At 73.7% G+C, this 56,698-nt stretch carries 54 protein-coding genes (2 of these 54 only partly in view); 20 read left to right on the top strand and 34 right to left on the bottom strand.

Features of this window, described 5'->3' with window-relative positions:
• The 3 genes from PSU4_RS01770 to PSU4_RS01760 all read right to left on the bottom strand — a co-directional run.
• Nucleotides 1-798, bottom strand: the 5' portion of a protein-coding gene (locus tag PSU4_RS01770) for an MEDS and STAS domain-containing protein (RefSeq protein WP_246114896.1). Its footprint begins 186 nt before the window's first position; only the first 798 of its 984 coding nucleotides appear in the window; the start codon lies at nt 796-798; its stop codon lies off the left edge, out of view.
• A 261-nt stretch (nt 799-1,059) separates the two neighbouring features.
• On the bottom strand, nt 1,060-2,640 hold the full coding sequence (locus PSU4_RS01765) for an acetolactate synthase large subunit (protein WP_147102046.1): 1,581 nt from the start codon (nt 2,638-2,640) through the stop codon (nt 1,060-1,062).
• Complete coding sequence (locus PSU4_RS01760; RefSeq protein ID WP_147102044.1) at nt 2,637-3,155, bottom strand: OsmC family protein; 519 nt, start codon at nt 3,153-3,155, stop codon at nt 2,637-2,639. The genes PSU4_RS01765 and PSU4_RS01760 overlap by 4 nt, the downstream gene beginning before the upstream one ends.
• A 69-nt stretch (nt 3,156-3,224) precedes the next feature.
• Between PSU4_RS01760 and clsA the strand changes: the two genes are divergently transcribed.
• The 4 genes from clsA to PSU4_RS01740 all read left to right on the top strand — a co-directional run bounded on the left by clsA (nt 3,225) and on the right by PSU4_RS01740 (nt 6,019).
• Nucleotides 3,225-3,869, top strand: coding sequence for a cardiolipin synthase ClsA (gene clsA, locus PSU4_RS01755; protein WP_147102042.1), 645 nt, complete (start codon nt 3,225-3,227; stop codon nt 3,867-3,869).
• A 150-nt stretch (nt 3,870-4,019) separates the two neighbouring features.
• Nucleotides 4,020-4,466, top strand: a complete 447-nt coding sequence (garA, locus tag PSU4_RS01750; protein ID WP_147102040.1) for a glycogen accumulation regulator GarA — start codon at nt 4,020-4,022, stop codon at nt 4,464-4,466.
• Between the two features lie 345 nt (nt 4,467-4,811).
• A complete protein-coding gene (locus tag PSU4_RS01745) occupies nt 4,812-5,288 on the top strand; it encodes a bifunctional nuclease family protein (protein ID WP_013675278.1) in 477 nt (158 codons plus the stop codon).
• A 152-nt stretch (nt 5,289-5,440) separates the two neighbouring features.
• Nucleotides 5,441-6,019, top strand: a complete 579-nt coding sequence (locus PSU4_RS01740; RefSeq protein ID WP_147102038.1) for a MerR family transcriptional regulator — start codon at nt 5,441-5,443, stop codon at nt 6,017-6,019.
• A 163-nt stretch (nt 6,020-6,182) separates the two neighbouring features.
• Here PSU4_RS01740 and PSU4_RS01735 read toward each other — a convergent pair whose 3' ends face one another.
• From PSU4_RS01735 to PSU4_RS01725, 3 genes are all read right to left on the bottom strand, one after another.
• Entirely contained in the window at nt 6,183-7,070 is an 888-nt protein-coding gene (locus tag PSU4_RS01735; protein WP_373866026.1) for a 3-methyladenine DNA glycosylase, read from the bottom strand.
• A 73-nt stretch (nt 7,071-7,143) separates the two neighbouring features.
• A complete protein-coding gene (locus PSU4_RS01730; protein WP_147102036.1) occupies nt 7,144-8,196 on the bottom strand; it encodes a hemolysin family protein in 1,053 nt (350 codons plus the stop codon).
• Nucleotides 8,186-9,520, bottom strand: coding sequence for a hemolysin family protein (locus tag PSU4_RS01725; RefSeq protein WP_147102034.1), 1,335 nt, complete (start codon nt 9,518-9,520; stop codon nt 8,186-8,188). The genes PSU4_RS01730 and PSU4_RS01725 overlap by 11 nt, the downstream gene beginning before the upstream one ends.
• 486 nt (nt 9,521-10,006) lie before the next feature.
• On the opposite strand from PSU4_RS01725, the gene coaA reads away from it, so the two are divergent.
• Nucleotides 10,007-10,993: a type I pantothenate kinase gene (coaA, locus tag PSU4_RS01720; protein ID WP_246114895.1), complete on the top strand. Its 987-nt coding sequence runs from the start codon at nt 10,007-10,009 to the stop codon at nt 10,991-10,993.
• A gap of 135 nt (nt 10,994-11,128) precedes the next feature.
• Nucleotides 11,129-11,626 (top strand): MarR family winged helix-turn-helix transcriptional regulator, encoded by a 498-nt coding sequence (locus PSU4_RS01715; protein ID WP_147102032.1) that lies wholly within the window; start codon nt 11,129-11,131, stop codon nt 11,624-11,626.
• A 20-nt stretch (nt 11,627-11,646) separates the two neighbouring features.
• Here the strand turns inward: PSU4_RS01715 and PSU4_RS01710 are convergent, their stop codons facing one another.
• The gene (locus tag PSU4_RS01710; RefSeq protein ID WP_147102030.1) at nt 11,647-12,444 is read right to left on the bottom strand and encodes a DUF427 domain-containing protein; all 798 of its coding nucleotides are present in this window, start codon (nt 12,442-12,444) and stop codon (nt 11,647-11,649) included.
• A 222-nt stretch (nt 12,445-12,666) separates the two neighbouring features.
• Here PSU4_RS01710 and PSU4_RS01705 point away from each other — a divergent pair, with 222 nt between their 5' ends.
• A complete protein-coding gene (locus tag PSU4_RS01705) occupies nt 12,667-14,463 on the top strand; it encodes a serine/threonine-protein kinase (protein WP_147102029.1) in 1,797 nt (598 codons plus the stop codon).
• A gap of 17 nt (nt 14,464-14,480) precedes the next feature.
• Here PSU4_RS01705 and PSU4_RS01700 read toward each other — a convergent pair whose 3' ends face one another.
• A complete protein-coding gene (locus PSU4_RS01700) occupies nt 14,481-15,245 on the bottom strand; it encodes a sulfite exporter TauE/SafE family protein (RefSeq protein WP_147102027.1) in 765 nt (254 codons plus the stop codon).
• Nucleotides 15,246-15,400: 155 nt separating this feature from the next.
• Here PSU4_RS01700 and PSU4_RS01695 point away from each other — a divergent pair, with 155 nt between their 5' ends.
• The 3 genes from PSU4_RS01695 to PSU4_RS01685 all read left to right on the top strand — a co-directional run bounded on the left by PSU4_RS01695 (nt 15,401) and on the right by PSU4_RS01685 (nt 17,837).
• The gene (locus tag PSU4_RS01695; RefSeq protein ID WP_147102025.1) at nt 15,401-16,054 is read left to right on the top strand and encodes a DUF4232 domain-containing protein; all 654 of its coding nucleotides are present in this window, start codon (nt 15,401-15,403) and stop codon (nt 16,052-16,054) included.
• Nucleotides 16,055-16,125: 71 nt separating this feature from the next.
• Complete coding sequence (locus PSU4_RS01690; RefSeq protein WP_147102023.1) at nt 16,126-16,857, top strand: alpha/beta fold hydrolase; 732 nt, start codon at nt 16,126-16,128, stop codon at nt 16,855-16,857.
• Nucleotides 16,858-17,006: 149 nt separating this feature from the next.
• Entirely contained in the window at nt 17,007-17,837 is an 831-nt protein-coding gene (locus PSU4_RS01685) for a universal stress protein (protein WP_186816691.1), read from the top strand.
• Between the two features lie 51 nt (nt 17,838-17,888).
• Here PSU4_RS01685 and PSU4_RS01680 read toward each other — a convergent pair whose 3' ends face one another.
• The 3 genes from PSU4_RS01680 to PSU4_RS01670 form a co-directional block, all read right to left on the bottom strand.
• Nucleotides 17,889-18,470, bottom strand: coding sequence for a Fic/DOC family protein (locus tag PSU4_RS01680; protein ID WP_147102019.1), 582 nt, complete (start codon nt 18,468-18,470; stop codon nt 17,889-17,891).
• 12 nt (nt 18,471-18,482) lie between these two features.
• Nucleotides 18,483-18,803, bottom strand: a complete 321-nt coding sequence (locus PSU4_RS01675; protein ID WP_147102017.1) for an antitoxin VbhA family protein — start codon at nt 18,801-18,803, stop codon at nt 18,483-18,485.
• 104 nt (nt 18,804-18,907) lie between these two features.
• Entirely contained in the window at nt 18,908-19,507 is a 600-nt protein-coding gene (locus tag PSU4_RS01670; protein WP_373866025.1) for a TetR/AcrR family transcriptional regulator, read from the bottom strand.
• Between the two features lie 51 nt (nt 19,508-19,558).
• On the opposite strand from PSU4_RS01670, the gene PSU4_RS01665 reads away from it, so the two are divergent.
• Complete coding sequence (locus PSU4_RS01665) at nt 19,559-20,599, top strand: glycoside hydrolase family 113 protein (RefSeq protein WP_147102013.1); 1,041 nt, start codon at nt 19,559-19,561, stop codon at nt 20,597-20,599.
• A gap of 467 nt (nt 20,600-21,066) precedes the next feature.
• Nucleotides 21,067-21,441, top strand: coding sequence for a hypothetical protein (locus PSU4_RS01660; RefSeq protein ID WP_147102012.1), 375 nt, complete (start codon nt 21,067-21,069; stop codon nt 21,439-21,441).
• A 17-nt stretch (nt 21,442-21,458) separates the two neighbouring features.
• On the opposite strand, the gene PSU4_RS01655 is transcribed toward PSU4_RS01660, so the two are convergent.
• From PSU4_RS01655 to PSU4_RS01635, 5 genes are all read right to left on the bottom strand, one after another.
• A complete protein-coding gene (locus PSU4_RS01655; RefSeq protein ID WP_147102010.1) occupies nt 21,459-23,849 on the bottom strand; it encodes an ATP-binding cassette domain-containing protein in 2,391 nt (796 codons plus the stop codon).
• 82 nt (nt 23,850-23,931) lie between these two features.
• Complete coding sequence (locus PSU4_RS01650; protein WP_147102009.1) at nt 23,932-24,348, bottom strand: VOC family protein; 417 nt, start codon at nt 24,346-24,348, stop codon at nt 23,932-23,934.
• 5 nt (nt 24,349-24,353) lie between these two features.
• Nucleotides 24,354-24,815, bottom strand: coding sequence for a helix-turn-helix transcriptional regulator (locus PSU4_RS01645; protein WP_186816690.1), 462 nt, complete (start codon nt 24,813-24,815; stop codon nt 24,354-24,356).
• Nucleotides 24,816-24,970: 155 nt separating this feature from the next.
• Complete coding sequence (gene bfr / locus PSU4_RS01640) at nt 24,971-25,456, bottom strand: bacterioferritin (protein WP_147102007.1); 486 nt, start codon at nt 25,454-25,456, stop codon at nt 24,971-24,973.
• A 90-nt stretch (nt 25,457-25,546) separates the two neighbouring features.
• On the bottom strand, nt 25,547-25,744 hold the full coding sequence (locus PSU4_RS01635) for a (2Fe-2S)-binding protein (protein ID WP_147102005.1): 198 nt from the start codon (nt 25,742-25,744) through the stop codon (nt 25,547-25,549).
• A gap of 144 nt (nt 25,745-25,888) precedes the next feature.
• On the opposite strand from PSU4_RS01635, the gene ligD reads away from it, so the two are divergent.
• From ligD to PSU4_RS01615, 4 genes are all read left to right on the top strand, one after another.
• On the top strand, nt 25,889-27,808 hold the full coding sequence (gene ligD / locus PSU4_RS32880; protein ID WP_222596139.1) for a non-homologous end-joining DNA ligase: 1,920 nt from the start codon (nt 25,889-25,891) through the stop codon (nt 27,806-27,808).
• Between the two features lie 66 nt (nt 27,809-27,874).
• Nucleotides 27,875-28,681 (top strand): glycerophosphodiester phosphodiesterase family protein, encoded by an 807-nt coding sequence (locus tag PSU4_RS01625; protein ID WP_147102003.1) that lies wholly within the window; start codon nt 27,875-27,877, stop codon nt 28,679-28,681.
• 40 nt (nt 28,682-28,721) lie between these two features.
• Complete coding sequence (locus PSU4_RS01620) at nt 28,722-30,062, top strand: MFS transporter (protein ID WP_147102001.1); 1,341 nt, start codon at nt 28,722-28,724, stop codon at nt 30,060-30,062.
• Between the two features lie 291 nt (nt 30,063-30,353).
• On the top strand, nt 30,354-30,695 hold the full coding sequence (locus PSU4_RS01615; protein WP_147101999.1) for an RNA polymerase-binding protein RbpA: 342 nt from the start codon (nt 30,354-30,356) through the stop codon (nt 30,693-30,695).
• Nucleotides 30,696-30,817: 122 nt separating this feature from the next.
• On the opposite strand, the gene PSU4_RS01610 is transcribed toward PSU4_RS01615, so the two are convergent.
• The 5 genes from PSU4_RS01610 to PSU4_RS01590 form a co-directional block, all read right to left on the bottom strand.
• Nucleotides 30,818-31,576 carry a polyprenol monophosphomannose synthase gene (locus PSU4_RS01610; protein ID WP_147101996.1) on the bottom strand — a complete coding sequence of 253 codons (759 nt, stop codon included), beginning with the start codon at nt 31,574-31,576 and terminating at the stop codon, nt 30,818-30,820.
• Nucleotides 31,569-33,200: an apolipoprotein N-acyltransferase gene (gene lnt / locus PSU4_RS01605; RefSeq protein ID WP_147101994.1), complete on the bottom strand. Its 1,632-nt coding sequence runs from the start codon at nt 33,198-33,200 to the stop codon at nt 31,569-31,571. The genes PSU4_RS01610 and lnt overlap by 8 nt, the downstream gene beginning before the upstream one ends.
• A 41-nt stretch (nt 33,201-33,241) precedes the next feature.
• Complete coding sequence (locus PSU4_RS01600; RefSeq protein ID WP_147101992.1) at nt 33,242-34,045, bottom strand: PIG-L deacetylase family protein; 804 nt, start codon at nt 34,043-34,045, stop codon at nt 33,242-33,244.
• 200 nt (nt 34,046-34,245) lie between these two features.
• Nucleotides 34,246-35,799: an amidohydrolase gene (locus tag PSU4_RS01595; protein ID WP_147101990.1), complete on the bottom strand. Its 1,554-nt coding sequence runs from the start codon at nt 35,797-35,799 to the stop codon at nt 34,246-34,248.
• Nucleotides 35,800-35,928: 129 nt separating this feature from the next.
• Complete coding sequence (locus tag PSU4_RS01590; protein ID WP_186816689.1) at nt 35,929-36,123, bottom strand: PspC domain-containing protein; 195 nt, start codon at nt 36,121-36,123, stop codon at nt 35,929-35,931.
• A gap of 190 nt (nt 36,124-36,313) precedes the next feature.
• On the opposite strand from PSU4_RS01590, the gene PSU4_RS01585 reads away from it, so the two are divergent.
• Nucleotides 36,314-37,357: a GDSL-type esterase/lipase family protein gene (locus PSU4_RS01585; protein ID WP_246114894.1), complete on the top strand. Its 1,044-nt coding sequence runs from the start codon at nt 36,314-36,316 to the stop codon at nt 37,355-37,357.
• Here PSU4_RS01585 and PSU4_RS01580 read toward each other — a convergent pair.
• Nucleotides 37,320-38,450 carry a M24 family metallopeptidase gene (locus tag PSU4_RS01580; protein WP_147101986.1) on the bottom strand — a complete coding sequence of 377 codons (1,131 nt, stop codon included), beginning with the start codon at nt 38,448-38,450 and terminating at the stop codon, nt 37,320-37,322. The two genes, PSU4_RS01585 and PSU4_RS01580, sit on opposite strands and share 38 nt — an antisense overlap.
• A gap of 600 nt (nt 38,451-39,050) precedes the next feature.
• On the opposite strand from PSU4_RS01580, the gene PSU4_RS01575 reads away from it, so the two are divergent.
• A complete protein-coding gene (locus PSU4_RS01575; protein ID WP_186816696.1) occupies nt 39,051-39,992 on the top strand; it encodes a 5'-3' exonuclease in 942 nt (313 codons plus the stop codon).
• Nucleotides 39,993-40,074: 82 nt separating this feature from the next.
• Here PSU4_RS01575 and PSU4_RS01570 read toward each other — a convergent pair whose 3' ends face one another.
• The 7 genes from PSU4_RS01570 to PSU4_RS01540 form a co-directional block, all read right to left on the bottom strand.
• Nucleotides 40,075-41,541: a DUF4333 domain-containing protein gene (locus tag PSU4_RS01570; RefSeq protein WP_147101982.1), complete on the bottom strand. Its 1,467-nt coding sequence runs from the start codon at nt 41,539-41,541 to the stop codon at nt 40,075-40,077.
• 174 nt (nt 41,542-41,715) lie between these two features.
• Nucleotides 41,716-44,481: a DEAD/DEAH box helicase gene (locus PSU4_RS01565; protein ID WP_147101980.1), complete on the bottom strand. Its 2,766-nt coding sequence runs from the start codon at nt 44,479-44,481 to the stop codon at nt 41,716-41,718.
• A 69-nt stretch (nt 44,482-44,550) separates the two neighbouring features.
• Nucleotides 44,551-45,459: a twin-arginine translocase subunit TatC gene (tatC, locus tag PSU4_RS01560; RefSeq protein ID WP_147102183.1), complete on the bottom strand. Its 909-nt coding sequence runs from the start codon at nt 45,457-45,459 to the stop codon at nt 44,551-44,553.
• Between the two features lie 60 nt (nt 45,460-45,519).
• Nucleotides 45,520-45,819, bottom strand: a complete 300-nt coding sequence (gene tatA, locus PSU4_RS32135) for a Sec-independent protein translocase subunit TatA (RefSeq protein WP_246114893.1) — start codon at nt 45,817-45,819, stop codon at nt 45,520-45,522.
• 74 nt (nt 45,820-45,893) lie between these two features.
• Nucleotides 45,894-46,097 carry a hypothetical protein gene (locus PSU4_RS01550; protein ID WP_147101978.1) on the bottom strand — a complete coding sequence of 68 codons (204 nt, stop codon included), beginning with the start codon at nt 46,095-46,097 and terminating at the stop codon, nt 45,894-45,896.
• A complete protein-coding gene (locus PSU4_RS01545; RefSeq protein WP_147101977.1) occupies nt 46,094-47,071 on the bottom strand; it encodes a helix-turn-helix transcriptional regulator in 978 nt (325 codons plus the stop codon). Before PSU4_RS01545 ends, PSU4_RS01550 begins: the two co-directional genes overlap by 4 nt.
• A 10-nt stretch (nt 47,072-47,081) precedes the next feature.
• Nucleotides 47,082-48,068: a helix-turn-helix transcriptional regulator gene (locus PSU4_RS01540; protein WP_147101974.1), complete on the bottom strand. Its 987-nt coding sequence runs from the start codon at nt 48,066-48,068 to the stop codon at nt 47,082-47,084.
• A 285-nt stretch (nt 48,069-48,353) separates the two neighbouring features.
• On the opposite strand from PSU4_RS01540, the gene PSU4_RS01535 reads away from it, so the two are divergent.
• A complete protein-coding gene (locus PSU4_RS01535) occupies nt 48,354-48,599 on the top strand; it encodes a hypothetical protein (RefSeq protein WP_147101972.1) in 246 nt (81 codons plus the stop codon).
• A gap of 4 nt (nt 48,600-48,603) precedes the next feature.
• On the opposite strand, the gene PSU4_RS01530 is transcribed toward PSU4_RS01535, so the two are convergent.
• Both PSU4_RS01530 and pafA read right to left on the bottom strand, forming a co-directional pair.
• Nucleotides 48,604-48,969 carry a DUF1304 domain-containing protein gene (locus tag PSU4_RS01530; protein WP_147101970.1) on the bottom strand — a complete coding sequence of 122 codons (366 nt, stop codon included), beginning with the start codon at nt 48,967-48,969 and terminating at the stop codon, nt 48,604-48,606.
• A 53-nt stretch (nt 48,970-49,022) separates the two neighbouring features.
• Nucleotides 49,023-50,384 (bottom strand): Pup--protein ligase, encoded by a 1,362-nt coding sequence (gene pafA, locus PSU4_RS01525; RefSeq protein WP_147101968.1) that lies wholly within the window; start codon nt 50,382-50,384, stop codon nt 49,023-49,025.
• Between the two features lie 42 nt (nt 50,385-50,426).
• On the opposite strand from pafA, the gene PSU4_RS01520 reads away from it, so the two are divergent.
• Nucleotides 50,427-52,007, top strand: a complete 1,581-nt coding sequence (locus tag PSU4_RS01520) for a bifunctional phosphatase PAP2/diacylglycerol kinase family protein (RefSeq protein ID WP_147101966.1) — start codon at nt 50,427-50,429, stop codon at nt 52,005-52,007.
• 10 nt (nt 52,008-52,017) lie between these two features.
• Here PSU4_RS01520 and PSU4_RS01515 read toward each other — a convergent pair whose 3' ends face one another.
• The 3 genes in view from PSU4_RS01515 to PSU4_RS01505 are tightly spaced (at most 8 nt apart) and all read right to left on the bottom strand, a layout consistent with a single transcriptional unit that may run on beyond the window.
• Nucleotides 52,018-52,965 (bottom strand): 2Fe-2S iron-sulfur cluster-binding protein, encoded by a 948-nt coding sequence (locus PSU4_RS01515; protein WP_147101964.1) that lies wholly within the window; start codon nt 52,963-52,965, stop codon nt 52,018-52,020.
• Nucleotides 52,950-54,833, bottom strand: coding sequence for an NAD(P)H-dependent oxidoreductase subunit E (locus tag PSU4_RS01510; protein ID WP_147101962.1), 1,884 nt, complete (start codon nt 54,831-54,833; stop codon nt 52,950-52,952). Before PSU4_RS01510 ends, PSU4_RS01515 begins: the two co-directional genes overlap by 16 nt.
• 8 nt (nt 54,834-54,841) lie before the next feature.
• A protein-coding gene (locus PSU4_RS01505) for a molybdopterin oxidoreductase family protein (protein WP_147101959.1) crosses the window boundary here: on the bottom strand, nt 54,842-56,698 show its 3' portion. 69 nt of this gene lie beyond the right edge of the window; 1,857 of the gene's 1,926 nt are visible here — the last part of the coding sequence; its start codon lies off the right edge, out of view; its stop codon occupies nt 54,842-54,844.

Genomic DNA, 56,698 nt, shown 5'->3' with positions numbered 1-56,698 from the left:
GAACGGTGCGCCGCACCGGTCGAGGACCCGCAGCACGCCCGGACGGACGTCGGTGAGGACCAGCCGGTGCGTGTCGGGGAAGCCCTCGGCGGCGTGGACGAGGCTGACGGCGGACGCGACGTCGATGAAGCGCAGCGAGGCCAGGTTCAGCTCGATGTCGCTGGGCGCGGAGTGCGAGCGCAGCGCGTCGTCGAGGGTGGTCTCGAGCAGGCGGGCGATCGCGGGCCGGTTGCTGTGGTCGACCTCGCCGGACAGGCGCGCGCTGGTCGGCCCGGTGCGCACGACGCGCAGCAGCCCGTCGTCGTAGGCCGTCGGCACGCTGAGCTCCTTGCGGTGGACGTCGCGCATCCGCTCGATCTGCTCGTCGGAGTAGCGGCGCCGGTCGTAGAGGCACAGCGCGGTGATGCCGCGCTCGCGGACCAGCCCGTCGAGCTCGCGGTCGTACTCGACGAACGTGGCGGGCCACTGCCGGTCGAGGCCGTAGCTCATCTGCCCGGTCATCCGGAAACCCGCGTAGCCGGCGGCCGTCGACCCGTCGATGTGTTCGAGCATCATCGCCCGCGCCTCGGGCAGCGGGGTGTGGAAGATCGCGCGCGTCGCCTCGGCGGGCACGATCGCGAGCTGGCCGGTGCGCAGCGGGCGTTCGAACGCGACGCGGTCGTCGGACAGGCGGTTGAGGACACCCTCGGCGGTGCCGTCGTCGAAGTAGAGGACCCGCTCGTTGCGGTCGAGACCGTCGGCGACGAAGTCGGCCGAGACCTCCCAGAGCTGTTCCTCGCTGAGCGGGACCGCGCACACGTGATCTCCGGGAGACACGTCGCGCGTCGATCTCGTCATCTGCACCCAACCGGAAGCCGTCGGTGACCGTCGTCCACTGTATGGCGGACTACCCGCTGGTCACCGCCGTCGAACGGACTACGGCGCGCCGAATCGGCACGCCCGGTCGTCGAACGGACCGTGCACGGCCGATCAGCGAGGTCCACCCGGTCGGGTGGCCGCCTCCGGTGTCCGCCGGACGCACCAACGACAGCGGCGAACGGCCCAGCCGGGCGCGGCCGGTCAGCGCACCACCGGCGGCACCACCGCCTCGACCAGGTGCGGACCCGGCTCGGCGGCCGCGGCGCGCAGGGCGTCGGCCAGCTCCTCGGCGGTGCGGGCCCGCCGGGCCGGCACGCCCATGCCCTCGGCGATGCGGACGAAGTCGAGGGTCGGGTCGTCGAGGTCGAGCAGCCGGCGGGCGACCGCGCCGGAGCCGTCGCCGGTGAACTCGGCGCCCACCTGGGCGAGCTCGGCGCGCAGCACCGCGTAGGCGGCGTTGTTGTAGACGACCGTCGTCACGTCCAGGCCCTCACGGGCGTGGGTCCACAGCGCCGAGATCGTGTACATCGACGCGCCGTCGGCGGCCAGGCACCAGACGGGCCGGTCGGGGCAGGCGACGGCGGCACCGGCGGCGGCGGGCAACCCGTAGCCGATCGCGCCGCCGGGCAGGGTCAGCCAGTCGTGGCGGGGCCCGCCCGCGGTCGCCTGCCCGAGCCCGACCCCGGACGTGTTCGCCTCGTCGACGACGATCGCGCCGTCGGGCAGCAGCGCCCCGATCACCGCGGACGCCGACGCGCCGGTGAGCTCACCCGTGGGCAGCTCGGGGCGCCCGTGCGGCCCGGCCGGGGCCTCGGTGCCCGGCGCGACCAGGTCGGCCAGCGCAGCCAGCGCCGTCGCGGCCGGCCCGTACTTCGGCGCGACGGTGACGACGTCGGCTCCCTCGGGCAGCAGGTCCCCGGACCGGCCGGGGTAGCCGAAGAACGCGACGGGGCTGCGTGCCCCGGCGAGCACGACGTGCGCGGCACCCTCCAGCTGGCGATGCGCGGTCGTCGCGACGTAGCTCAGCCGCGCCACCGCGGGCAGCCCACCGCCGCGCTCGGACCGCGCCGGGAACGTCTCGGCCAGCAGCGTCGCCCCGGTGGCCGCCGCGATCCGGGCGGCGGCGCGGGCCCCGTCGGCGGTAGCGCCGTCGCCGCCGATCAACAGCACGCACCGCTCCCCGCCGGTCAGCGCCTTGGCGGCGGCCTCGAGCGCGTCGGCGTCGAGGGCCCCTCGGCCGGCGGCGAGCCCGGGCTCGGACTCGACGGTGGCCGGGGCGGCACCGTCGTCCCACGAGGCGTCCGCGGGCAGGATCAGCGTCGCGATCCCGGCGGGCGGGCCGAGCGCCGCGGCGACGGCGGCCGCGGTGTCGGGGCCGACGTCGGCGGCGGTCGCGCTGCGCCGCACCCACCGCGACACGGTGCCCGCCACCGAGTCGATGTCGGAGTCCAGCGGGGCGTCGTGGACCTTGTGCGCGGTCGAGTGGTCGCCGACGACGGTGACGACCGGCGTGCCCGCGCGGCGGGCGTTGTGCAGGTTGGCCAGGCCGTTGCCCAGCCCCGGGCCCAGGTGCAGCAGCACCGAGGCGGGCCGGCCCGTCATCCGCCCGTAGCCGTCGGCCGCGCCCGTCGCGACACCCTCGAAGAGGGTCAGGACCGGGCGCATCGTCGGCACCCCGTCCAGCGCGGCGACGAAGTGCATCTCGGAGGTGCCGGGGTTGGCGAAGCAGACGTCGACGCCGCCGTCGACGAGCGTGTGCAGCAGCGCGTGCGCGCCCCTCACCGGGGCGTCCCGGTCGTCGTGACCTCGACGGCGGTCGCGGGGGAGGACCGCAGCGTCTGCAGCACGACGCAGTACCGCTCGGTGAGCTTCACCAGGGCGGCGACCTGCTCGTCGTCGGCGTCGGTCACGAGGTCGAACCGCAGCCGCACGTCGCGGAACCCGACCGGTGCCTGCTTGTCGACGCCGAGGGTGCCGCGGAAGTCGAGGTCGCCCTCGGCGTGCACGGTGCCCGACGCCTCGACGCCCAGCGACGTCGCGACCGCGCGCAATGTCACGCCGGCGCAGGCGACCAGCGCCTCCAGCAGCATGTCGCCCGAGCACAGCTGGGTGCCGTCGCCACCGGTCGCGGGGTGCAGGCCGGCCTCTGCGAGGGCGGTCGACGTCCGTACCTTGCAGGCGACGCCGGAGCCGTCGAGCTCGCCGTCGGCGTGCAACGTGACGAGCGCGGCGCCGGGATCGTCGCGGTAGCGCTGCTTGAGCGGGGCCTGGGTGTTGCGGAGCGTCGAGGCGTCCATCCCGACATCGTGCCGCGCGGGACCGACCGTCCGCAGGCCGGCCGGGCGGGCGCGACGTAGGCTCCCGGCGTGACCGACCCCCCCTCCGCGGACCGGGTGCTCACCGTCCCCAACGCGCTGAGCGTGCTGCGCCTGCTCGGCGTCCCGCTGTTCCTGTGGCTGCTGCTCGGCCCCCGTGCCGACGGCTGGGCGATCGTCGTGCTGGCCGTCGGCGGCCTCACCGACTGGCTCGACGGCAAGCTCGCCCGGCTGCTGAACCAGTACTCGCGCCTCGGCGCGCTGCTCGACCCGGCGGTCGACCGGCTCTACATCCTCGCCGCGCTCGTCGCCCTCGGGGTGCGCGAGGTCGTGCCGTGGTGGGCGGTGATCGTGCTGGTGGCACGCGACCTCGTGCTGGGGGTGTGCCTGCCGATCCTGCGCCGCCGCGGGTACGGCCCGTTCGTCGTCACCTATCTGGGCAAGGCGGCGACCTTCCAGCTCCTGTACGCCTTCCCGCTGCTGCTGCTCGGGCAGGGGCACAGCTGGTTCGCCGACCTCGCCCGGCCGTTCGGCTACGCGTTCGCGGGCTGGGGGGTGGCGCTCTACCTGTGGACCGGGCTGCTGTACCTGGCCCAGTTCGTGGCGGCGATGCGCACACCCGCGCAGGCCCCTGCGGCGGAGGTCACCGACGTGCCCGGCAGCGTGCGGAACCCGGGTCCGGCCGGACCCGCCTGAGGTCTACGCTCCTCCACGAGCCGAACCGCCGTCGGGCGGCGCCGCCGGACCCCGGTTCGGCCCGGCCGTCGTCGGTCCGGCACGGTAGGTTCCCCCGCGACGCGGACCACCTCGGTCGGCGTCCCGCACCACGCAGGAGGAGAGCCCGAGGTGACCACGAACGACGGCCCCGGTGTCCCGCCGGAGCGCGCACCGGAGACGACCTCGGTCTTCCGGGCCGACTTCCTCGCCGACGTCGAGCAGCCGGTTGCGGACCAGCCGGTCTCCGGCCTCGACGCGCTGCCCCCGGGGTCGGCGTTGCTGGTCGTCAAACGCGGGCCGAACGCGGGATCACGGTTCCTGCTCGACCGTCCGACGACGAGCGCGGGCCGCCACCCCGACAGCGACATCTTCCTCGACGACGTGACCGTCTCCCGGCGTCACGCCGAGTTCCGCCGCGACGGCGAGTTCGTGGTGGTCGACGTGGGCAGCCTCAACGGCACCTACGTCAACCGCGAGCCGGTCGACACGGCGGTGCTGGCCAACGGCGACGAGGTCCAGATCGGCAAGTTCCGGTTGATCTTCCTCACCGGTTCGCACGACGCGGGTCGCGGCTGACCGCGGTCCATGACGCACCCGACGGGGCGGTAGCCACTGCGGCCGCCGCCCCCGTCGCACGTCACGGCAGGTCCGCGGGCGACACGCCCGGCCGTCGCCGGTGTACCGGTGCACCCGGACGGCGGTGGCGGCCGGGGCGGTGACGAGCACGGAATCACGGTGACGGCGCGGCCGGACCGACACGTGTGCGCGGATGGCCCGTCCGGAGGCGCGCGTGGGCGAGGCGGCCCGTGTAGCGTCATCATGGTCAGACGCCGCGCGGTCCGACGGACGACGGAACCGGTTCCCCCGGGCCCCGTCCGGCAACGAGCGGAGTGCCGACGCACGACGGTGAGGAGGCGACGTATGAGCGAGATGCGCGTCGTGGGAGTCAGGGTCGAACTTCCCGCCAACCAGCCCATCCTCCTGCTGCGGGAGACGAGCGGCGACCGCTATCTGCCGATCTGGATCGGGTCCGTCGAGGCCACGGCCATCGCGCTGGAGCAGCAGGGCGTCAAGCCCGCACGCCCCCTCACCCACGATCTGCTCAAGGACGTGATCGGTGCGTTGGGCAGACGGCTCGAGCAGGTGCGGATCACCGACCTGCAGGAGGGCACCTTCTACGCCGAGCTGATCTTCGACGGCGGTGTGAAGGTGTCGGCGCGGCCGAGTGACTCGGTGGCGTTGGCGCTGCGGATCGGGGTGCCGATCCATGCCGACGAGAGCGTGCTCGCCGAGGCGGGTCTGGTCATCCCGGACGAGCAGGAGGACGAGGTCGAGAAGTTCCGCGAGTTCCTCGACTCCGTCTCGCCGGAGGACTTCCGGGGCGCTCAGCCTGGATGACGGACAGGTCACGATCAGGGCGACACGCCCATGATCGGGTGACACGGTCGGCGCGGCGCGTTGACCCAGCGCAGGGACTTGCTTACGGTCAGCATCGTTCTTATGGGTGAGGGACGGGCCCGCGGTCTCCGCGACCCGAGGGAAGGAGAGCCGTGGACGCGTCGCCGCCCGACGCGCCCGAGCAGGGCGAACTCTTCCCCGACCCACTCGTCGGCGAAGGCCTCGACGGGATGCCCGACCAGCTGGTCGGCTTCCGCGGCCCCACCGCGTGCCAGGTCGTCGGCATCACCTACCGGCAGCTCGACTACTGGGCCCGCACCGGGCTCGTCGTGCCGTCGATCCGCGGCGCGGCCGGCTCCGGCAGCCAGCGGCTCTACTCCTTCAAGGACGTCCTCGTCCTCAAGGTCGTGAAGCGGCTGCTCGACGCCGGGGTCTCGCTGCAGAACATCCGCGTCGCCGTGGAGCACCTGCGTCGCCGCGGGATAAGGGACCTGGCGGGCATCACGCTGTTCAGCGACGGCACGACCGTCTACGAGTGCGCCTCCCCCGAAGAGGTCGTCGACCTGCTGCAGGGCGGCCAAGGGGTGTTCGGGATCGCGGTCTCGGGTGCGATGCGTGAGATCAGCGGCTCGATCAAGGACTTCCCGGTCGAGCGTGCCGACGGCGGAACCGTCGACGACTCACCCGAGGACGAGCTGTCGCGGCGCCGGGCCCGCCGCGCCATCAGCTGACGCTGCGCCCGCCGGTCCGGCCCGGATCACCCCGTTCGGACACAGGGTCGCGCACGTAGCCGTCGACCCGTGCGCCGATCACGCGTCCTGTCCGGCACCAGGCCGGTATCCGCCTACACGTGAGGTCGTGAGCGGCGATAGTCGCTACAGCGACTATCGCCGCTCACCGGGTCGTCAGGGTCTCGCAGAGCGCGATCAGGCGCGACCGGAGCGGGGCGGCGCGTTCGGCGAAGCCCGCCTGCAGCCGCGCGTACTCGGCCCGGCCGGCCGGGATCTCGATCCGCACCGGCTCGTAGCCGTGCGCAGCCAGGTCGTAGGGGCTCGCCCGCATGTCCAGCTCGCGGACGTCGGCGGCCAGCTCGAAGCAGTCGGCCAGCAGCTCCGACGGGCAGCCCGGCGCGAGCTTGTAGGCCCACTTGTAGAGGTCCATCGTCGCGTGCAGGCACCCCGGCTGTTCGAGGGCGGCCTGGGTCTCCCGGGTCGGGGTGAGCGCGTTGCGGGGGCGGGCGGCGTCGGTGAAGAAGCGGAACGCGTCGTAGTGCGTGCAGCTCACCGGCAGCGACTCGACGACGGCGTCGGTCCCGGCGGAGCCCAGCCGCAGCGGCACCGCGTCGTGGCGGGGGGCGTCGGTGCGGTAGACCATCGCCCACTCGTGCAGCCCGAAACAGCCCAGCCGCGCGGGCCGCGACGCGGTGGCCGTGAGCAGGCCGGCGACGAACGCGGCGGTGGTGCGCAGCCGTGGCAGCGTCGTGGGGTCGAGGACGACGCCCCCGGGGCCATCGACGTACCCGGGCCGGTCGGCGAACTCCGCGGCGTCGCGCAGCGCGACGCCCGGCCCCGGATCCCAGCGCTCCAGCTGCGCCGGGCGCAGCGAGTAGTAGGTGAACAGGAAGTCCAGCACCGGGTGGGCCTCACCGCGGCGGCGCCGCTCCCGGTGCGGAGCGGTCCAGCGCGACACCCGCTCCCGGTGCGCCGCCGCGCGCTCGCGCCACTGCGGGCCGCCGAGCACACGCGTGGGGGCGTGGGCCGGGGCGTGGGGCGGCGCGGTCACCCGGCGACGGTACCGGCCGGACCCCGCGGGCACCGTCGGGTCCCACCGGGTGGCCCCCGAACCGGGCCCGGGGTCAGCCACTGGCGCGGGGGGTGTGCGTGGAGTCGCGCACCGTCCCGACGTAGGCCTCCAACAGGTCCTCCATCGCGACGACCCCGACCGTCCGCCCGGCCCCGGTGACGGCCCGGGCCAGGTGGGCGCGGGCGCTGCGCAGCGCGGCGAGCGCCTCGTCGAGTCGGGCGTCGGCGGGCACCTCGGGCAGCCCCCGGACCCGTGAGGCCGGCACCACCGCAGCCGGGTCGTCGACGACGTCGAGAATGTCCTTGACGTGCAGGTACCCGACGAGACGCTGGTCGTCGCCGCGCAGCGGGAACCGGGAGAAGCCCGTCTCCTCGACGGCGGCCGCGACCTCCCCGACCGTCGGTGTCGGCGACAACGTCACCAGGTCGGCGAGGGGGACGACGACGTCGTCGACCGTGGCCTCCGCGGACCGCAGGGTCCGCGACAGCCGGCTGGACTCCTCGTCGTCGAGCAGGCCCTCGCGGCGCGAGTCGGAGATCATCTCGGCGAGCTCGCCGCTGGTGAACGCCGACTCCAGCTCGTCGCGCGGCTCGACGCGCAGCAGCCGCAGCACGGAGTTGGCCATCCAGTTGAACACCGACACGACCGGGCTCGCGATGCGCGTCCACACCAGGAACGGCGGCACCAGCAGCGCCGCGGTGCGTTCCGGGCCGGCGATCGCGATGTTCTTGGGCACCATCTCGCCGAGCACCATGTGCGCGACGACGACGATCACCAGCGAGATCGCGAACGCGATGGGGTGCAGCAGCCCCTCGGGCAGCCCGAGCAGCTGGAAGGGCCGTTCGATGAGGTGCGCGACGGCGGGCTCGCCGAGGCGGCCCAGCAGCAGCGACGCGATCGTGATGCCCAGCTGGGAGGCCGCGAGCATCCGCGACAGGTCGGCCGACGCGGCCAGCACCGTGCGCGCGGCCGCGTCGCCGGCCTGTGCCATGGCCTCCAGCCGGTCGCGCCGCGCCGAGATCAGGGCGAACTCGGCGCCGACGAAGAACGCGTTGGCCAGCAGCAGCAGGATCGCGGCCAGCAGCGAGAGGACGTCACTGCCCATCGAGAACCCCTTCGGCGGTGGGGCGGCGGGCCAGGCGCAGCTCGGCGATGCGGTGCCGGTCGCGGCGCATCACCGTCAGCCGCCAGTCGTCGACGGTCAGGTCGTCGCCCACGTCGGGGATGCGGCCCAGGCGCAACAGGACCAGCCCCGCGAGGGTCTCGTAGTCGCCCTCGGGCATCTGGAAGCCGGTGGCGTCGGCGACCTCGTCGGCGCGCAGCAGCCCCGACACCACCCACGAGTCGCGGCCCAGCGGGCGCACGGTGGGCTGTTCGGCGCGGTCGTGCTCGTCACGGACGTCGCCGACGATCTCCTCGACCAGGTCCTCCAGCGTCACGATCCCCGCGGTGCCGCCGTACTCGTCGACGACGACGGCCATCTGCAGCCCGGAGTCGCGCAGCCGGGTCAGCAGTGCGTCGCCGTCGAGGGACTCCGGCACGGTCGGCGCCACCTGCACGAGCTCACGTACCGGGGTGTGGGGCCGGTCGGGGGCGGGCACGGCGAACGCCTGCTTGACGTGGACGAGGCCGAGGACGGCGTCGGGGTCGCCGTCGTGGACGGGGAAGCGGGAGAACCCGGACATGCGGGAGAGCAGGACGAGGTCGGCGACGGTGTCGTCGGCGTCGAGCGCGGTCATCCGCACGCGTGGGGTCATCAGGTCCTCGGCGACGCGGTCGGTGAACCGCAGCGAACGGTCCATCAGGGTGGCGGTGCCCTCGTCGAGGGTGCCGTGCGCCGCCGACGCCCGGACCAGTGAGCTGAGCTCGTGCGGGGCGCGCGCCGAACGCAGCTCCTCCGCGGGCTCGACCCCGAACTTGCGGACCACGCCGTTGGCGGCCCGGTTGAGCCCGACGATGAGCCACCGGAACGTCGCCGAGAACCCGGCCTGCAGCCACACGACGGCGCGGGCGGTGGCCAGCGGGCGGGCGATAGCGATGTTCTTGGGCACCAGCTCCCCGAACACCATCGACAGGGCGGTGGCCAGGACCAGCGACAACGCCGTCGCGAGGCCCGCGGCCCAGCCGTCGGACATGCCCGTCGCCGACAGGCCCGGACGGATCAGCTCGGCGATCGCGGGTTCGGCGATGTAGCCGGTGGCCAGTGTCGTCACCGTGATCAGCAGCTGGGCGCCGGAGAGCTGGAACGACAGCCCACGGTGGGCGCTGCGGACGACGGCGGCGCGCCGGTCGCCCGCGCGCGCGACGTGGGCGTCGACCTGGCTGCGTTCGAGCGCGGTGAGGGAGAACTCCGACGCGACCGCGACCGCGGTGCCGAACGTCAGCGCCAGCACGGCGACGAGGCCGAGCACCGAGAACAGGACGGTCACCGTGGCGCGTCCCGGCCGGGGCGGGGGGAGGAGGGGGACACTGCTGCTCCTGGACGTTCGTCGACGGGCGTCGCACCGGCCGCGGTGCCCTGGCCGCGGGCACCGGCGGCGACGCCCTGGCCACGGCCGGTCCGGTGCGGCGGACCGAGTGTAGGACGTGGCGGGCGGCCCGGCCGGGCCACCGCGCAGCTCACGGTCGCGGGCGGCCGGCAACGGGTCGGACGGGCCCAGCAGCCGCAGCGCGGGAACACCGACCGGTGACCGACGGGTCGAGCTCGACGACGGTCACCGGTCGGGTCCGTGAGCGGTGGTCCGACATACCCGCCGACGTGCCCGAGGGCAGGAACCCTTGTGAGTGGCAATAGTCGCTCCAGCGACTATTGCCACTCACAGGGTTCGTCGGCGGCGGTGCGACCGACGTCACGGCGCCCATCGCAGGTCGCGGCGTCTACCTTTGACGACCATGTCGACCTGTTCGTGGCGACGGTGGCCGACGAAGGCGCCGAGGTGACCCGCTCGGCGGGGGTTCGCGATGGCGTGGGGTCCTCGCCGTTCGTCGACTTCGACCGCGACGCCTGGGCACGGCTGGGCACGGCGACGCCGCTGCCGCTGACGGCCCACGAGCTCGAGCAGGTCCGCAGCCTCGGCGACTTCGTCGACCTCGACGAGGTCCGCCAGGTGTACCTGCCCCTGTCGCGGCTGCTGACCCTGCACGTCCAGGAGGGCGGGCGGCTCTACCGGGCCTACCGCAACTTCCTCGGCGGCACGACGGCCCGCACCCCGTTCGTCATCGGGATCGCCGGGTCGGTGTCGGTGGGCAAGTCGACGACGGCGCGCCTGCTGCGCCTGCTGCTCGCCCGCTGGCCGCAGCACCCCCGCGTCGAGCTGATCACCACCGACGGGTTCCTGTACCCGAACGCGGAGCTCGAACGCCGGAACCTGCTGCAGCGCAAGGGTTTCCCGGAGTCCTACGACCGGCGCGCGCTGCTGCGGTTCATCACCGAGATCAAGGCCGGCCGCCCCGAGGTTGTCGCGCCGGTCTACTCCCACCTCGTCTACGACATCGTCGAGGGCGAACAGACGGTGGTGCGCAAGCCCGACATCCTGATCGTCGAGGGCCTCAACGTGCTGCAGCCGGCCCAGCCGAGCCTGTCGCGCGGGGGAGCGCTGGCGGTCAGCGACTTCATCGACTTCTCCGTCTACGTCGACGCCGCCACCGAGGACATCCGGCAGTGGTACGTCAACCGGTTCCTACGGCTGCGCGAGACGGCCTTCCGGGACCCGGCGTCGTACTTCCGCCGCTACGCCGCCCTCGACGAGCCGGCCGCGATCGAGCGGGCCCGGTCGATCTGGGCGGAGATCAACGGCCCCAACCTGGAGGAGAACATCCTGCCGACGCGGGGACGGGCGAGTCTGGTGCTGCGCAAGGGCCACAACCACGCGGTCACCGGGATCCGGCTGCGGAAGGTCTGAGCGGGGTCCCGGCCGGCGGGGGGCGGGGTCGTCGCACGTCACGGGCGAGCCGCCGTCGTCGGTAGTGGACGGTGCTGGCACCATGAACGGATGCGAGGCGGTGCCGACGTGGCGGGCCCGGAGGTGGCGGGCGGCATGGACGAAGCTGACGATCTGCGCGCGGCCGGGGAGTCCCCGACGCCCCTGGCGGCCCGGCTCGGGCTCGTCGTGGGCCGGCTCAACCGGCGCATCCGCATCGACGGCCGGCAGTCGGTCCCGCCGCTGCAGCTGTCGACGTTGGTGACCGTCGAGCAGAAGGGTCCGCTGCGCCTGTCCGAGCTGGCCCGCCGCGAGGCCGTCACCGCGCCGACGATGAGCCGGGTCCTCACCGCGCTCGACGAGCAGGGCCTCGTCGTCCGCACCGTCGACCCCGACGACGCCCGCGGCGTGCTGATCACGTTGTCCGACAAGGGTGCCGGGGTTCTGTCGGAGGTGCGCAACCACCGCACCGCGCTACTGGCCCGCCGGCTGCGCCGGCTCGACCCGGCCCAGGTCGCCGCGCTGACCGAGGCGCTGCCCGCCCTCGAGGCGCTGCTGGTCGAGGACTCCGACGGCGGGTCGTCGGCCCGACCGGTCGGCCCGGACGGCCGCTGACCTCGACCGCCGACGGTGAGTCAGACGGTGAGTCCGTCGGCGACGACCGTCAGCTCCTCGTGGTCGAACGACAGCAGCCCGGCGATCCGGGCCGACTCCGGCAGCGGGTCCGGGTAGGTCCACGCGGCGTTCTCCAGCAGTCGCCCGTCGGGCAGCCGCACCCCGCGGTAGGACGCCTCGCCCTTGTAGGGGCAGCGGGTGCGGGTGGGGCTCGGCTCCAGCGGCACCACCACGTCCTGCTCGCGCAGGTACCAGCGCCACGGCAACCCGGTCTCGCACAACAGCGTCGCGGTCCGGCTCTCCGCGACGACGACGTCGCCGTGGCGGACCTGCACGTGCCGGCTCGTCGGCCGGATGTCCACGCGCGTGTACGGGTCGGTGAGGTGGGCGTACACCTGCTCGTCCTCGTCGAACCAGGCGTCGCACGCCGTCCAGTACAGCGCGGCGCGCCCGGCCAGCCAGGGCGCCGCGGGCCGGGGCTGCGGGTAGGACCAGACGGCGTTCTCGGCGACCCGGTCGCCGACGCGCAGCGAGTGGTAGGCGGCGTCGCCCTTGAACGGGCAGAACGTCGTGTGCTCCGACTCGACGAGGACGTCGGCGTCGAGGTCGGCGAACGGCACGTACAGCACCGGCAGCAGCGCGGTCTCGTGCAGCAGCAGCCCGTCGCGGGTGTCGAGGATCGTGCGTCCGGCGAACTCCGCCCGGACCCGTCGCTCGAAGGGGTGGGCGAGCAGCTTGTGCGGCGGTCCGTCGATCACGTAGTTGACGGTGTCGGGCGCGGTCGGCGACAGCGGTCCGTAGGTGCGGGTGAGGCCCACGGGAGGCTCCTTCGGCGGGGGATCGGGCGGGGGCGTGACCTCAGCCTGCACCCCCGGCGCGTGCGCCGCCCCTTCCGCGCCGGGTTCGACGTCCGGCCGGCCGGGGTGGCGCCCGCACGGCCACTGACGGGCAGCACCGACGGTTGCGGGGCGTGCGGTGCGCCGCCCCGGAGCCGGCGCCTGACATAGTGGACGGGACGGACCGGGGGAGGGCGGGGAGTCGTGGACACGCTGGCCGCGGTTCTGGCCGGGTTGCTCAACAACCTGCGCAGCATCGGCCCCGACGTGTGCCCGGGCCCCTGGGCGTGGGCCACCACGGTCCTCGGCATCGCCGTCGGCCTGCTGCCCACGGTCGGCACCGTCGGTGTCGCGCTCCTGCGCAAGCGCATCGGTTCCCGCTACAACGCCGCCCAGGGCGGCGCGCTCGCACTCATCGGGATCGTCACGTGCGGGCTGCTGCCACTGCTCGCGTTCTCCGCCGTCGGGCGGGTGTTCTCCGCCGCCGCGGCCGGGGGCGACGTCCCCGGCCTCACCACCGCCCAGGCCGGCAACCTCGGCACCCAGGTGTGCGTCGCCGGTGCGCAGTCGCAGTATCTCGGCGCCGGAACGGTCGGCGACGCCTTCGACCCCGCCGACCCGGTCCGGCTCGGGCTCGCCGTCGTGCTGCTCGTCGTCGCCCCGATCGTCGCGACGCTGTTCGTCCTCGCCCAGGTCCGCCTCGCCCTGCGCCGCGGGCCGGCGTGGCCGTCGCGGTTCTTCTGGCTGCCGTTCCTCGCCCTCGCGCTGGTCACCGTCGGTACCCCGGCCGGGTCGTCGCAGCACCTGTGGATCGGTGTGAGCATCGGGGCGTTCGTCGGCGTCGTGCTCACCGCCATGGTCGGGGCGCCCCGGGCCGACGTCGTCGCCCGCTCACTCAATCCCGGGCCCGCCGCCGACCGGCGGGGCGCCGGGACGCGCGGGGCCCAGCCCGTCCCGGCCCAGCGCCACGACCCGGCACAGCGTCACGACCCGGCCGCACAGTCCCGGCCCGTGCCCCCGCCCGTGCGGCCGCCGTCGACGCAGACCCGCGTCCCGCCGCCGCGCACCCTCGTCGCACCCGCCCCCACCGGCGGCGCGCCCGTGCCGCCGCCGGTGTTCCCGGCGGCCGCGGTGCAGCGTCCCGTGCGCGGCAACCGGTTCTCCCCGATCCGGCGCATCGGCGCCGGGGGGTTCGGACGGGTCGTGCTCGCCCACGACGCCAAGCTCGGCATGACCGTCGCCCTCAAGGCCGCGCACGCGCCCGACGCCGAGACCGAGGAACGCATCCGCCGCGAGGCCGCCGCGCTCGCCGCCGTGCGCCACCCCAACTGCGTGCGCATCCTCGACCTCGTGCACGCCCGCAGCGACCCCGGGCTGGCGGGGCTCGACGGCATGGTCATCGTCATGGAGTACGTGCAGGGCTCCTCGCTGGGTGAGCTGGTGCAGCAGCGCGGCCCGCTCGACGACGTCGCCGCCGCCCGCGTCTGGTCCGGTGTCGCCGGTGCCCTGCACGCCGCCCACACCCGCGGCGTCCTGCATCGCGACGTCAAGCCCGGCAACGTCATCGTCGACCCCGCAGGCGTCGCCCACCTCATCGACTTCGGCATCGCCCGCCGCACCGGCGACGCCACCCTGACCATGGCCGGCTACGTCCTCGGCACGCCCGACTACCTCGCGCCCGAGGTCGCCGGCGGGAAGAAGGCCAGCCCGGGGTCGGACTGCTGGCAGCTCGCGGCCACGGTCTCCTACGCCCTCGCCGGGTTCCCGCCCCGCGGCGGCCACCCCGACGCGGTGTCGGGCCTGCGGGCGGCCGCGGCCGGGGCCAAGCTCAGCCACCTGCCGCGGCGCAGCGCGCACCTGTCGCTGCTCAAGTCCGCGATGCGCAACGAGCCCGCCAAGCGTCCCGACCTGCCGACGATCCAGCGCGGCCTCGACGACTGGCTGCGCCGCCACGGCGGCGCCACGACGGGGGCGGTCACGGCCGGGACCGGGCGGCGCTGAGCGCGAGGAGCGCGCTGCTAGAACGCGTCGATCGCCAGCGTGATCGCCAGCCCGATGCCCGCCAGCCCGATCCCGGTGCGCAGCAGCGTCGTCGGGATGCGCCGGGCCAGCGCCGGTCCCACCCACGACCCGGCCAGCACACCGATCGCCATCGGCGCCACCGCGACCCAGCGGACGTCGCCGAGGAACGCGAACGCGATCGCCGCGGTCCCGTTGGACAGCCCCAGCAGCGCGTTCTTGAGACCGTTGGCCTGCAGCAGCGACAGCGGCAGCCCGATCAGCAGCAACGTCAGGATCAGCACGCCCGCCGCGGCCCCGAAGTAGCCGGCGTAGACCCCGACCAGCCCGATCGCCGCCAGCACCAGGACCCGGGACCGTCGCGACGGCTCCGCACCCGCCTCCGGGGCGACGGCCGCGCTGATCCACGGCTGGAGCAGCAACACCGCCGATGCCCCGGCGACCAGGAACGGCACGACCTTCTCGAACCCGCCCGGTGGGGTCAGGAACAGCAGCCCCGCCCCCACCGCGCCCCCGCCGACGACGATCGGCGCCATCGTCCGCACCCGGTGCCCCTGGCCCGCGAGCTCGGGACGCGACCCCGCCACCGACCCGATCGTGGCGGCCATGAGCGCCACGGTGTTCGTCATGTTCGCGGTCGTGGGCGGCAGCCCGACGGCGAGCAGCGCCGGGTAGGAGAACAGGGAGGCGAGCCCCGCCATCGACCCCGACAGTCCCGCCCCGAACCCGGCGACGAGCAACAGCAGCAGGTCACCGACGCTCACGATGGCCGACCCTAATCCGGTGGCTACGCTGCGCCGGGACCGGTCGGACGATCATGGGATGCGATGTTCGGCCCAACCGTTCGACGTGTGGGAGCAACCTTTCGTCGCGCCGCACGTCGTTGTCAGTGAAGGACGATCAGACGGGGGAGAGCGCGATGCGTATGCGCGACAAGCGAATCGGGACATTTCTGGCAGCCGTCGCGGCCACGGCCGTGCTGGCCGGATGTTCCGGAGGCACCGACGAGGTCAACGGCGGCACACCGGCCACGACGACGGCTGCACCGGCGGCGACCACGGCCGCGCCGGGCGCCACCGCGGTGACGATGCCCGCCGCCGACTCCGGGGCCGGCACCGGCAGCCAGGCCGACGGGGGAGGCGCGGCCGGGGTGCCGCGCTGCACGTCGGCGGAGCTGACCCTGACCCTCGGCCAGGGCGACGCCGGCGCCGGATCGGTGTACCGGCCGCTCGTCTTCACCAACAAGGGCAGCCGCACGTGCGAGCTGACCGGCTTCCCCGGTGTCTCCTACGTAGCGGGCGACGACGGTCACCAGGTCGGCCCGGCCGCGGTGATGAACGGGCCGCACGGGCCGGAGATCTCGATGGCGCCCGGGAGGTCCTCGCAGGCGCAGGTGCAGTTCGTGCAGGTCGCCAACTTCGACGCGGCCGTCTGCAAGCCGACCGCGGTGCGTGGCCTGCGGGTCTACCCGCCGGGGGAGACCGCGTCGATGTTCGTGCCGATGGAGGGCATGGGCTGCGCCGGCGACCCTCCCGGCCCGCAGCTGTCGGTCCAGACGATGACCGCCGCCTGACCGATGAGTTCCGGGCCCTCCCGTCGTCGTAGGAGGTGACAGCGGTGACGGCGACGGCGAGGAGCACCGACATGACCGACGACACGCCCACGACGTTCGTGCTGGTCCCCGGGGCGGGCGGGGAGGCGTGGTTCTGGCATCTGCTCGTGCCGCAGCTGCGCGCGCTCGGTCACGACGCGGTGACCATGGACCTCCCCGCGGGCGACGAGCGGGCCGGCCTCGACGAGTACGCCGAGGTCGTGCTGGCCGCGCTGCCGCCGGCGGGTGGGCGCACGGTCGTCGTCGGGCAGTCGATGGGTGGGCTGACCGCCACGCTCGTGGCGGCGCGCGCCCCCGTCGACATGCTGGTGCTGCTCAACGCGATGGTGCCGCGGCCGGGGGAGACACCGGGCGAGTGGTGGACGAACACCGGCTTCGACCAGGCCCGCGAGGCCGAGGCGGCCCGCCACGGCGACGACCCCGGGGATGTCATGGCCGCGTTCTTCCACGACGTCCCCGACGCGGTGCGGGTCGCGGCCGAGGAGCGCGGCGACCCGGAACAGACCGCGACGCCGTTCGCGCTCCCGTGGCCGCTCGACGCCTGGCCGAACGTGCCGACGCGGTTCCTGCAGGGCCGCGACGACCGGTTCTTCCCGCTGGCGTTCCAGCAGGCCCAGGTCGCCGACCGGCTCGGGATCGAGGTCGACGAGATGGCGGGGGGTCATCTCGTCGCGCTGAGCCGCCCGGCCGAGCTGGCGGCGCGGCTCGACGCCTACGCCGCCGAGCTCACCGAAGCGCTACGGGCCACCGGTTCGCGGTCCTGACCGGCGGTGTGACCGCACGCTCGATCAGCACGACCGGCTCGCCGGTGAACTCGTGCGTGTCCGGCACGGAGCTGACACCCTCGGGGGTGGCGGCGCGGACCGATCTGCGGTAGTCCGGGAGCCTGCACCGTTCACCGGGAGGGCGCCCCGTGGTCAACGAGATCATCGCCCACATCCGCAGGTCCGTCGCGGTCGGCGTCGACGGCTCACCCGCCTCGCTGCAGGCCACCCGCTGGGCCGCGGGCGAGGCGGTGCGCCGCGGGGGACCGCTGCGCCTCGTCGCCGCGGCCATGTCGCCGATGCTGCAGCCCATGGGCGTCGAACAGGTCGCCCCCACCCGCACCCGTGACGCCCTCACCGGCGCGGCTGCCGAGGCCCTCGCCGACGCCGCGCAGGTCGCGGCCGAGGTCGCGCCCGGCCTGGAGATCGTCCGGGAGCTCCGCGGAGGTTCCGCCCCGCTCGTGCTGATGGCCGAGTCCGAGTGGGCCGGGGTGCTCGTCGTGGGGACCCGGGGGAGAGGGCGGGTGGGCGCCTTCCTGTCCGGGTCGATGGCCGTCGCCGTCACCGCGATCGCCATGTCGCCGGTCGTCGTCGTCCGCGGGGACCTCGACCACGCAGGTCGTCCCGGCGCGCCGGTGATCGTCGCCGCCGACGGGTCCGCGGCCGGCAGCGCCGCCCGACGCTTCGCCGCCGACGCCGCGGCGGTCCGCACCGCGCCGCTCGTCGTCGTCCACTCCGGGACGGCGCAGGTCCCGCTCGACGAGACCGTCTCCGCGGTCGGTCCGCCGGTCGAGCACGTCGCCCGGGCCGAGGACGCCACGCGGGTGCTGCCGCAGCTCTCCCACGGTGCCGCGCTCGTCGTCGTCGGGGTCGGGGCGCGCGGCCGGCGCCTCGACGGGCCCGCCGCCCCCGTCGTCCGTGAGCTGCTGCGGACCTCGGCCTGCCCGGTCGCCGTCGTCCGGCACCTACCGTCGCGCTGACCGCGGGGCTCGGCCCGTGCCCTGCGGTCGGCGCCGAGGGCCCCGGCGTCGCTACGAGCTGGTCGACAGGCGGTCGAGCATGGCCCGCAACGGTTTCGGGTTGCCGTCGTGGGCCGCGCGGGAGGCGAAGGTGTTCTCGTCGGCGTCCAGTGTCGACCAGTCCAGCCGGTGCCCGGCGTCGCGGGCCAGCTGGGCGAGCAGCGCGCGCTGCGTCCGGCCGTTGCCCTCGCGGAACGGATGCAGGAAGGTCAGCGCGGCGAGGAGCTCGGTCAGCTCGTCGAGGAACGGCTCCCGGCCGAGGCCGCGAAGGTGGTCGCGGGCGGCGAGGGCGAGGAACACCTGCCCACCGCGGCGCGCGATGTCCTCGGGCGGGCAGAACATGTGCCCGGCCTTGCCCAGCGAGACCGTGCGCAGCTCACCGGCCCACGGGTAGAGGTCGCCGAACACGAACCGGTGGACGGCCTGCAGGTGCGCGAGATCGTAGTAGCCCCGCACAGGGTGCCGGGCCAGCTCGGCCAGCGCGTTCGTCGCGATGTCGGCCTCGGCCTGGCTCAGCACCGCAGGGTCGGTGATCCCCAGCCGGTTGAGCAGCACCCCGGTCCCGAGATCCAGACACGGATCCCAGTCCGCCACGGATACCGACGATCAGCGCCGGTAGTGGGCCAGCAACCGGGCGCGGGCCTCGTCGTAGGTGAGGTCACCGTCGGCGACCTCACGCATGACGGCCTCGCCGACCTCACTCAGCTGGAGCCCCTCGGCCCGGGTCGAGCCGATCGCCCCGGCGACGGCGGCGCGCCGCTCGTCGGCCAGCAGCTGGGCGTACCGGTCCGCGGAGAGGAGGACGACCTCGGCCCGGCGGTGGCGCCCCGCGTACACCGGCGACCCGGACGGCCCGCGCACCTGCGTCATCGCGTCGGCCAGGTGCTCGCGCAGCTCGCTGATCGAGAGGACCTCGGGGATGCTCACCCGCGAAAGCGTACTGGAACCTGTACAGGTTCGCGTACACCGACCTCCGCTGACGTCCCCGTCCGTGCGCCCCGACGACAGGGGAGCGAACCGGCAGCGGCGGCTCAGTTCCTCGGACCGCGCCCGCGGACCAACGGCAGGAAGATCTCGTCGACGATCTCGACGAGAACCGGGTCGGGGAGCCGTGAGGCGCCGCGCACGGCGTACTCGGCGCGGACCAACGTCATCGGCAGCGTCGCCACACGCGGATGAACCGCCTCCGGCGGCGCCTCGCCGCGGGCGACGGCCCGGCCGAGGAGCGTGAACCAGGCGGCGCTCATCGCGTCACCGCCGGCCTGCTCCCGGAGCAGCTCCACGAGGGCCGGCTCGTCGGCGGCGGCCGCCAGTAGGTCGCGCAGGATCGCCCCACGCGGTGAGGACCAGGTGTCGTTGACCTGCCGCAGCAGCGCCAGTACGTCACCACGGAGATCGCCGGTGTCCACCTCAGGGGTACGAGATTCGGCGATGTAGCGATAGGCGGCGACGCCGAGGGCGGCGCGTCGCGGCCAGCGCCGGTAGATCGCGTTCTTGTTCGTACCGGCACGCCGGGCGACGTTGTCCATGGTCATGCCCGCATAGCCGGAGGTGGCCAGCTCCTCGGCAGCCGCGTGCAGGATCGCCCGCTCCAGTTCCGGTCCTCGCCGCCGCCCGCTCACGGTACGCACCGTACCCAACTGTGCTAGTAAGGTACTGACCGTACCTAATAGGAGGCAGTTTTGCGGGCATGGGGCGTCACCTACGACACCGGCTTCACCAACTGCGGGACCACGACACACGAACCGTTCGACCCCGACGTCGTCGCCGAGGACATGCGGGTCATCCGCGAGAACCTGCGCGCCGACGCCGTCCGGATCACCGGTGGCGTCGCCGACCGCCTCGAGATCGCGGCACGACACGCCGCAGCCGTCGGCCTGGAGGTCTGGTACTGCCCGTTCACCAACGACCTGACCAGCGAGGAGCTGCTGGAGTTCATCCTGGACGCCGCCGAGCGCGCCGAGCGGGTCCGACGCGACGGCGCCGACGTCCGGTTCCTCACCGGCTCGGAGATCAGCCTCATGACGATCGGGCTCATGCCCGGCAGCACCCTGACCGAGCGGGCCGCCGTCCTCGCCGACCCGGCCGCGGTCCGCGAGGTCCTGCCCGACCTGCGACGACGAACCGCCGCCCTGCTCGCCCGTGCGGTCACCGGTGCCCGCGAGCGGTTCAGCGGACCGATAGCGTACGCGTCGCTCCCACTGGAGGGCGTCGACTGGGCGGCTTTCGACTTCATCGCGACCGACGCCGGCTACCGCGACGCCGCCAACGCCGCGGACCTGCCCGCGAACCTCGCGGCCATGACCTCGCAGGGGAAGCCGTTCACCGTCACCGAGTTCGGCTGCGCCGCCTTCACCGGAGCCGCGGACCGGGGCAGCCGCAGCGACATCGTCGTCTACGACGAGCGCAGCGGCCGGGCCACGGGGCTCACCGAGGTCGTCGAGCGCGACGAGGACGAACAGGCTGCCTACCTGCTCGATCTCCTCGAGGTCTACGACACCGCCGGCGTGGACACCGCGTTCGTCTACACCTTCGCCTCGCGGCACCTACCGACGTCGGAGGATCCTGACCAGGACTTCGATCTCGGCAGCTTCGGGATCGTGAAGGTGCTCCCGAAAGGCACCACCGGCAGCACCTTCCCGGGGATGCCGTGGGAACCCAAGGCCGCCTTCACCGCGCTGGCCGACTACGGCCGGACCAGAGCACAGCGACCCGCGAGCTGACCGACCGAGGGGCGCGGCCTGTCGACGTCCGGCACGGACTTCCCCCTTGCCTCTGGAGTACGCGTTGCGAACCTGGACCATGAGAGAGGGGAAGAGCGCGATGCAGCTCAGGACGGTCATAATGTCATAACGTCGATTATCGGATGTTGATGGGCGAAGCCGAGAGGGGCCTGGCGGGCACCTGTATCGAGTTCGACGCGAGACCGCCGACGCCGCTGACGGCACCCTGATGTCGAGCTCGGCGCATCCCGTGACACCCGACGCCGGACGGCCGCCATGCCGATGACGGCGAGAGGTCGCCGCCGAGAAGCCTTGGGCAGCAACGGATCCCGCTCTCCCGACCCCGCCGGGCCACGCCGTAACTGTCATAATTTCCACCCACTCCGTGGTGCAGGCGGATCGGCCGGGGTCGGTGAGAGCTGCCGTCAGGCGGAGCGCGAGGTCCGCGGCGGCTCTACCATCCCTCGATGGCGACGAGCGACGACGATCTGGGCCGGGCGGACGGGCTGCCCCTCTCCGACGACCAGCGGTCCGAGCTGCTCGCCCGCCAGGCGCGCCTCGACGAGGCACGCGCAGCGGTCGAGGCGGCTCAGACCGACCGCGACGCGTACCTGGTCGAGCTGGACGACGCGGGCGTGGGGGCGACCGAGTCGGCACGTGCACTCGGGCTGCTCCGGGCGAGCGTGGAGAAGGTCCTGACTACGCACCGCAAGTCCGAGGTCGCCGAACGCCTCGCCGCCGAGGTACCACAGGCGACGGCGCGTTCGGCGCTCGACCGCGCCCAGGAACGCGTCGACAAGGCGTTCGACGACGACAAGGCGTTCGACGACCCGGCCGGATAGAGATCGGGCCGGTCGGCTCAGGCGCCCACGTAGTCGGCCAGGTGCTGCGCGGTGAGGGTCGACCGGTCGGCCACCAGCTCGGCGGGTGTGCCCTCGAAGACGATTCTGCCGCCGTCGTGGCCGGCGCCGGGGCCGAGGTCGACGATCCAGTCGGCGTGCGCCATGACGGCCTGGTGGTGCTCGATGACGATCACGGACTTGCCGTCGTCGACGAGCCGGTCCAGCAGGCCGAGCAGCTGCTCGACGTCGGCCAGGTGCAGTCCCGTCGTCGGCTCGTCGAGGATGTAGACCCCGCCCTTCTCCCCCATGTGCGTCGCCAGCTTGAGCCGCTGACGCTCACCACCGGACAGCGTCGTGAGCGGCTGCCCGATGGTGAGGTAGCCGAGGCCGACGTCGTCGAGACGTCGGAGGATCTTGTGGGCGGCGGGGACCTTGCCCTCGCCCGCGGCGAAGAACTCGGCCGCCTCGGCCACGGGCATCGCGAGGACCTCGCTGATGTCCTTCCCGCCCAGGTGGTAGTCGAGCACCGCGGAGTCGAAGCGCTTGCCCTCGCACACCTCGCACCGGGTGGCGACGCCGGCCATCATCGCGAGGTCGGTGTAGATGACGCCGTTGCCGTTGCAGTTGGGGCAGGCACCCTCGGAGTTGGCGCTGAACAGGGCGAGCTTGACGCCGTTGACCTTGGCGAACGCCTTGCGGATGGGCTCGAGCAGGCCTGTGTAGGTGGCGGGGTTGCTGCGCCGCGAGCCGCGGATGGCGCCCTGGTCGATGGCGACGACGCCGTCGCGGCCGGCGACCGAGCCGTGGATCAGCGAGCTCTTGCCCGAGCCGGCGACGCCCGTGACGACGACGAGTACGCCGGTCGGGATGTCGACGTCGACACCCTGCAGGTTGTGCGTGTCGGCGCCGCGGATCTCGATGGCGCCCGTCGCCGTGCGGACGGAGTCCTTGAGGGTGGCCCGGTCGTCGAGGTGGCGTCCGGTGAGGGTGGCGCTGGCCCGCAGGCCCTCGACGGTGCCCTCGAAGACGATCTCTCCCCCACCGCTGCCGGCTCCGGGGCCGATGTCGACGACGTGGTCGGCGATCGCGATGGCCTCGGGCTTGTGCTCGACGACGAGGACGGTGTTGCCCTTGTCGCGCAGCTGGCGCAGCAGGTCGTTCATGCGGGCGATGTCGTGCGGGTGCAGGCCGACGGTGGGCTCGTCGAAGACGTAGGTGACGTCGGTCAGCGACGACCCGAGGTGGCGGATCATCTTGGTGCGCTGCGCCTCGCCACCCGACAGTGTCCCGGAGGGGCGTTCCAGCGACAGGTAGCCCAACCCGATGTCGACGAACGAGTCGAGGGTGTGGCGCAGCGTCGTGAGCAGCGGCGCGACCGACGGCTCGTCGAGGTCACGGACCCAGGCGGCGAGGTCGCTGATCTGCATCCGGCAGGCGTCGGCGATGGAGATGCCCTTGATCGTCGACGATCGTGCCGCCTCCGACAGCCGGGTGCCGTCGCACTCCGGGCACGTCGTGAAGGTGGCGACGCGTTCGACGAACGCGCGGATGTGCGGCTGCAGCGCGTCGATGTCCTTGGACAGGTACGACTTCTGGATCGACGGGATCAGCCCGGAGAAGGTGAGGTTGATGCCCTCGACCTTGATCTTGGTGGGCTCCTTGTAGAGGAGGTCGTTCAGCTCGCGCTTGGTGTACTTCGCGATGGGCTTGTCGGGGTCGAAGAAGCCGCAGCCGCGGAAGATGCGCCCGTACCAGCCGTCCATGCTGTAGCCGGGGATCATGACGGCGCTCTCGTTGAGCGACTTCGTCTCGTCGTAGAGCGCGGCGAGGTTGATGTCGTTGACGGAGCCGCGGCCCTCGCAGCGCGGGCACATGCCGCCGGTGATGGAGAACTCGCGGCGCTCCTTCACCTTCTGGCCGGCCTTCTCGATGGTGACGGCACCGGCGCCGCTGATCGAGGCGACGTTGAAGGAGAAGGCCTGCGCCGAGCCGATGTGCGGGGTGCCGAGGCGGCTGAACAGGATGCGCAGCATGGCGTTGGCGTCGGTCGCGGTGCCGACGGTGGAGCGCGGGTCGGCGCCCATCCGCTGCTGGTCGACGATGATCGCCGTGGTCAGGCCGTCGAGGACGTCGACGTCGGGGCGCCCCAGGTTGGGCATGAAACCCTGGACGAACGCGCTGTAGGTCTCGTTGATCAGCCGCTGGGACTCGGCGGCGATGGTGTGGAACACGAGCGAGCTCTTGCCGGAGCCGGAGACGCCGGTGAAGACGGTGAGGCGTCGTTTGGGGAGCTCGACGCTGACGTCCTTGAGGTTGTTGACGCGCGCGCCGTGCACGCGGATGAGGTCGTGGTTGTCCGCGGGGTGGTCGGTGCCCGTCGGGGCGTCGGTCCTCGTGGCCGTGCTCATCGGGTCTCCTCCGAGGTGTGGACGGACGGCGCGACCCCCTCCGGGACGGGCCGGGCGGGGGTCGCGCGGGTGGGCAACGGGGTCAGCGCAGCTCCTGGATGCGGACCATGTTGCCCGCGGGGTCGCGGAACGCGCAGTCGCGTACCCCGTAGGGCTGCTCGGTGGGTTCCTGCACGACCTCGGCGTCGGTGGCCTGGACCTTGTCGAAGGTGCCGTCGAGGTCCTTGGTGGCGAGCAGGACGCTGGCGTAGGTGCCCTTGGCCATCATCTCCTCGATGGCGCGCTTCTCGTCGTCGGTGAGGCCGGGGCTGGCCTGCGGCGGGTAGAGCACGATCGACGTCGACTGTCCGACGGGCCCGACGGTGATCCACCGCATGCCCTCGTAGCCGACGTCGAGGCGCACCTCGAAGCCGAGTGCGTCGCGGTAGAACGCGAGCGCGGCCTCCGGGTCGTTCTGCGGGAGGAAGCTGGAGTGGATGGTGATGTCGGTGACGTCCATGCCCGTCACGCTAGGGCTGCCCCGGCCGCGGGTGCTTCTCGATTCCTGACCGGTCTGGTGACCTGCTTGGAGACGCAGGGAACCATGCCCTCGGTCGCGCCGCCCTGGCTGCGCCGGTACACGCTGGGCGGCATCCCGACCAGCTCGGTGAACCGGGTGCTGAACGTGCCGAGGGAGGCGCAACCGACGGCGAAGCACACCTCGGTGACCGACATGTCGTCGCGGCGCAGCAGCGACATCGCGCGCTCGATGCGCCGGGTCATGAGGTAGCTGTAGGGCGACTCGCCGTAGGCGCGGCGGAACTCGCGGCTCAGGTGGCCCGCCGACATGTGCACGCCGCGGGCGAGGGCCTCGACGTCGAGCGGCTGCGCGTAGTCGCGGTCGATCCGGTCGCGGACGCGCCGCAGCCGCGCGAGGTCGCGCAGGCGGTCCGGGGACGATCCCGTATGCCCAGATGGTTCGGCCACGCGCCGATCGTGCCACGTCACGACGCCGGCTGTCGCCGCCCCGTCCCCCCGCCGGTCATTCGTGGTGCGATCACGTCCTTCCACGACGGAGCCCGCCCGCTGAGGCGACCCAGCGGGCGGGCTCCGGAAATGTGGTGGGAGTGCGCGGTGGTGGATCAGCCCGGGTTGGGCGGCTGGTCGACGAGCTGGGCGAGGTAGAGCTGCTCGCCGAGCTTGTCCATCAGCTCGAGGTTGGTCTCGATGTAGTCGATGTGGTGCTCCTCGTCGGCGAGGATCTCCTCGAAGAGGTTCGCCGTCGTGTGGTCGCCCTTGGAGCGGCACATCGTGACGCCGGGGCGCAGCCGCTCGACGACCTCCAGCTCGATGGCCAGGTCGGACTGCAGCTGCTCGCGGACGGTCTGGCCGACGCGCAGCTGGAAGATCCGCTGGTAGTTCGGCAGGCCCTCGAGGAAGAGGATGCGGTCGGTGATCTTCTCCGCGTGCCGCATCTCGTCGATCGACTCGGAGCGCGTGTAGGCCGCGAGCTTCGTCAGGCCCCAGTTCTGCTGCATCTTGGCGTGCAGGAAGTACTGGTTGATCGCCGTCAGTTCGCTGGTGAGCTGCTCGTTGAGCAGTGAGATGATCTCTGGGTCGCCTCGCATGAGAGGCAGGTTAGCGGCACCCGAATTGCACGATCCGTGCAGGACCGGCTACCACAAACCTAGGCTGACCTTGGTATTCGGTCGTATCACCTAAGCCGTCATGGGGAGCTGGGACAGCTCCGAGGGGCTGGTCGCTGCCGCCAGGAACACGTCGATCGTGTCGACACAGCCGCCGCAGTTGGTGCCGGCGCCGCACGCCTCGCCGATCTCCTCGACCGTGCGCGCGCCGTCGTCGATGTACTCGAGCAGCTCGGTGTCGCTGGTAGCTGCACAGATACATACATACATTCAGGCAACCCTTCGCGACGGTCAGGTAAGCCTATGTTCTCACCCGGAAGTGCTTCGGGCAATACCCCTGACGCGCCTGCGTCACCTCGTGGTCACCCTCCGCGGTCCGCGCCGTTCCAGCCTGGGCCGCTCTAGCCTGGTCACGTGCCCCTCGACGAGTACCGGCGCAAGCGCGACCGGGCGAAGACGCCCGAGCCCGTCCCCCACGACGAGCCGGTCGTCGACGGCTCCGACCACGCCGGCGGCCGCTTCGTCGTCCAGGAACACCACGCGAGCGCGCTGCACTGGGACGTCCGCCTCGAACGCGACGGCGTCCTCGTCTCCTGGGCGGTGCCCAAAGGGCTGCCGGTCGACACCGAGACGGTGCGCCTCGCGGTCCGCACCGAGGACCACCCGATGGAGTACCTCGACTTCTCCGGCGAGATCCCGGCCGGTGAGTACGGCGCCGGGACGATGACGATCTGGGACACCGGCACCTACGAGACGCAGAAGTGGTCCTCGCGCGAGGTCGCCGTCGAGCTCCACGGCGAGCGGGCCCGCGGCCGGTTCGTGTTCGTACGCAGCGACACGCAGCGTCGCGACGGCTGGATCGTGCGCCGGTCCGCCGGTGCCGAGGGCCGCGACCCGCTCCCCCGCGACGCCCTCCCGATGCTCGCCGGCCCCGGCCCGCTCCCCACCGGGGACGGCTGGTGGCTGCAGGTCGGCTTCGGGGGCAGGCGCGTCGTCGTCCGCGTCGACGGCGGCCGCGCCCGGTTCACCGACGCCGACGGCGCCGAGCTGGAGGTACCGGCGCTGCGCGCGTTCGGGCCCGCGATCGGGGCGACCCCGCTGCTGCTCGACGCCGAGCTCGTCGGCAACCCGCGCCGCGACGCGCGGCTCTGGATCGGCGACCTGCTCCATCTCGACGGCCGCGACACCCTCGACGTGCCGTTCGCGCAGCGCCGCGAGCTGCTCGAGGGCCTCGACCTCACCGGACCGGCCTGGCGGCTCGCACCGGCCTATCCCGGTGCGGGGCAGGAGGTCGTCGACGCCGCGGCCGAGCAGGGCCTGCCGGTCGTCGTCGCGAAGCGGGGTGACTCGCCCTACCGCCCCGGCAAGCACAGCGACGACTGGGTGGAGGTGGCGACGACGGCTGCGGCGCCGGCCCGTGAGCCGGCGCCCCCGGCGCCGCGGGAAGGCGTCGGCCGGGCGAGGCTCACCAACCCCGACAAGGTGCTCTACCCCCTCACCGGCACGACGAAGGCGCAGGTGCTGGGCCACTACCTCGCCGTCGCCGAGGTGATGCTGCCGCACCTGCGCGACCGGCCCGTCACGATGGTGCGCTGGCCCGACGGGGTGGAGAAGCAGTCGTTCTTCGAGAAGGACGTGTCGCGGCACGCGCCGTCGTGGGTGCGCACCGCGCGGGTCGGGACGCCCGGCGGCCGCTCGGAGTTCGCCGACTTCCCGATCATCGACGACGTCGAGGGCCTCGCGTGGGCGGCGAACCTCGCAGCGCTGGAACTGCACGTCCCGCAGTGGACGGTCGGCCCCCGCGGCGGGCGCAACGTCCCTGATCTCGTCGTGTTCGACCTCGACCCCGGCGAGGGCACGACGATCGTCGACTGCTGCCGTGTCGCCGAGCGCATCGTCGAGCTGCTGGCCGACGACGGTCTCACCGCGCACCCGCGGACCAGCGGCAGCAAGGGCATGCAGGTCTACGTGCCGGTCACGGTGCCCGACGCCGAACGCACCGGCGAGTACGCCCGCGACATCGCCGAGACGCTGGCCGCCGACATGCCGCGCCGCGTCACCGCCGTCATGGCCAAGGCGCGCAGGCGCGGCAAGGTGTTCGTCGACTGGAGCCAGAACAACCCGGCGAAGACGACGATCGCGAGCTACTCGCTGCGCGGGCGGGCCCGCCCCACCGTCGCCACACCGGTGACGTGGGACGAGGTGCGCGCCTGCCGCGCCCCCGGCGACCTCGTCTTCACCCTCGACGACCTCCCCGCCCGCCTCGCCGAGCACGGCGACCTCATGGCGCCGCTGCTGGCGTCGGAGCGCCCGCGGCTCCCGCGGCGCCGCTGAGTCGTTCACCCCGGCGTCCGCCGGACGTCGTCGCGCCCGGACGGCCCCGGCTGGCAGGCTGGGCACGTGTCCCGCCACCCCTACCTCGACGGGCCCTACCCGCGCGCCTACGCCCACCGCGGCTGGCACGTCGGCGAGCTCGCCGGCTGCGAGAACACCCTCGCCGCGTTCCACCGGGCCGTCGACGAGGGCTTCGGCTACCTGGAGATGGACGTGCACGCCAGCGTCGACGGCGTCGTGATGGTCCACCACGACCGTTCGCTGGACCGCACCACCGACGGTCGGGGCCTGCTCGCGACGCTGCCCGCCGCCGAGATCGAACGCGCGAAGGTCGCCGGCAGGGAACCCGTGCCGCGCCTGGAGCGGGTCCTCGCCGAGCTCCCCGACACCCGCATCACCATCGAGATCAAGTCCGCCGCCGCGGTGCTGCCGACGCTCGACCTCCTCGACCGCGCCGACGCCTGGCACCGGGTCTGCCTCGGCTCCTTCGACGAACGCTGGCTGCGGCAGGCCCGTGCCGCGGCCGGTGACCGGCTGATGACGTCCATGGCGCAGCTGTCGGCGTTCGGGCTGCGCGGCCGCGCCTGGCTCGACGCCCTGCCCGCTCCCCTGTCGTTGCTGGCCCGGGTGCCGCTGCTGCCACCCGTCCTCGGCGGGCTCGCGCAGCTCCCCCGCCGTTTCGGTGCGCTCACCGTCGTCGACGCCGCGCTGCTGGCGATCGCGCACGCGACCGAGCGTGAGGTCCACGTCTGGACCGTCGACACCGCCGACGAGATGGGCGAGCTGCTCGACATGGGCGTCGACGGGCTGCTGTCCGACCGTCCGGACGTCCTGCGTGGCGTCCTGCAGCGACGCGGCGTGTGGGCGGCGTGAAACCGGGTCCGGCCCGGGCTGCCGCCGCTACGCTGCGCGCGTGAGTGCTCCCGTCCCGACCGAACCGTCCGTTCCGGCGCGGGTCCCCCGCCGCCAGGTCGCGGCGTGGGGGCTGTGGGACACCGGGTCGTCGGCGTTCAACGCCGTCATCCTCACCTTCGTCTTCTCGGTCTACCTGACCGACTCCGTCGGCAAGGACCTGCCGGGCACGGTCAGCGCCAACAGCTGGCTGGGTTGGTCGCTGGGTATCTCGGGCCTGTTCATCGCGCTGCTGGCCCCCGTCATCGGGCAGCGCGCCGACGGTGGCCGTCGCAAGGTGTCCGTCGGGATCTGGACGGCCGTCACCGTCGCCTCGATGGCCGGGCTGTTCGCCGTGAGGAGCGACTGGCACTACCTCTGGCTCGGCCTGGTCCTGCTGTCGGTCGGCTCGGTCTGCTTCGAGCTCGCCTCGGTGTCCTACAACGCGCTGCTGCGCCAGGTGTCGACGCCGGCGACCATTGGCCGCGTCTCCGGCTTCGGCTGGTCGATGGGCTACTTCGGCGGGATCGTCCTGCTGCTCGTCGTCTACGTCGGGCTGATCGCGGGCGAGGGCGGCGCGCTCGGCGTGAGCACCGAGGGCGGGCTCAACATCCGGCTCGTCGCGGTCGTGGCCGCGGTGTGGTTCGCGCTGTTCGCGATCCCGCTGTTCCTGACGGTCCCCGAGCCGCCCGCCCGGTCCCGCGAGGTGCGCCTGGGCATCGTCGCCTCGTACAAGCGGCTGTTCCTCGACCTGCGCGACCTCTACCGGAACGCGCCGCACACCCTCTACTTCCTCGGGGCCAGCGCGCTGTTCCGCGACGGCCTCGCCGCGATCTTCACCTTCGGCGCCGTACTCGCGGTGACCGTCTACGGCATCGACGCGAGCGACGTCCTCGTCTTCGGGGTGGCCGCCAACGTCGTGTCGGCGCTCGGCGCGCTCACGGCGGGCTGGATCGACGACCGGGTCGGGCCGAAGGCCGTCGTCATGGGCTCGCTCGTCGGGCTGCTGCTGTTCGGTACGACGCTGGGCCTGTTGTCGGGGCCGACGATGTTCTGGATCTTCGGGTTGGGGCTGTGCCTGTTCGTCGGGCCGGCGCAGGCGTCGGCGCGGACCTACATGGCGTTGCTGGCCCCGCCCGGGCGCGAGGCGCAGCAGTTCGGCCTCTACGCGACGACGGGGCGCGCGGTCTCGTTCCTGGCTCCGACCCTCGTCGGGCTGTTCACCTTCGTGTACGGCAGCGACCGCGCGGGCATCATCGGCATCCTCGTGGTGCTCCTGCTTGGGCTGCTCGCGATGTGGCGGGTGCGTCCGCCGAGCCGCGACGTCCCGGCCGATCCGGCCCGTTCGACCACGCCGTCGTGACGGCCGGGTGAGCCCCGGTAACCGCACATTTCGGCGGCGTGAACAACAGGCCGGACGGGTGTGAGCTAAGTCACATATAGCGGACGCGTCACAACTGCGTGTGTCAGTGCGTCGGATAGTGGACACTCTGCTGTCGGGGCGTCCGGGATCAGGCGACGGTCGACAGTGACCGACACCTGCACGGGCGCCCAACGATTGGGAATGAACGCCTGTGCCGGTGACGTTACACCGCGTGGCAGGTACGCAACCGTCGAGGGCAACGTCCCTCGGCTGAGGACGGGAGGGTGACGCATGGCCGACCGCGTGCTCCGTGGCAGCCGGCTCGGGGCTGTCAGCTACGAGACCGACCGCAACCACGACCTCGCACCGCGGCAGATCGTCCGCTATGTGTCCCCGAACGGCCACGAGTTCGAGGTGCCGTTCGCCAACGACGCGGAGGCCCCCGCCACCTGGGAGTCTCCCCAGGGTGGCCTCGGCAAGCGGGTCGACGGGGCCGAGCCGGAGCAGAAGAAGACCAAGCCGCCGCGCACCCACTGGGACATGCTCCTCGAGCGTCGTTCCCTGGGTGAGCTCGAGGAGCTGCTCTCCGAGCGTCTCGAGCTGCTGCGCGAGCGGCGCGCCGAGATCGCCTGACACCGCCCGCCCGTCGAGGGCGAGCCGGTGCGGCGATCGCCGCGGAACCAGCCGGAGCCGGGCCACCTCCCGTGGGGCCCGGCTCCGGCTTTTCCATGTCTCCCCGTGCGCGCAGCGCCCGGTCAGGAGGCGCGCGCCCGGCGGCGGAACCGCCGGAACCGGTGCGCCACGCCCCACGTCGCGATCCGGTACAGCGCCTCGAGCATCACCTCGATGCTCATCTTGGACGCGCCGAGCTCACGTTCGGTGAAGGTGATGGGCACCTCGCGCACCCGGAACCCGGCCTGCTGCGTGCGCCACGCCATGTCGACCTGGAAGCAGTAGCCCGTCGACGCGACCGTCGAGATGTCGAGGTCCTCGAGCACCTGACGACGGAACGCCCGGTAGCCGCCCGTGATGTCCTTGATCGGCGCACCCAGCGCCAGCCGCGCATACAGGTTCGCCCCGCGCGAGAGCAGCTGGCGGTTCACCGGCCAGTTCACGACCCGCCCGCCCGGCACGTACCGCGACCCCAGCACGAGGTCGGCTCCCCCGCCCGACTCCAGCGCCGCGAGCAGCTCCGGCAGGTCCTCCGGGGCGTGCGATCCGTCGGCATCCATCTCGACGATCACCTGGTAGGGCCCGGCGAGCGCCTGCCCGAACCCGGCGACGTACGCCGCGCCCAGCCCGGCCTTCTCGGTGCGGTGCAGGACCTTCACGCGGTCGTCGGCGGCCGCCATCTCGTCGGCCAGCTCCCCGGTGCCGTCGGGGCTGCCGTCGTCGACGACGAGCACGTCGGCCTCCGGTACCGACGCGTGGACCCGCTTCACGATCAGGGCGATGTTCTCGCGCTCCTGATACGTGGGGATCACCACGAGCACCGGCCCGACGGGCTCAGCCATGTCCGTCCTCTCGTACGGCGGGGGCCACGTCGTGCGGTCCTCCCGTTGCGACCCGGCCGCGCCGGCCGCGGATGACCGCGGCGCCGATGGCCAGGACGCCGACCGCGGTCAGCGCCCACTCCGGAGCCGACCGCAGCCGGGTCGCAAGCGTAGTCGTGTGCTCCAGCACGGTTCGATCGACCAGGACTCCCGGCACGAACTGCCCGGTCCGGGCCGTCACCGTGCCGTCCGGGCCGATCGTCGCCGAGACGCCCGACGTGGTCGCCACGATCACCGAGCGGTCGTGCTCGACGGCCCGCACCCGCGACATCGCCAGCTGCTGGAACGTCATCTCCGACAGCCCGAACGTCGCGTTGTTGCTCGGGACGGCGAGCATGGAGGCGCCGGCGTCGACACTGTCGTCGACCAGGTCGTCGAAGGCGACCTCCCAGCAGATCGCGACGCCGACCCGCACCCCGGCCATGTCGACGACACCCGCGCCGGGACCCGGTACGAAGTTGCCGGCCCGGTCGACGTAGGACGAGAAGATCCGGAAGAACGACCGCCACGGCATGTACTCCCCGAACGGCATCACGCGACGTTTGTCGGTGCGCTCGACGACCCCGGACCCGGCCTGCCACACCAGCGCCGAGTTGGACGTCGTCCGCCCGTCGGGGTTGACCAGCACGGCGCCGACGAGGATGGGCGCCCTGATCGCGGCGGCGGCCTCGTCGATGCGGGCGGCGGCGTCGGGGTTGCGCAGCGGGTCGATGTCGGAGGAGTTCTCCGGCCAGATCACGATCTCGGGCTGCGGCTGTCGACCGGCGGCGACGTCGGCGGCGAGCTGCTCGGTCACCGCGACGTGGTTGTCGAGGACGGCGCGGCGCTGGGCGTTGAAGTCCAGACCCAGCCGGGGAACGTTGCCCTGGATCGCGGCCACCACGACCGTCGTCGACGGCGCGGTGCTCGTGACGGGCACGAGCAGCGCCAACGGGCCCGCCGCGATCGCCAGGACGAGCAGGACCGCCGGCCACGCGGCGCGCCGCCGCCCGGCCGGCTCGGCCAACCGGCGTGCGGTCTCGGCGATCGCGAGGCCCGCCAGCACCGTCACGAAGCCGAGGAACTCCACCCCACCCACGGACGCGACGGGCAGCAGCGGACTGTCGGCCTGACCGAACCCGATGCGCCCCCACGGGAACCCGCCGAACGGGACGCGGCTTCGGACGGCCTCCCCCGCGATCCACACCGCGGCCGCCCACAGCGGCCCGGCCGGCAACGTCGACACCCGCGCCATGCCCGCGGCCGCCGCGCCCATGAACACCGCCTCGGCCACCGACAGCGCGATCCACGGCAGCGCGCCGACGTAGCCACCCGTCCAGTGCAGCAGCGGCAGCAGGAACCCGAGGCCGAACACGAACCCGAGCAGGAACCCGGCCCGCGCGCGGCGGCCCCGCAGCACGGCGCCGAGCAGCGCGAACGCGATCGGGGCGAGCCACCACAGCGTCCGGGGCGGGAAGCTCGCGTAGAGCAGGACACCGGCTCCGGCCGCGACGAGCAGCCGCAGCAGGGCGTCGACGCGCGCCCGGCGGCGTGACGGTGCGGGCGGCTCGGACGCCCGCCCGGCGGTCACGGTGGGTGCGGCCACGCGGTGAGCCTACGGCCCGCCCACGTGGGGCGGGGATGAGGTCACGCGGCGGCCGGCAGACCGGCGAAGAAGTGGGCGTTGCCCAGCTCGTCGAGGACGCCGGGGGCGCCGCTGCGGACGAACCACTCGTAGCCGTAGGCGGGCGCGAGGTCGGCCGGCAGGTGCTCCGGGCCGATCTGCGACGAGTGCGCGGCGATCGCGTCGCGCTTGATGTCGAGGTGGCGCTGCTCGCCGGTGACGGCGAGGGTGATCTCGGCGGTGGTGCGGCCGAACGCGACCCGCGCGGAGCGGGCCGCCCCGTGCACCAGGTGCCCGTCCGGGGCGGCGAGGTGCAGGTGCTCGCGGTCGACGGTCATCCGGTAGCCGGTGGCGCCCACGATGTCGGCGGCGATGGCCCCGATGGTGTGCGACATGCGGTGGTCCGGGTGGCCGTAGATGCCGGCCTCGTCGTCGTAGATGACGGTGTCGGCGCCCTCGGCATCGGCGATCTCCGCGACACGGCCGGCCAGCGTGAGCGGCTGGGCGGCGGCCAGGGCCAGCGGGTGGTTGTTGCTGGCCCAGCCCGGGAGGCCGGAGTCGCGACGGTCGAGCATGACCAGCCGGTCGACGCCCAGCAGCTCGGCGGAGCGCTCGAGCTCGGCGGTGCGGCGCTGGGCGATGCTCTCGCCCGCGGCGAGCCCGGTGCGGGACTCGCCCATGTCGCCGTTGGTCGCCATCACCAGGACGACGCGGGCGCCGGCGTCGGCCAGACGGCGCAGCGTGATGCCCGTGAAGATCGACTCGTCGTCGGGGTGGGCGTGCAGGGCGAGAACGGTGTGACCGGTGAGGTCGGGGGTGCGGATCATCGGAAGCTCGCAGGGTGTGAGTGCCGCGCTCGCGGCAGGGTGAACGGGTCCGGGGGGTCAGCTGCTACAGAGACAGCGACAACAGCCCGGACAGCAGGCGCCCTGGGGGCGAGCGCTCGTCCACGTGTTCACGAGGAAGATGATGGCACAGCAGCAGGCGGCTCCGGAGTGGGGTTCACCCCACGAAACCGCAGGTGGGGTCATCCCCCGGCGAGCGGCAACCGGTCGTCGCCGCCGAGCGCGTCGAACAGCACCCTGCCCCGGTGAACGGTCCGCAGGCAGCGACCGGCGGCGCCGTCGCTCGGGTCGCCGTCCCACAGCGCCCAGCCGGCCCGCGCGCCCGCGACGATCCGCCCCGCGAGGGGGTCCGTGCTGCGCGCGGCGTGGTGCCCGCCGGTGACGTGCGCGGCGAACGCGACGTCGGCACCGACGCCGCTGCCGGGTGTGCGGTGCGCCGCGGCGGCCCGCACGGCGCCCCACGGGTCGAGCGCGGTGACCGGTGAGTCCGAACCGAACGCCAGCGCCACCCCGGCGGCCCGCAGCGCGGCGAACGGGTTCATCCCCGCCGCCCGGTCGACGCCCAGCCGTCCCGCGTACAGCCCGCCCGGGCCGCCCCAGGCCGCGTCGAACGCCGGCTGGACGCTGGCGACGACGCCCAGGTCGGCCAGCAGCGCCAGCCGCGCGGGGTCGGGCATCTCCAGGTGCTCGATGCGGTGCCGGGCGTCGCGCACCATCTGCGCCGGGACGGCCTCGGCCGCGGCGGCCAGCCCGTCGAGGACCCGGTCGATCGCGGCGTCGCCGATCGCGTGGAACCCGGCCTGCACCCCGGCCGTCGAGCACGCGACCAGGTGCGCGACCACCGCGTCGGCGGAGACGAAGGTGCGCCCGCGATGGTCGGCGTCGCGGTACGGGTCGCGCAGGGCGGCGGTGCGCGAGCCGAGCGAGCCGTCGACGAACAGGTCCCCCGCCAGCCCCTGCGCACCGGTCGCGGCCAGCAGCGCACGGGCGTCGCGGGCGGTCTCGACGGCCTCACCCCAGTAGCCGACGACGTCGACCCCCGCGTCGACGGTCAGCAACGCGGCGAGGTCCTCCCGGCCGGACACCACCGGGCCCGCGCACTCGTGGACGGTGCCGATCCCGGCACGGGCCGCCGCGGCGAGGAACGAGCGCTGCGCGCGGTCACGCTGGTCGCGGCCCACCGCCGCGAGCGCGGCGCGGCGGACGTGATGGTGCGCGTCGGCCGACAACGGCCCCGACGACGACCAGCCCTCCGCGTCGACGGCGTCGCGCGCCCGGTCGACCAGCGCCGACGACACCAGCGCGGAGTGCACGTCGACCCTGGTCAGATAGGTGGGGCGGCCGCCGGTGGCGCGGTCGATCGCGGCGCGCGACGGCGGCGTGGGGTCGGCCCAGTCGTCCTCGGCCCAGCCGTGCCCCCACACGACGTCACCGTCGTGGCCGGCGGCGTGCGCGGCGAGCGCGTCGAGCAGCTGGGTGGCGCTGCGACAGGTGCCGAGATCGAGACCGGTGAGCAACAGGCCCGACGAGGTGGCGTGGACATGGGCGTCGACGAACGTCGGCGTCAGCGTCGTGCCGGGGACCTCGAGGACGTGCGCGCCGACCGCCCGGGCGGCCGCCTCGGCGGCGGGGCCGACCCACGTGACGGTGTCGCCGTCGGTTTCGACGGCGGCCGGTCCGTCGACGGACGGGCCGGCGGGATCGAGGACCCGGACGCCGACGAGCAGGCTGCGCACGGACCCAGGTCTACCCGACGGGTCGCCCGGCGCCGCCGACCGCCCCCCGCGGCCGGCGGCGCCGGGTCGTCACCAGCCGCTCGGTCACCAACCGCTCGGTCACCAACCGCTCGGTCACCAACCGCTCGGTCACCAGCCGCGACGAGGGATGAGCACCCACAGCACGAGGTAGACGACGAACTGCGGGCCGGGCAGCAGACAGGACAGCAGGAACAGCAGGCGGACCGTGCCCACGTTCCAGCCGAAGCGGTCGGCGAGCCCGGCGCACACTCCCGCGATCATCCGGCCGTTCTCGGGGCGGGTCAGGGTGGCGGTGGTGGTCACTGGTGCTCCTTCCGGTGCGGCGTGTCTCGCCGTCCGACCTCTACTTTCCTGCCACGACGGCCCGGTTCCCTCGGGGAAGGCCCGGAGAGCGTCCCGGAGTCCGCCCCTGGTTGTCCACATGTGCGCCGGCGATCCACAGGTCGGCCCGATCCGGCCTGCGGGGGCGGTCCGCGGCCGTAACGTCCGCCGGGTGATCGACTTCCGTTCCGGCCTGCGGCTCTGGGCCGTGCTGCTGCTCACCGTCGGCGTCGCCGTGACCCTCGGCGCGGTACCTGCCGCGGCCTCTCCCGCCGAGGCCGTCGTCGCGCTCGGGGACAGCACGGCCTCCGGCGAGGGGGCGGGCGACTACGAGGCCGGCACCCGCGGCGAGGCCGGCAACTGGTGCCACCGCTCCCCCGCCGCCTACGTCCACCGCAGTGGGCTCGCGCCGGTCACCGTGAACCTGGCCTGCTCCGGCGCCGACACCGCCGCCGTGCGCCTCGACGCCGGCCGCGGCTCGCAGGCGGCGCGGCTCGCGGCGGCCGCCCGCGCGCACCGGGTCACGACGGTGACGCTGCAGGTCGGCTCCAACGACGACGTCGCCCTCACCACCGTCCTGACCGGCTGCATCCGGGCGTTCCTCGACCCGCGGCAGGGCCCCTGCGGTGAGGCGGCCGCGGCCACCTGGCCCGCGCGGCTGGCCGCAACCGTCCCCAAGGTCGAGGCGACCGTCGCCGACATCCGCTCGGCGATGCGCGACGCCGGCTACGCCGACGACGGCTACGTCCTGGTCCTGCTGTCCTACGCCTCACCCGTGACCGAGCGGATGGGCCGCTTCCACAGCACCCGCGGCTGCCCGTACCACCGCGCCGACGCCGGCTGGGCCCGCACCGTCGCCCTCCCCGAGCTCTCCGCCGCGCTCGCCGGCGTCGCGGCCCGGGCCGGGGCGCGGTTCCTCGACCTGTCGCGCGCCACCGAGGGCCGGGAGGCCTGCAGCCGTGACGACCCGTCGGCGGAATGGCAGCGCCGGCTCACCGTCGCCCCCGAGGCGCTGCGCCACGGCGGTCCGGGGATGGCGATGGTGCAGGAGTCGTTCCACCCCAACGCCGCCGGGCACGCCGCCATCGGTGGCTGCCTGCGACAGTTCGTCCGCAGCGGTGCGCCCTCGGCGGCCTGCCTGCCGACGGCCGACGGGCCCCTGCAGCCCGTCGCCGGTCTCAGTCCAGGACGACCAGGTCCCGCGGCCGCGAGTTGAGCCGCTCACAGCCCGTCTCGGTGACGACGACGATGTCCTCGATCCGGGCGCCCCACGCCCCGTCGAGGTAGATGCCCGGCTCCACACTGAACGCCATGCCCGGTTCCAGCGGCAACGCGTTGCCGCCGACGATGTAGGGGTCCTCGTGCACGTCCAGGCCGATGCCGTGGCCGGTGCGGTGCACGAACTTCTCCCCGAAACCGGCCGCCGCGATGGGCTCACGGGCCGCGGCGTCGACCTGCTCGGCCGTCACCCCCGGCTTCACCGACGCCACCGAGCGCTCCTGGGCGTCCTGCAGCACCGCGTAGGTCTCGGCGACCTCCGCCGACGGCGCCGCGCCCACCGCGTAGGTGCGCGTCGAGTCCGAGTAGTAGCCGCCCGGCAGCGGGCCACCGATGTCGATGACGACGACGTCGCCGCGCTCGACGACCCGGTCCGACACGTCGTGGTGCGGGCTCGCGCCGTTGGGGCCGGACCCCACGATCACGAACGCCGCGCTGGTGTGGCCCTCCTCGACGATCGCGGCGGCGATGTCGGCGCCGATCGCGGCCTCGGTCCGCCCTGCCGCGAGGAACTCGCCCATGCGGGCGTGGACCCGGTCGATCGCCGCGCCGGCCTCGCGCAGCTGTGCGACCTCGGCGGCGTCCTTGCGCATCCGCAGCTCCCGGATCACCGGGCCTGCCAGCTTCTGGGTGACGTCGGGCAGCGCGTCGCGCACCCCGAACACGTGCACCGCCGGCATCGTGTCGGCCACCGCCACCCGCGTCGGGCCGCCCGCCAGATCGCTGACCAGTCGATACGGGTCCTCACCGTCGGTCCAGGTGACGACGTCGACACCCAGCTCCGCCAGCGGCACACCCGCGTAGCCGGGCGCCTCCAGCCGCGGGACGACGATCGCGGGCGGCGCCCGGTGCCCGGCCGCGGGCACCACCAGACACGTCAGACGTTCGTGGGACTCGCCACCCGCGCCGAGCAGGTAGCGCAGATCGGTGCCGGGGGTGATCAGCAGCAGGTCGATGCCCTGTCGGGCGGCGACCTCGCCGGCGCGGCGGAGCCGGGCGGCGAGCAGCTCGGTGGGGACGGCCGGAGTCATGGGCGCAGCCTATGCCGACACGCGTCGTCACCGGAGCGGGTGCGGTCGGGTCGGCGCGCCGTTCCCCACCCGCACCCCGGCCCGCAACCTCCCGGTCGTCCAGCGGCGGTTTCGCGACCGTCAGGTTGCGCGCCGGGTGGTCGTCCCGTGAGGCCGGGCCCCGGACGCGGCCCGGGTCGGGTGTCCGGGCCGACGCCCGGTCGGGCGCCCGGGCCAACGGCCGGGTCGGGTGTCCGGTCGTCGAGCGTGTCCTGGGAGCGGGCTGGGGACGCTCACGTCACGTTCGGTGCCGGGGCCCCCGGCGAGCGTGTCATGAGAGCGGGTCGGGGACGCTCACATCACGCCCGGTGCCGGGCCCCCGGCGAGCGTGTCCTGGGAGCGGGCTGGGGACGCTCACGTCACGCCCGGTGCAGAGCCGCGGGCGAGCGTGTCGTGAGAGCGGGTCGGGGACGCTGACCTCACGTTCGGTGCCGGGCCCCCGGCGAGCGTGTCGTGGGAGCGCGGTGGGAGCGCTCCTGACACGTTCGGCAGGGTCGGGTCCGGCGCCGCGGGCGTACCCGACCTGGCAAGCTGCCCGGTGTGACGCCGCCCCCGACGCTGATGCTCCTCGACGCCGCGAGCATGTACTTCCGCGCCTACTACGGCGTGCCGGAGTCGATCACCGCCCCCGACGGCACCCCGGTCAACGCGATCCGCGGGTTCACCGACATGGTCGCCCGGCTGGTGTCCGAGCGGAAGCCGACCCGGCTCGTTGCCTGCCTCGACCTCGACTGGCGGCCCCGGTTCCGGGTGGAGGCACTGCCGTCGTACAAGGCGCACCGCGTCGAGGGACCCGAGCGCGACACCATGCCCTACGGTGTCCCCGAGGAGGTGCCCGACACCCTCGCACCGCAGGTCCCGGTCCTGCTCGAGGTGCTGGCGGCGGCGGGGATCGCCGTGGCCGGGGCGAAGGGCTACGAGGCCGACGACGTCATCGGCACCCTCGCCGCACGCGAGAGGGTCGACGCCGTGTCCATCGTCAGCGGCGACCGCGACCTCATGCAGTGCGTCCGCGAGGACCCGACCCCGGTCCGGCTGATCTACGTCGGGCGCGGGCTGGCCAAGGCCGAGACGATGGGCCCGAAGGAGGTCGCGGACAAGTACGGGGTGCCCGTCGACCGCGCGGGTGAGGCCTACGCCGAGATGGCGATGCTGCGGGGCGACCCCTCCGACGGCCTGCCCGGCGTTCCGGGTGTGGGCGCGAAGACGGCGGCGGCGCTGGTGAGCCGATTCGGGTCGTGGCAGGAGCTGCGGAACGCGATCGTCGACACCGACGACAAGCGGCTCAGCCCGCCCGTGCGGGGCAAGCTGGCGGCGGCCGCTCCCTACCTCGCGGTGGTGGAGCCCGTCGTGCGCGTCGCGTTGGACGCGCCGGTCGAGTTCTCCGGTGACGGTGACGTGCTGCCCGCCGTACCCGAGAACCCTGTGCGGCTGGCGGAGCTGGCGCAGACTTGGGGCCTGTCGGGCTCGGTCGACCGCCTGATCGCGGCCCTGGCCCGCTGACGCGCCGAGTTCGACGTCGGACTGCTCCCGATCATGATCGAACCAGTCGGGTGTCGAACTCGGCGGGACGAGGGCTGCGGGGTCAGACCCTGCCGACCTCGAAGTTGCCGCTGCTGCTGGTCACCCGGATCGGGATCTGGGTGTTCGGCTCGCCGTCGACGGTCGCGGAGCAGGTGAAGGTGTCACCCTCCTTGACCGCGCGGTCGGCGGGGCAGGACACGGCCGAGACCTGGTGGCCGTAGTCGCTGGTCAGGACCCGTTCGACGCCGGACTGCAGGCCGGCCTGGTCGAACACGCGGGTGACGACGAAGCCGGGCTTCCAGAACAGCAGCACCGCCGCGACACCGAGCAGCACGACGACCGAGGCGACGATGATCCACGGCAGGGCGCTGCGCTTGCGGGCGGGTGTGGTGGTCGACGGGCCGGGCTGCCACGGCTGCTGCTGCGGCTGCGCGGCCCAGCCGGCGCTGGACCCGGCGGCCTGTGACCCCCACGGCGTCTGCCCGCCCTCGGGCTGCGGCGTCCACGGTTGTTGCTGGGCCTGCTGGTCGCCCTGGCCCCACGCACCGGCCGCACCGGCGCCCCAGGCGGGCTGTTGCCGGCCGCCCCACTGTTGCTCCGCGCCGGGCAGCTGAGCAGTGGACTGCTGGGCCTGCTGCCCGGTCTGCCCGGGCTGCCCCCACGCCGACGCGGCGGCGTCGCCCTGGTTCGGGGCGCCGCCGAGGTGCTGGGTGGCGCCGGCGTCGAAGCCGGCCGCAGCGTCGCCGCCCGAGGAAGCGGCCGAGGAAGCGGCCGGGTCGGCCGGTGTCGAGGGTGCGGCCCACGGGGAGCCGGCGCCGGCGTACTGCGTCCCGGCGTCGGCCGAGGCACCCCACTGGGGTGTCTGTGCCTGCTGCGCCGGGTTCTGCGGCGCGGTCGGAGGCTCGCCCTGCGCGTGACCCTGCGCGTGACCCTGCGGCTGGCCCTGGGCGCCGGGCTGGGCCCACGCACCCGCCGCTCCCGGCTGCGCCCACTGCTGCTGCGGCGGCTGCTGGCCCCACTGGCCGGCGGCGGGCGGGGGCTGGCCGGGCTGCTGCCAGCCCGGCTGTACCCACTGGCCGCGCTGCGCGTCCCACACCGGCTGGGGCTGCGGCGGGTACTGCTGGGCGTAGGGCGCCTGCGGTGCCTGACCGGCCCACTGGCCGCTCGGCTGCTGCCCCCACTGTGGCTGCGCGGGCTGCTGGCCCCACCCGGTGGGCTGCTGCTCGGCGGCGGCCTGCTGCTCCGCGGGTGGCTGCGCGGCCGGCTCGGGCTGTGCGGCGGGCTCGGCGGGGGCCGCGTCCTGCTTCTGCAGCGACGGGGGCTGCGCGTGCAGGACGTTCGTGGACTCGGTCGCGGACTCGCTGCCCGCGGCCTGCTCGCCCGCCGCCGCGTCGGACGGAGCACCGGAAGGAGCGTCGGCGGAGGGAGCGTCGGCGGGCGGCGGGGACTGCGGCGAGGACGACTGCTCGGCCGGCGCGTCGGCCCCGCCCCGCTCCGCGTCGTCGCCGCTGTGCGGGGGATTGCTCATGGGGAACCTTCCTCGTCGCGACTGTGCCCTCGTACCCGTGCCGGCGGGGCGCCCGTGCCGCCGGGGTGTGACCCGGCGATCAAAGCACAGTGACCGGCGGCCCGGCAGGACCGGGCGAACCGGCCGCGCGGGACGACCCGTCCGTGCCTGCTCGTCGGGTGCTGCACGACGGTCCTACACCGCCCCCGCCGCCACGACACCCCGCTTGACCGATGCCGCCGCCTCCCTGGCGACCCGCCCGAACGGCGTCGAGCGCCCGACGACCCCGGCGATCTGGTCGAGCAGGTCGAGCACCTGACGGCACCAGCGGACGAAGTCGCCCGCCGAGAGCTCGTGACCGTTCTGCTCGGCGGCGGCCAGCACCTGCGCCAGGGACTCGCCGCGCGCCCACCGGTGCACCGGCCACGCGAACCCCAGGTCGGGCTCGCGGGTGCGGTCGATGCGGTGGCGGCGCTCGTCGGCCTCCAGCTCCGACCACAGCCGCACCGTGCCGGCCAGCGCCTCCGACACCGGGCCGGCGGGTACCCGCGGGACGGGGCCGTTGTCGCGGCGCGACTCGTAGACCAGCGCGGACACGACGGCGGCGAGCTCGGGCGGGGCGAGGTTCTCCCACACCCCGTGGCGCAGGCACTCCGCCGCGAGCAGATCGGACTCGCCCCACAGCCGGGCGAGTCGCTCGCCGTGCTCGGTGACGGCGGCCTCCCCGTCGGCGCCCGGGACGACGTAGCCGCGTTCGGCGAGCAGTGCTCGGATGCGGTCGAACGAGCGGGCCAGCGAGTGGGTGGTGGCGCGGACCTTCTGCCGGATCTGTTCGGTGTCGCGGGAGAGCCGGTGGTAGCGCTCCCCCCAGCGTGCGTGGGCCTCGCGGTCGTCGCAGCCGTGACACGGGTGGGCGCGCAGGGCGCGGCGCAGGGTGGCGAGCTCGGGATCGTCGTGGCTGTTGCCGCCGCGGCGCCGGGTCGGGGCCGGGGCCTGGATGCCGGTGTTGCGCAGCGTCGAGGCGAGGTCGCGGCGTCCGCGCGGGGACCGGATGTCGACGTTGCGCGGTAGCCGGATGCGGCCGAGCGCCTCGGCGGGCGTCGGGAAGTCGGCCGTGGACAGCCGGCCCGACCAGCGGTCCTCCGAGAGCACGAGGGGGCGGGGGTCGTCGCCGTCGAGGCCGGGGTCGATGACGACGGCCAGCCCGGACCGCTTGCCCGACGGGACGGCGATGACGTCGCCGGGGCGCAGGGCGCGCAGCGCGTCGGCGGAGGCGGCCCGGCGGTCGGACGCGCCCTGCCGCGACAGTGCCTTCTCCCGGTCGGTGACCTTGCGGCGCAGCTCGGCGTACTCGGCGAAGTCGCCGAGATGGCACTGCATCGACGCCGCGTACCCGGCGAGGGTCTCGTCGTTGCGTTCGATGCGCCGGGCCAGGCCGACCACGGAGCGGTCGGCCTGGAACTGGCCGAACGACATCTCCAGCAGCTCGCGGGCGCGTTGGACGCCGAGCCGGGCGACGAGGTTGATGGCCATGTTGTAGCCGGGCCGGAACGAGCTGCGCAGCGGGTAGGTGCGGGTGGAGGCGAGGCCGCCGACGCGTTCGGGATCGACCCCGGGCTGCCAGACGACGACGGCGTGGCCCTCGACGTCGATGCCGCGGCGTCCGGCCCGGCCGGTGAGCTGGGTGTACTCCCCCGGCGTCAGCTCGACGTGGGCCTCGCCGTTGTACTTGACGAGCCGTTCGAGGACGACGGTGCGGGCGGGCATGTTGATGCCCAGCGCGAGGGTTTCGGTGGCGAACACGCACCGGACGAGGCCCTTGACGAACAGCTCCTCGACGGTCTCCTTGAACGCGGGCAGCAGGCCGGCGTGGTGGGCGGCGATGCCGCGTTCGAGGGCTTCGCGCCACTCCCAGTAGCCGAGGACGCCGAGGTCGGCCTGCGGGAGGTCGCCGGTGTGCTTCTCGATGACGGCGCGGATGTCGGCGATCTCGTCGTCGGTGGTGAGTCGCAGACCGGATCGCACGCACTGGCCGACGGCGGCGTCGCACCCGTTGCGGGAGAACACGAACGTGATGGCGGGCAGCAGGCCGTCGCGGTCGAGCCGGTCGATGACGGTGGTGCGTGAGGGCGGGCGGAACCCGGCGCGGCGCGGTGGGGGCGCGCCGCGGCTGCGTCGGCCCCGGTCCCACACGGCGGTGGAGGACTGCCGGTCGAGCTCGCGGGTCTGGCGCACGAGGTCGGGGTCGACGCGCAGCTCGGCGCCGGGCGTCTCGGTGCCGCCGGTCTGGGTGAACAGGTCGAGCAGCCGGTTGCCGACCATCATGTGCTGCCACAGCGGCACGGGCCGGTGCTCGTCGACGACGACGGTGGTGTCGCCGCGGACGGTGACGAGCCAGTCGCCGAACTCCTCGGCGTTGGACACGGTGGCGGACAGGCTGACCAGGGCGACGTGTGCGGGGAGCTGGAGGATGACCTCCTCCCAGACGGCGCCGCGGAACCGGTCGGCCAGGTAGTGCACCTCGTCCATGACGACGTAGCCGAGCTGGTCGAGGTTGCGCGACCCGGCGTAGATCATGTTGCGCAGGACCTCGGTGGTCATGACGACGACCTGCGCGTCGCCGTTGACCGAGGTGTCGCCGGTGAGCAGCCCGACCGCGGACTCGCCGTGGCGGGCCACGAGGTCGGCGTACTTCTGGTTGGACAACGCCTTGATCGGCGTCGTGTAGAAGCACTTGAGGCCCTGGGCGAGGGCGAGGTGGACGGCGAACTCGCCGACGACGGTCTTGCCCGCGCCGGTCGGGGCGCACACGAGGACGCCGTGCCCCTCCTCCAGCGCGTCGCAGGCGGCGCGCTGGAACCCGTCGAGCTGGAAGGGCAACCCGGCCGTGAACTCGGTCAGGTGCGGGCGTGCGACTCGGGACTTCGCTGCGGCGTAGGCCTCAGCCGGACTGCTGGACACCCCACCAGGCTGTCACATCCGGCCGACGATCTCCGGCGCAACGGTTCCGGCGCAGGTCAGGAGCCCTGGTCAGGTGACGTCGTCGAGGCGCTGCGGCTGCGGGGCAGCCGTCGGGGCCGCGGACGGGGTGACCGGTGCGGCCGGGTCGATGCGGCTGGGGGTGGTGTCGATCGGTGACGGCTCGTCGGGGTCCCAGCTGTCCCAGCCCTCGGCGGCGCGGCGGCGGGCCTTGCCGCGGTCGTGGACCCGGGCGATCTGGATCGCCATCTCGAACAGGATGGTCAGCGCCGCCGCCAGGGCGGTCATCGAGATCGGGTCCTGGCCGGGGGTGGCGATGGCCGCGAACACGAACAGGCCGAAGATCAGCCCGCGCCGCCACCTGCGGAGCTTGTCGTAGCTGACGACGCCGACGCGGTTGAGCATCACCACGAGCAGGGGCAGCTCGAAGCTCACCCCGAAGATGAGCAGCAGGGCGATGACGAAGCCGAAGTAGGACTCGCCGGTCAGCGCGGTCGTCTGTACCTCGCTGCCGATGGTGAGCAGGAACGCCAGGCCCTGGGAGACCACCAGGTAGGCCAGGACGGCGCCGGCGGCGAAGAGCACGGCCGCGATGGAGACGAAGGTCAGCGCGAACTTGCGTTCCTTGGCGTAGAGGCCGGGGGTGATGAACGCCCACAGCTGGTAGAGCCACACCGGGCAGGCCAGGACGATGCCGGCCGTGGCGCCGACCTTGAGCCGCAGCATGAACTGGTCGAACGGGCCGGTGCCGAGCAGGGTGCAGGACCCGTCCGCGGTGAACACGGCCCGGGACGAGTCGGGCAGCGAGCAGTAGGGCTCCTTGAGGAGCTCACCGAGGCTGGGGATGCCGAACATCGCGACGTCGAACCAGATGTAGCCGAAGATCGTGGTCACGAGGATCGCGAGGATGGAGATCGCGAGACGCCGGCGCAGCTCGTAGAGGTGCTCGATCAGCGTCATCGTGCCGTCGGGGTTGACCGCCCGGCGGCGACGGGGCAGGAACCTGGCCACGTGCGTGGGTCAGGCCGTGGTGTCGGTGCGTCCCTGGGCGCCGGGCGCCGGCGTGGACCCGCCTGCCGGCGGCGGGGTCGACGAGGAGGTCGACGGCGGGGGCAGCTGCGCGGGCGGCGGGGCCGCCTGCGGCGTGCCCGTGGCCTTCGCCTCGGCCTCGTCGTCGTTCTTCATGCCCTTCATCTCGCCCTTGAAGACGCGGGCGGACTGGCCGACCGAGCGCGCCATGTCCGGGAGCTTCTTCGCGCCGAAGAGCAGGACCAGGACACCGATGATGATGACGATCTCCCAGCCACCGAGGCTGCCCATGAGATGGTCCTTCCGATGTGGTGCAGGAGCCCGACCGATGCCGGTCGCACCCCGACGGTACCGGACGTCCCCGGTCAGGGGGTCGAGGTCCCCTTGCGGGAGCGGCCGGCGGCCATCGCGGCGGTGATGGGCCCGGTGGCCGCGGCGATGCCGGTGCGCAGCGACCCGGCGTCGCGGGCGAGGCGGCGCAGCCGCAGGCCCAGCGAGAGCGCGAGGACGACCATCGTGAGCAGGCCGGCGCCGGCGAGCGCGACGGCGACCCAGTAGGCGGGGGTCATGTGGTCCTTTCCGGGGACACGGGGACGTCGGCGGCGGCGAGCGCGGCCGCGGCCCGGTCGGCGACGGCGTCGCCCAGTTCGGGGGGCTCGACGATGCGCGCTCCCCCGCCGAGCCCGAGCACGAGCCGGACCAGCCAGCCGGGGTCGGCGTAGCGCAGGCTCACGGTGGCCCGGCCGTCGCCGGAGGGGTCCTCGACGACCTCCTCGACCGGGTAGTACTCGGCGAGCCAGCGGGCCTCGGGCTGCAGTTCGAGCACAGCGGTGCGGTGGTCGTCGCGGGCGGTGAACACGCCGTCGGAGACGTCGGTGGGTTCGGCGTCGGGTGGCGGGGTGGCGGGCTCGGCCAGCTCCTCGACGTCCTCGACGCGGTCGAGCCGGAACATCCGCACGCCCTCGGCGCGCCGGCACCACGCCTCCAGGTAGCCGCGGCCCTCGACGAGCAGCAGCCGCATGGGGTCGATGGTGCGGCGGGAGACGGCGTCGCGACCCGCGGTGTAGTAGGTGATGCGCAGGGCGTGTCCGCGTTCCAGGGCGCCGCGGACGGCGGCGGTGGTGGCCTGTTCCTCCGGGGAGAGCTCGACGGCGACCCCGGCGAGCCCGGCGTCGCCGACCGCTTTCTCGATCTTCGCGGTGGCGCGGCGGACGGCGGCGGTGTCGACGATCCCGGGCACGTCGCCCAGCGAGCGCAGCGCCACGAGCAGGGCGGTGGCCTCGGCGGTGGTGAGCCGCACGGGCCGGCGCATCCCGGCGTCCTCGGTGACGGTGACGGTGTCGCCTGCGAACGAGAGGTCGACCAGGTCGCCCGGCCCGTACCCGGGCAGCCCGCACATCCACAGCAGTTCCAGGTCGCGACGCAGCTGGCGTTCGGTGGTGCCGAAGTCGGCGGCGGCGTCGGCGATCCGCACGCCCGGGCGGGCCAGCAGGTACGGGACCAGCGACAGCAGCCGCGGCAGCCGCTCGGCGATGCCCGTCATGTCGGCCCGCTCACGTCCGGGCCTGTTCGTGCACGGCGGCGGCCGCCTTCCACCGGTCGCGGACGGCGGCGGCGAGCTCGGGCGGGTCGAGGACGACGACGTCGGGGCCGTGTCCGGCGAGCCAGCGGGCGACGATGTCGACGCTGCGCAGCTCCAGCTCGAGCTCTTCGCCCGCGCGGCCGTCGTGGTCGCGGGTGGCGACGACCCGGCCGAGGCGGCGCAGGCCGTGCGCCTGCCCGGCGGGGAGCCAGATGCGGGCGGTGCCGGTGGCGGGCCGGTGGTCGAACCCTGCCTTCACCCGGGCCAGCAGGTCGACCCCGTCCGGGACGACGACCGCGCCCGCCGGGCCGACCGCGGTGACCGGTTCGAGGATGCGGGAGATGCGGAAGGAGCGGACGGCCTCGCGGCCGCGGTCGTGCCCGACGAGGTACCAGCGCCCGCGCCAGGACACGATCCCCCAGGGTTCGACGGTGCGGCGCACCACCTCCCCGGTCGGGCCGCCGCGGCGGTGGTCGAAGGTGACCGCGCGCCCGGCCTGCACCGCGGCCATGAGCGGCCCGAACGCCGGGTCGGTGGCGCGTACCCGGGGCTGCACGGGTCCGCCGGACTCGTCGACGTCGATGCCCGCGGCGCGCAGCTTCACCAGTGCGCCGTGGGCGGCGCCGGCGAGCTCGGGCGAGTCCCACAGCCGGGCGGCGAGCGCGACGGCGGCGGCTTCCTCGGTGTCGAGGTCGATCTCGCCGAGCTCGTAGTCCTGGCGGGCGATGCGGTAGCCGTCGGCGGTGTCGAACGTCGAGCGGCGCCCGGTCTCCAGCGGGATGCCCAGCTCGCGCAGCTCGGACTTGTCGCGCTCGAACATCCGGAAGAACGCCTCGTCGCTGGGGGCGTCGGCGTAGCCGGGGACGGTGTCGCGGATCCGCTCGGCCGACAGGTACTGCCGGGTCGAGAGCAGGCAGAGGACCAGGTTGACCAGTCGCTCGGCACGTGCAGCGGACACGTCGGGCATCGTACGGCCGTGGGCCGCGGCGCATGCCGCGACGGGCGGAAACGGTCACGTCGGCAACCGTGGGTGCCTGCGCCGCAACGGATCGCCGTGCGCCAGGGCGGCGCGCAACCGTACTGCTGTCCCGGGGCCCCGCGAGGACCGTCGGGTTGCGCCCGGGCCAGGTGTCTCATGTTGCGACGCCGCGCCACCTTGACGACCGGCCCGCGCGGGGAAAGGGTCGCGTGTGACCCGGGGCACGGCGGAAGATCCCGGACGAACGATGAGCGAGGACACGCAATGAGCGAGGCGGACACCCAGGAGACCTTCAACCCGTGGAGCGTCGTCAACCTGGTGTTCCATCACCTCGCCGACCTGGGCCTGCACCCGGTGCTGGGCGAGAGCGGCGACCCGGCCAAGGCGGCGTCGGAGCTGCTCACGGCGATGGGCATCGGCTCGGCGCCCGACAGCGCGGGCCCCGCGGCGGCACCCGTCCAGGACATGCTGGCCGACCTGCGCCGCAAGATGATGCCCGGCATCGAGTAGCCGCTCAGGCCAGGAGCAGCAGCACGATCCCGACCGCCGCGGGCGCGGCCTGCACGAACAGGATGCGCCGCGACGCGGTGAGCCCGCCGTAGACGCCGGCGACGAGCACGCACGCCATGAAGAACAGGGCGACGGCGTGCCCGAGCGCGCCACCGGCGATCAGCGACCAGATCAGCCCGGCCGCGAGGAACCCGTTGTAGAGGCCCTGGTTGGCCGCGAGCGTCGCGGTGGCCTCGGCGAACTCCGGCGTGGTGCCGAACGCGGCCCGGGCCCGCGGCGTGCGCCACAAGAACATCTCCAGCACCAGGATGTACAGGTGCAGCAGCGCGACCAGCGCCACGACGACGACGGCGAGTACCTCGACGACCATCGGCAGATCATGCCGGTGACCCTCGCGGTGCCCGCCGTCGACGGCGCCGGGACTCAGAGCGAGGCGATCAGCCGGTCGACCCGCTCGTCGACGGCCCGGAACGGGTCCTTGCACAGCACGGTGCGCTGCGCCTGGTCGTTGAGCTTGAGGTGCACCCAGTCGACGGTGAAGTCGCGTCCGGCGGCCTGGGCGGCGGCGATGAAGTCGCCCCGCAGCTTGGCCCGCGTGGACTGCGGCGGGGTGTCCTTGGCCGCCTCGATCTCGCCGTCGTCGGTGACGCGGTCGACCATGCCTTTGCGCTGCAGCAGGTCGAACAGGCCGCGGCCACGGCGGATGTCGTGGTAGGCGAGGTCGAGCTGGGCGATGCGGGCGTGGGCGAGGTCGAGGTTGTTGCGCTCCTGGTAGCGCTCGACGAGCCGGTGCTTGATGGCCCAGTCGATCTCGCGGTCGATGAGCGAGAGGTTCTGGGACTCGACGGCGTCGAGCACCCGCCCCCACAGCTCGACGACGCGCTCCATCGCCTTGTCGTCGCCCTCGCGGTTGCGCATGTGCTCGACGGCGCGGGCGTGGTACTCGCGCTGGATGTCCAGGGCGCTGGCCTCGCGGCCGCCGGCGAGGCGCACGGTGCGCCGGCCGGTGAGGTCGTGGCTGATCTCGCGGATGGCGCGGATCGGGTTGTCGAGGGTGAAGTCGCGGAACTGGACGCCCGCCTCGATCATCTCCAGCACCAGCGTCGCCGAGCCCACCTTGAGCAGGGTGGTGACCTCGGACATGTTCGAGTCGCCCACGATGACGTGGAGCCGGCGGTAGCGTTCGGCGTCGGCGTGCGGCTCGTCGCGGGTGTTGATGATGGGCCGCGAGCGGGTGGTGGCGCTGGAGACGCCTTCCCAGATGTGCTCGGCGCGCTGCGACAGGCAGTACACCGCGCCCCGCGGGGTCTGCAGCACCTTCCCGGCACCGCAGATGAGCTGGCGCGTCACCAGGAACGGGAGCAGGACGTCGGCGATACGGGAGAACTCGCCCTGGCGGGCGACGAGGTAGTTCTCGTGGCAGCCGTAGGAGTTGCCGGCGGAGTCGGTGTTGTTCTTGAACAGGTAGATGTCGCCGCCGATGCCCTCGTCGACGAGCCGGCGTTCGGCGTCGACGAGGAGGTCCTCGAGGATGCGTTCGCCCGCCTTGTCGTGGGCCACGAGCTGGCTGAGGGAGTCGCACTCGGCGGTGGCGTACTCGGGGTGGGACCCGACGTCGAGGTAGAGGCGTGCTCCGTTGCGGAGGAAGACGTTGGACGACCGGCCCCAGGACACGACTCGCCGGAACAGGTAGCGGGCCACCTCGTCCGGTGAGAGCCGGCGTTGGCCGTGGAAGGTGCAGGTGACCCCGAACTCGGTCTCCACACCGTAGATCCGACGCTGCATGCCCTTCAGCGTAAGCGGAGAACCGCCTCTAGGGTCACGTCTGTGTGGGACAGGTTGCGGCGCGTCGACCCGCGGGTGAAGGTCGCGGGCACTCGGCCGCTGCGGCGGGTCGACGTGTGGGACCGCGAGATGTCGCGTCGGATAGCGGCCCGGCCGCCGGGTGCGCTGGACGCGGTGATGAAGACGCTGTCCCCCGCCGCGAACCACGGGGTGCTGTGGTTCGTCGTCGCGGGGGTCCTGGGGGCGCGCAAGGGCGCGGGCCGCAAGGCGGCCCAGCGCGGGGTGCTCAGCATCGCCGGGGCCAGCCTCACGGCCAACGCGGTCCTCAAGCCGCTGCTGCCGCGGCGGCGGCCCGCGGCGCGTGAGCTGCCCGCCTACCAGACCATCGACGACCCGCCGACGTCGTCGTCGTTCCCGTCGGGGCATGCGGCGTCGGCGGCTGCGTTCGCCACGGCCGTCGCGCTGGAGAGCCCCAGGCGCGGCCTGGTCGTGGCGCCGCTGGCCGCGGCCGTGGCCTACTCGCGGATCCACGTCGGCGTGCACTGGACGTCCGACGTGGTGGCCGGTGCGGCCCTCGGGTCGGGTGTCGCGCTGCTGACGCGGCGCTGGTGGCCCGTGCGGGGCACCGACGAGGCGCGGGCCCGGCCCGTGGACAGCGTCGAACCGCTGCCCGACGGCGAGGGCCTGGTGATGATCGTCAACCCGCTGTCCGGGGAGGAGGGCGTCGACCCGGGCGACGACATCGCGGCCGCCCTGCCGCGGGCGCGGGTGCTGCGCACCGAGCGGGGACTCGACGTCGGGGAGCAGCTGGAGGCGGCGCTGGCGCAGGCCGACGGGTGGGTGCGGGCGGTCGGCGTGGCCGGTGGCGACGGCACGGTCGGCGCGGTCGCGGCCGTCGCGAACCGGCGTGGGCTGCCGCTGGTGCTCGTCCCCGCGGGCACGCTCAACCACTTCGCCCGCGACGTCGGCGTCTACGACCTGCAGGAGGCCGTCGACGCGTCGCAGGCCGGGGAGGCCGTCGCGGTCGACCTGGCGCTCGTGGAGGCCCACCCGGGCCAGGGCGCGGACCCGGTCAGCGACGAGGTCACCCGCACCTGGCACTTCCTCAACACCGCCAGCATCGGCTCCTACCCGGAGCTGGTGCGGCTGCGGGAGCAGTGGCAGCCCCGCTGGGGCAAGTGGCCGGCGTTCCTGGCGGCGCTCCTGGCGGTGCTGCGCAAGTCCGAGCGGGTCGAGGTGAAGATCGAAGGCCACTGGCACACGGTGTGGTTCCTGTTCGTCGGCAACGGCCCCTACCACCCGCGGGGCATGGTCCCGGCGTGGCGGCCGACGCTGGACTCCGGGCTGCTCGACGTCCGCTGGCTGCGCGCCGACATCCGGTTCTCCCGGCTCCGCGCGTTCCTGGCGCTGATGCTGGGGGCGTTGGGGCACAGCAGGGTCTACGCCCAGCGCGAGGTCGACCACCTCGACGTCGAGCTGCGCGAGCCCGGGATGCTCGCCACCGACGGTGAGGTCGTCGAGGAGGCCGGGCGCTACACGTTCCGCGTCGCGGAGAAGCCGATCCCGGTGTACCGCCGCGACGAGGAGCAGTGGTCGGGCCGCGACCGCCCCTACCTCGGGTAGGTAGCTCCTCCTAGAGGTTCTGGACGTGCTGGAACCCGAAACGCCCCTTCACGCACAGGTGGCCGTGGGTCACCGAGTGGTCCGACGGCGAGGTGACGTTGACGATGGAGTTGTTCTGCACGTGCAGCTCCAGGTTGCAGCCGACACCGCAGAACGAGCAGATCGTCGTCGTGACCGTCTCGTCCTCGGGGTGCCAGTCGTCGTTCTCGCGCAGCTCGTGCTCGCGCACGGACTTGAGCGCTCCCGTCGGGCACACCCCGATGCAGTTGCCGCAGTAGACGCACGCCGAGTCGGGCAGCTCGGCGTCGTACTCGGTGGCGATGCGGGCGTCGAACCCGCGGCCGGCGGCGGCGATGGCGAAGGTGAACTGGGCGTCGGTGCCGCAGGCGTTGACGCACTTGTAGCAGAGGATGCAGCGCGAGTAGTCGCGCACGTAGAGGTCGTTGTCGATCTTGACGGGCTGGGCGACGGTCTCGGCGTGCGACCCGTCGGGGGCGTGGTGGTGCCCGGCGCGGCGGCGGTCGCGCTCCCCCGCGGCGGCGGGCGGTGCGGGCGGGCCGTACCGGTCGGCGTCGACCCCGTACTCGGTCATCCAGCGGGCCACGTCGTCGCCGGCCTGGCTCATGTCGACCGACGACGCCAGCAGCTCCAGCACCATCCTGCGGGAGTGCCGGACCTTCTCCGAGTCGGTGCGCACCACCATGCCGTCCTCGACCGTGCGCGCGCACGACGGCACCAGGACCCGCGAGCCCTCGACCTCGACGACGCACACCCGGCAGGCGTTGACCGGTGCGAGGTTGGGCGCCCAGCACAGCGTCGGGGTGTCGGCCTGCTGCGCGGTGCCTTCCTCGTGGAGGGCCTGCAGGATCGTCGAGCCCTCGGGGACGCGGACGTCGCGGCCGTCGACGGTCAGCGTCACCATCCGGGTGATCGCGCCCAGCATCACCGGGGTACCCATGCACTCGCCTTCCCGTTGGTGGTGGGGTCCGGCCGGTCCAGCAACCCCAGGGCCAGCGCCGACCCGACCGCCGCCGGCGCGGTCTGGCCCAGCCCGCAGATCGACGCGTCACGCATGACGCGGGCGAGGTCGTCGAGCAGGGCGAGCTCGGTCTCCCGGTCACCGATCGGGGTGCCGCGCTCCAGCCGGGCCAGCGCCTCCTCCTGGCGGACGGTCCCGACGCGGCAGGGCACGCACTGCCCGCACGACTCGTCGCGGAAGAACGCCGCGATCCGGCGCAGTGTGCCGACCAGGTCGGCGTCGGTGTCGAACGCGAGGACGACGCCGGAGCCGAGCGTCGCGCCGATCTCTCGGGCGCCCTCCAGGGTCAGCGGGACGTCGAGCTGGTCGGGCATCACGAACCCGCCCGCCGCGCCGCCCAGCAGGATGGTGCGCAGCTCCCCGCGCAGCCCGCCGGCGAGGGTGAGCAGCTCGCGCAGCGTCGTGCCGAAGTCGACCTCGTAGACGCCGGGCGTCGCCACGGCGCCGGACACGCAGAACAGCTTCGTGCCCGTGGACCGCTCGCCGCCGACCGACGCGAACGCCGGCCCGCCGACGTCGAGGACCTGCAGCACGTTGTAGAGCGTCTCGACGTTGTTGATGACGGTGGGCTTGCCGAACAGGCCCGACACGCTGGGGAACGGCGGTTTGTTGCGCGGCTCGCCGCGGAACCCCTCGATGGAGTTGAGCAGCGCGGTCTCCTCGCCGCAGATGTAGGCCCCGGCGCCGCGGCGCAGCTCGATGTCGAACGTGACGCCCTCGCCCATGACGTCCTCGCCGAGGTAGCCGCGTCGCCGCGCCTGCTCGATCGCGTGCTCCAGACGTCGCGTGGCGAGCGGGTACTCGCCGCGGACGTAGAGGTAGCCGCGTTCGCAGCCGGTGGCCCAGCCGGCGATCGTCATGGCCTCGACCAGGCCGAACGGGTCGTACTCCATGAGCACCCGGTCCTTGAACGTGCCGGGTTCGGACTCGTCGGCGTTGCACACCAGGTAGTGCGGCCGCACGGGAGCGGTGGCCACGCCGTCCCACTTGACGCCGGTGGGGAACGCGGCGCCGCCGCGGCCGGTAAGCGACGAGTCCTTCAGCTCCTGGACCACCCGGGACGCGCCGAGGTCGACGGCGCGGCGCAGGGTCTCGTAGCCGCCGTGGGCGCGGTAGTCGTCGAGGCTGGTGGGATCGACGACCCCGATGCGGCGCAACAGTGTCAGTGACCCGCCGCGCGGGCTGCGGGTCTGCGGGACGCTCACCCCCGGATCGGCGAACGCCGCGTCGGCGGCGGCCGCCGCGGTGGCACCGCGTGCCGCCCTCACCACGTCCTCGCCCACGGCCGGGGCGTGACTGAAGTCCGGCTCCCCCGCCAGCTGGAACATCACCGCGGGCGCCCGCTCGCACAGCCCCAGGCACGGGCTGCGCACCCAGCAGGCGTCCGCGCCCGAGCCCTCGGGGCCGAGCTCGGCCGTCAGCCGGGTCGCCAGGTCCTCACCCCCGTACGGACCGCACGCCACGTCGTCGCACACGTGCACCACCCGCGGCGCCCGCGGCTCGACGGCGAACATCGCGTAGAACGTCGCGACGCCGTAGACGTCGGCCGGCGGGACCGAGAGCCGGGTCGCGACGTGGTTGAGCGCCCCCTCCGACAGGAACCCGACCGCGTCGGACACCGCGTGCAGCGCCGGGAGCAGCAGGTGCCGGCGCCCCCGCGCCTCGTGCCCGGAGTCCGGGCCGGCGCGGCCGTCGACGTCGCGGGGACCCAGCAACGGGTCCAGCAGGGCGTCGACAGCCGCTCGTTCTTCCGCGGTCGCCTCGGCTCCCGACAGACGCAGGTCCACGTGCCCTCTCAGTCCCCGGCCGTCGCCAGCCGAGGTGCGTCGGCCAGCTTCTCGATCCGGATCGCGGTCGCCTTGAACTCCGACGTGCCCGACTTCGGGTCCCAGGCGTCGTTGGTCAGCACGTTCGTGTCGACCTCCTCGGAGAAGTGCGGGGTGAACGACGCCAGCCCCGGCCGCAGCGACGGGTCCAGCGCCACCGGTGCCTCGACCGCACCACGCCGCGACACCACCCGCACCCGCTCGCCGTCGGCGATGCCCAGCCGTGCGGCGTCGTCACGGTCCATCCGCAGCGACTCCCGACGCCGCATCGGCGAGGAGTACCCGCCGCTCTGGACGCCGGAGTTGTAGGCGTCGAGCAGGCGGACCGTGGTCAGCCGGATCGGGAAGTCCTCGTCGAGCACGTCGACGGGCGGGACGTGCTCGACCGGGGTGAACGGTGCCGGGGTCCCGATCTCGGCGGGGTCCTCGGCCCACAGCCGGGCGTGCATCAGCGGCGTCCCCGGATGGTCCTCGGTCGGGCACGGCCACTGCAGGCCCCCGTGCTCCTCGAGCCGGGCGTAGCTCATGCCGTGGTGCCAGTCCAGCGACAGCGACCGCAGCTCGTCCCACACCTGCTCGGCCGTCGGCTCGCCCCAGTCGTGGCCGAGACGGTCGGCGACCGCGCAGATGATGTGCGTGTCCGGTCGCGCCTGGCCCGGTGGCTCGATGGCCTTGCGGACGCGCTGCACCCGCCGCTCGCTGTTGGTGACGGTGCCCTCGTACTCGCACCAGTCCGCGGCCGCGGGCAGCACCACGTCGGCCAGCTCGGCCGTCGCGGTCCGGAAGATGTCCTGCACCACCAGGTGGTCGAGGCCCTCCAGCAGGTGCCGGGCGTGCGCCGCGTTGGCCTCCGACTCCGCCGGGTTCTCCCCGATGCAGTACAGCGCCTTCAGCGTGCCCGCCTCCATCGCCTCGAACATCTGCGACAGGTGCATCCCCGCCTTCGGCGAGATCGGCGCGCCCCACGTCGCCTCGAAACGGGCGCGGGCCTCGTCGTCACCGAGGTCGTAGCCGCCGGGCAGCTTGGCCGGGATCGAGCCCATGTCGCCGCCGCCCTGCACGTTGTTCTGCCCGCGAAGCGGCACCAGCCCCGACCCGTACCGGCCGACGTGCCCCGTCAACAGCGCCAGGTTGATCAGCGCGAACACGTAGTCGGCGGCGTTGTGGTGCTCGGTGATGCCCAGCGTCCAGCAGATCTGGGCGCGGTCGGCGCGGGCGTAGGCGTGCGCCAGCTCCTCGATCAGCGCGGCGTCGACACCGGTGATTTGCGCCGCCCGCTCCAGCGTGTACGGCTCCACGGACTCCGCATAGTCGGCGAAACCCGTCGTCGCGCGGTCGACGAACGCGTGGTTCACCAGGTCGGCGTGGATGATCTCCCGGCCGATGGCGTTGGCCAGCGCGATGTCGGTACCGACGTCGAGGCCCAGCCAGCCGTCGGCCCAGCGGGCCGTGGAGGTGCGCCGCGGGTCGACGGAGTACATGCGCGTGCCCTTGCGCAGCCCCTGCAGGACGTGGTGGAAGAAGATCGGGTGGGTCTCACGCGCGTTGGAGCCCCACAGGACGAGGAGGTCGGCGTCTTCCGCCTCGACATAGGCGGAGGTGCCGCCGCCGGCACCGAACACTGCCGTCAGACCGACGACGCTGGGAGCGTGTCAAGTCCTGTTGCAGGAGTCGACGTTGTTGCTCCCCATCACCACCCGGGCGAACTTCTGGGCGGCGTAGTTCATCTCGTTCGTGGCCTTCGAACAGCTGAACATGCCGAACTCGTCGCCGCTGCGGCCGCGGAACCCGGCCGCCGCGCGGTCGAGGGCCTCGTCCCAGCTCGC

This window comes from Pseudonocardia sulfidoxydans NBRC 16205 (assembly GCF_007989085.1).
GTDB lineage: Bacteria > Actinomycetota > Actinomycetes > Mycobacteriales > Pseudonocardiaceae > Pseudonocardia > Pseudonocardia sulfidoxydans.
Note: the sequence above shows the minus strand (reverse complement) of the source record. Positions and strands in the feature narration are given on the sequence as shown.

Excerpts from the sequence above, each read along its gene's own strand:
- PSU4_RS01760 (WP_147102044.1), bottom strand. The coding sequence starts at position 3,155 with ATGGACGCCTCGACGCTCCGCAACACCCAGGCCCCGCTCAAGCAGCGC.
- PSU4_RS01745 (WP_013675278.1), top strand. The coding sequence starts at position 4,812 with ATGAGCGAGATGCGCGTCGTGGGAGTCAGGGTCGAACTTCCCGCCAAC.
- PSU4_RS01730 (WP_147102036.1), bottom strand. The coding sequence starts at position 8,196 with ATGGGCAGTGACGTCCTCTCGCTGCTGGCCGCGATCCTGCTGCTGCTG.
- PSU4_RS01715 (WP_147102032.1), top strand. The coding sequence starts at position 11,129 with ATGGACGAAGCTGACGATCTGCGCGCGGCCGGGGAGTCCCCGACGCCC.
- PSU4_RS01695 (WP_147102025.1), top strand. The coding sequence starts at position 15,401 with ATGCGTATGCGCGACAAGCGAATCGGGACATTTCTGGCAGCCGTCGCG.
- PSU4_RS01690 (WP_147102023.1), top strand. The coding sequence starts at position 16,126 with ATGACCGACGACACGCCCACGACGTTCGTGCTGGTCCCCGGGGCGGGC.
- PSU4_RS01660 (WP_147102012.1), top strand. The coding sequence starts at position 21,067 with ATGGCGACGAGCGACGACGATCTGGGCCGGGCGGACGGGCTGCCCCTC.
- PSU4_RS01655 (WP_147102010.1), bottom strand. The coding sequence starts at position 23,849 with ATGAGCACGGCCACGAGGACCGACGCCCCGACGGGCACCGACCACCCC.
- PSU4_RS01650 (WP_147102009.1), bottom strand. The coding sequence starts at position 24,348 with ATGGACGTCACCGACATCACCATCCACTCCAGCTTCCTCCCGCAGAAC.
- bfr (WP_147102007.1), bottom strand. The coding sequence starts at position 25,456 with ATGCGAGGCGACCCAGAGATCATCTCACTGCTCAACGAGCAGCTCACC.
- PSU4_RS01635 (WP_147102005.1), bottom strand. The coding sequence starts at position 25,744 with ATGTATGTATGTATCTGTGCAGCTACCAGCGACACCGAGCTGCTCGAG.
- PSU4_RS01615 (WP_147101999.1), top strand. The coding sequence starts at position 30,354 with ATGGCCGACCGCGTGCTCCGTGGCAGCCGGCTCGGGGCTGTCAGCTAC.
- PSU4_RS01610 (WP_147101996.1), bottom strand. The coding sequence starts at position 31,576 with ATGGCTGAGCCCGTCGGGCCGGTGCTCGTGGTGATCCCCACGTATCAG.
- PSU4_RS01600 (WP_147101992.1), bottom strand. The coding sequence starts at position 34,045 with ATGATCCGCACCCCCGACCTCACCGGTCACACCGTTCTCGCCCTGCAC.
- PSU4_RS01580 (WP_147101986.1), bottom strand. The coding sequence starts at position 38,450 with ATGACTCCGGCCGTCCCCACCGAGCTGCTCGCCGCCCGGCTCCGCCGC.
- PSU4_RS01575 (WP_186816696.1), top strand. The coding sequence starts at position 39,051 with ATGCTCCTCGACGCCGCGAGCATGTACTTCCGCGCCTACTACGGCGTG.
- PSU4_RS01570 (WP_147101982.1), bottom strand. The coding sequence starts at position 41,541 with ATGAGCAATCCCCCGCACAGCGGCGACGACGCGGAGCGGGGCGGGGCC.
- tatC (WP_147102183.1), bottom strand. The coding sequence starts at position 45,459 with ATGACGCTGATCGAGCACCTCTACGAGCTGCGCCGGCGTCTCGCGATC.
- tatA (WP_246114893.1), bottom strand. The coding sequence starts at position 45,819 with ATGGGCAGCCTCGGTGGCTGGGAGATCGTCATCATCATCGGTGTCCTG.
- PSU4_RS01550 (WP_147101978.1), bottom strand. The coding sequence starts at position 46,097 with ATGACCCCCGCCTACTGGGTCGCCGTCGCGCTCGCCGGCGCCGGCCTG.
- PSU4_RS01545 (WP_147101977.1), bottom strand. The coding sequence starts at position 47,071 with ATGACGGGCATCGCCGAGCGGCTGCCGCGGCTGCTGTCGCTGGTCCCG.
- PSU4_RS01535 (WP_147101972.1), top strand. The coding sequence starts at position 48,354 with ATGAGCGAGGCGGACACCCAGGAGACCTTCAACCCGTGGAGCGTCGTC.
- PSU4_RS01530 (WP_147101970.1), bottom strand. The coding sequence starts at position 48,969 with ATGGTCGTCGAGGTACTCGCCGTCGTCGTCGTGGCGCTGGTCGCGCTG.
- pafA (WP_147101968.1), bottom strand. The coding sequence starts at position 50,384 with ATGCAGCGTCGGATCTACGGTGTGGAGACCGAGTTCGGGGTCACCTGC.
- PSU4_RS01515 (WP_147101964.1), bottom strand. The coding sequence starts at position 52,965 with ATGGGTACCCCGGTGATGCTGGGCGCGATCACCCGGATGGTGACGCTG.